This window comes from Pseudoalteromonas atlantica (assembly GCF_043641955.1).
GTDB classification, from domain to species: Bacteria; Pseudomonadota; Gammaproteobacteria; order Enterobacterales; family Alteromonadaceae; genus Pseudoalteromonas; species Pseudoalteromonas atlantica_A.
Genome location: NZ_JBHZRV010000006.1, coordinates 115,343 through 173,013, shown reverse-complemented (window position 1 = coordinate 173,013; position 57,671 = coordinate 115,343). Strand labels below are relative to the sequence as shown.

The window sequence follows — 57,671 nt, the reverse complement described above, 5'->3', positions numbered from 1 at the left end:
CGGGATAACGCTGAAAATAAGTAGGCCCGTGCGATCCCATCATGTGCAGTACAATAACCGTATTTGCTTGGCTCAAATTAGCGAGCTTACGTTTAAGCGGCGCGAGTAAAGCTTCGTCATAACAAGGCTCTTTTGTGCACAGCGCTGAATTATCAGGGGTAATAGTGTCGATACGGTTGCAGGCATTTTTACAACCACTGTTATTGTCTATCCACAGCACATCAGCGCCAGCTTGTTGGGCGATATCGAGGATATTTTGTTGATTGTCAGCTTCACTACGTGAAAAATTTTCGTGCTGTTGCACTGAGAACATACAAGGCACAGATACTGCTGTTGCGGTGCCACAAGAGGCAACATTACTGAGGTAAGTCACATTAAAAGGGCGAGTGTAACGATTGGTGTCGCGCTTATAACCTTGGTATGCAAAATTAGCGGCACGAGCTGTTTCACCTACGACAATCACTGTCACTTGTGTTTGTGCGGGAGCAATCAGTGTTGCTGTGGGATCGAGAATTTGAAAGGGCTCTGCAGTTATTAGCCAGTGATCGCGAATATATTTATAGCCACTACTTAAATATTGAAACGGGATTAACTCTTTTTTTAAGAGTTGATTGTTACGTCCTGTCGCTGCGTAGTCGGCGTAAAAATTCAAGACAATAACCGCGATTAAAGCAAAGCAGCCAAGTACTAATTTACCTCGGCTTAATAACTCCTGCGTCATAGGGCTAAAACGCACGTTTGTTTTAATTAAAACTAGCAATGGCAGCAGAGCGAATAAGGTGAAAAATAGTAGGAATTGTGGATTGAGATAGCTTATAGCTTCTTGGCTGTCGGTCTCAAAGGTATTTTGGATCATTGAGTAATCAAACACCACTCCGTAATTTAAAGTGCCGTATAAAACTAAGCAAGAGCACAGCAATAAGATGTAATTTATGGGTTTGAGCAACCAACGGCTCGATAGCAAAGAGAAGAAAATGATCAACAAGCACAGTAGTAATAACGGCACCGACAGCAAAAATAACCAAGAAAAAGCTGGCAAGGTAGTAATGGCTGCAAAGGCACCTTGCATAAAAGGTATATTAATAATTAAGCAGTAGTAACTTGCTAAGGCGAAAATAAATACGTTGGCACTACAAGTAATGTAAAAACGCTTTTTGTAACCGCCGCTGAGAAATTGGCTGATGACCATAAATTAACCATTCATATCTAATTTAGTGGTCAAATGATAGAAGCCTAAACTTAAGAAATACTGAAGAGTAACTAGGCATTTCCTGAGTGGTGCTATTTAAATAAATTAATTTATTTCGAGTTCGTCAAAAATTAATCAAACCGCTAATTGGTTATAACGAGGTATGAAATATCAATTTTCTCGCATATGAGGAAGTTTAATCTATTTTTGTGCTTACGTTGGATTTTTATGCCCTTAAAGGCTGTTGTTTATATGGAAATTGGATTGATTTTAATGTTGACTTACCCCCTCTCATCGCGGTACTAATAGAAAAAGACAAGCGGGACTAAAACTATCCCGTGTATTCGAAACAAATTTTGGTATTTATTACATGCTTACAAACACACTAAACCTAGTCCTAATTAACGTCGTGGTGATTATTATTACCGCGGGGGCTACTTAGTGCTTTAAATTTGTAAAGCATTGAAAAGCCCCCCGCACTTAACAAGTCGGGGGGCTTTTTAGTTTCAGGGTTAAGATTTAGTAATTGAGCTTAAAATGTCACTGAGGAATGGGGATTTATTAATGACAGGCGCAGAGTTAACAATCGATTTATTAGCCAAACATGGCGTAAAGGATGTATTTGGTTACCCAGGTGGTGCCATCATGCCAATTTACGACGCCTTGTATGGCGCGCCAGTAAAGCATTATTTGACTCGTCATGAGCAAGGTGCAGGCTTTGCAGCCGTAGGCTTTGCACGCAGCACGGGTAAATTAGGGGTTTGCTTTGCAACATCGGGCCCTGGGGCAACAAATTTAATTACGGCCCTTGCTGATGCCATGATGGACTCAGTGCCACTTTTAGCAATAACAGGGCAAGTGCCTACTGCGGCTATCGGGTCTGATGCATTCCAAGAAATCGATGTTTTAGGTATGTCTTTATCTTGTACAAAACACAGCTACATGGTTGAGCGTGCTGAGGATTTGGCTGAAATATTACAAGAAGCAATTCATTTAGCGCAAAGCGGCCGACCAGGCCCTGTTTTAGTCGATATCCCAAAAGACATTCAAATGGCTCAAGTGCCTTTTCAGCCTTGGCTTGCCGCAGATGATTACTTACCTCAGCTTGATTTAAACCAAGTTGCCATTGCGAATGAGCTACTAAGCGAAGCGCAGCGCCCTGTTGCTTACGTAGGTGGTGGTGTGCAGGCTGCAGGGGCGCAGAATGAACTGATGCAATTTCTAGAAAAAACTCAAATGCCAGCGGTTTCAACATTAAAAGCACTTGGCAGTGTATTACCCGATTACGAGTATGATTTAGGTATGTTGGGTATGCATGGTGGTCAAGCTGCTAATTTAGCTGTGCAAGAATGTGATGTACTGGTGTGTATTGGTGCGCGTTTTGACGACCGCGTAACCGGTAACTTAGGAAAGTTTGCAGCAAAAGCAAAAGTAATCCACTTAGACATCGATGCGGCAGAAGTGGGTAAACGAAAACCCGCTAAAGCGTCGTTAATCGCAGATTTAAAAACGTCACTGCCTCAGCTTGAATGCTTTGTAACACCAGATGCTTGGCGTGAGCACAGTAAAGAAATGATGGTAAAACATGCATGGCGTTATGACTACCCGGGTGAAAAAGTATTTGCCCCGTATTTACTAAATCAGCTTAGTCAGCGCATGCCAAGTACTGGCGTAGTGTGTTGTGATGTAGGCCAGCACCAAATGTGGGTTGCACAGCACATGAAATTTAGCCACCCAAGTAATCATTTAAGTAGTGGCGGTGCAGGTACTATGGGGTTTGGCTTACCCGCGGCTATCGGCGCTCAGGTTGCCCGCCCAGATGATTTTGTGATGACGGTATCCGGTGATGGCTCAATCATGATGAATATTCAAGAGCTGGCTACTATTCGCCGTAACAATTTACCGGTAAAAATACTGATCCTTGATAACCAGCGTTTAGGTATGGTGCGTCAATGGCAGGAGCTGTTTTTTGAAGGTCGTTATAGTGAAACAAACCTATCGGATAATCCTGACTTTGTGCAGCTAGCTGCGGTATTTGGTATTCCTGGGCAAACAATTACGCACGCTAACCAAGTGGATGATGCAATCACTGCGCTGGTAAATAGCGAAGGCCCTTACATAGTCCATGCCTGTATTGATGATAAAGAAAATGTGTGGCCGCTAGTTCCCCCTGGTGCGGCAAATGATCAAATGATGACGGAGAGTGCAAAATGAAACACAGTTTAACCATTGCTTTAAAAAACCAGAGTGTTGCTGTTGAGCGCTTTTTACGAGTTGTCCGTCATCGAGGTTTTGACTTAACCCACTTTCAGCTCAATGTAGACGATGGTCAATACAATGTGGCGATGACGGTTGATAGTGATAAACCTATCTATTTATTGACCACCCAACTAACTAAGTTAGTTGATGTAAAACAGGTCACATTACAAAGTGTGCATCAGCAACAAGCGGTGTAGCGCGCAAGCTAAATCAACAGAGCTGGTAGGTTTGCCTACCAGCAATAAAATTTTAAGAATGAGGAACAGCCTCGCGGCTGAAAATTGAGGTAACTATGGCTAAATTAAGAAGTGCAACAACAACAGAAGGTCGTAAACGCGCAGGAGCACGCGCATTGTGGCGTGCAACAGGGATGACAGACACTGACTTTGGTAAACCGATCATTGCTGTTGTGAATTCGTTTACGCAATTTGTACCCGGTCACGTTCACCTCAATCAGCTTAGCGAACTAATGGCTGAAACCATCACCCAAGCGGGCGGTGTACCAAAAGAATTTAACACCATCGCGATTGACGACGGTATTGCTATGGGCCACGGTGGCATGCTGTATTCATTACCTTCACGAGACTTAATCGCCGACTCGGTTGAATATATGGTTAACGGTCATTGTGCTGATGCCATGATCTGTATTTCAAACTGTGACAAAATCACTCCAGGTATGATGCTGGCGGCACTGCGTTTAAATATCCCCGTAATTTTTGTTTCTGGCGGCCCTATGGAAGCGGGTAAAACCAAGCTAGCTAATATTGATATTAAACTCGATTTAGTCGATGCCATGGTTAAAGGCGCTGATGAATCTGTGAGTGATGCTGATTCAGAACAAGTAGAGCGTTCAGCGTGTCCTACCTGTGGTTCTTGCTCAGGTATGTTTACAGCAAACTCAATGAACTGCTTATTAGAAGCCATTGGCCTTGCACTTCCGGGTAATGGTACAACGCTTGCGACGCATAAAGACCGCAAACAACTGTATGTTGAAGCGGGAGCACGTATTGTCGATTTATGCCGTGAGTACTACCAAAAAGATAACCAAGATGTACTGCCACGTGCCATTGCTAATAAAACGGCTTTTATGAATTCTATGGTAGTTGATATTGCTATGGGTGGCTCGTCAAATACAGTATTGCATTTACTCGCAGCGGCTCAAGAAGCGGGTGTCGATTTTGATATGTCGCATATAGATGAATTATCTCGTAAAACACCGTTTTTATGTAAAGTGGCGCCAGCTACTGCGCAATATCATATTGAAGATGTACACCGCGCAGGTGGCATGATGGCGATTGTGCGAGAGCTTGGTAAGGCCGGTTTAGTGGATTTATCAGTAAACCATGTTGCTGGCATGACGATGGGTGAGCTCGTTAAGAAATGGGATGCCACAGATCCTGATAATAAAGCGGCGCAAAAGTTTTATCGCGCAGGCCCTGCCGGTATCAGAACAACAAAGGCAATGAGCCAAGAATGTCGTTGGGATGAAGGCGATAATGACCGTGAAAATGGCTGTATCCGCAGTGTTGAACATGCATTTCGTCAAGATGGTGGCTTAGCGGTACTTGCGGGTAATCTAGCAGTTGATGGCTGTATTGTTAAAAGTGCAGGCGTGGTTGATGAAATGCTGCACTTTGAAGGCACAGCCGTGGTGTATGAATCACAAGATGATTCAGTTGAAGGCATATTAAATGACGAAGTAAAAGCCGGCGATGTGGTGGTTATTCGTTATGAAGGCCCCAAAGGTGGCCCTGGCATGCAAGAAATGCTTTATCCAACCAGCTATTTAAAATCAAAAGGCCTTGCTGAAAAGTGCGCACTTATTACAGATGGTCGCTTTTCTGGTGGTACTTCGGGTTTATCAATTGGTCACGTATCGCCTGAGGCCGCAAGTGGCGGCGCAATTGCTTATGTAGAAAACGGCGATAAAATCATTATTGATATTGCGACCCGTGAAATCACTTTGGCACTAAGTGATGACGAGCTTGAAGCACGTAAACAAAAACAATTGGCGCGGGGCAAACAGGCATATAAGCCACTTGATCGCGACCGTTATGTATCATCTGCATTAAAAGCGTATGCGTTATTAGCAACCAGTGCCGACAAAGGTGCTGTGCGTGATTTGGCTAAACTGGAGGAGCTTAGTTAATTATGGTTTCTCAAGAGCTCGATTATTTTCGCGCTATTATTCAGGCCAATATGGAGCCACTGGCAAAAGTCACGGAGGTAAGCGAAATGCCTACCTTGAGTGAACGCCTCGGGAACCATGTTTGGTTAAAGCGCGAAGATCAGCAGCCAGTTTATTCGTTTAAACTGCGTGGCGCATATAATAAATTAGTAAAATTACCCAAAGGCTCAGTGGTGATCACTGCTTCTGCGGGTAATCATGCACAAGGCGTAGCGCTTAGTGCGTCGTATTTGGGGCATCAGGCAACCATTGTTATGCCGGTCACAACACCTGAAATAAAAGTTAATGCAGTACGTGCACTTGGCGGTGAAGTGGTGTTGCATGGTCATCATTTTGATGCAGCAAAAGCCCATGCGCTTGAGCTTACTGAAAAGCGCAACGGAGTGTTTGTTCCGCCGTTTGATGATCCAGATGTTATTGTTGGCCAAGGCACCGTGGCACGCGAGTTAATGCAGCAACTTAACCAACTTGATGCGGTGTTTATTCCTGTCGGTGGCGGTGGCTTACTTGCTGGTATGGCGGTGTATATCAAATCATTACGCCCAGATATTAAAGTAATTGGTGTTGAAGCTGATGAAAGCGCTTGTTTAAAAGCGGCGCTTGAGGCGGGCGAACCTGTTGAACTTGAGCGTGTTGGTAGTTTTGCCGATGGTGTGGCCGTTAAAATTATCGGCCGTGAGACCTTTCGTTTAGCCCAAAAATTTTGTGATGAAGTGGTTACTGTGTCGGGTGATGAAATATGCGCTGCGATGCAGGATATTTTTGTTTCAACTCGTGCTATTGCCGAGCCATCTGGTGCACTTGCCACCGCGGGGCTTAAAAAGTGGAGTCAACAAAGCGGACTGAAAGGTTTGCATTTAGCGGCTATCTTGTCTGGTGCTAATTTAAACTTTGATCGCCTGCGCTATGTTGCAGAGCGCACAGCACTGGGTGAGAAAAACGAAGCCTTGCTTGCGGTTACTATTAACGAAGAAAAAGGCAGTTTTAAACAGTTTTGTGCATCTTTAGGTGGTCGAGCGATTACAGAGTTTAACTATCGTTATGCAGGACCCGGTGAAGCGCAAATATTTGTCGGTGTGGCATTGCGTCAAGGTCAGCAAGAACTTGATGAGCTTAAAAGCGACTTAACCGCTAATGGTTATGCATTTTGTGATTTATCAGATAACGAATTAGCTAAATTGCATGTGCGTTATATGGTTGGGGGTAAAGCCCCCCAGCAAATGCAGGAGCGCTTGCTGCGCTTTGAATTTCCAGAGTACCCAGGTGCATTGGCTCGATTTTTAGATACGCTAGGGAGTAATTGGAATATCACTTTATTTCATTATCGCAACCATGGTGGGTCTATGGGTAATGTATTGGCTGGGTTTGCAATTGAGCCAAACCAGTTTGAAGTGTTTAATGAGCACTTAAAACGCTTAGGTTACAGTGTACAGGACGAAACACATAACCCGTGTTTTACTCAGTTTTTAACAACTCAAATGCCTGTTGAGCCTGCTCAAGCAGCAAATAATTAATATGGCCGGCTCAGCCTACTATGCTGAGCCGCAAACATTGCCTTATTATCAGGCTTACCTATAGTTATAGTTAATCATTTTAAACTTAGGTTAGTAAAGAGTGCTATTAAAAGGAATTATTGCAACGGTCAGTGTCGTTTTTGGGTTATGTTGCTTTCACGCAGTAGCAGAAACAAAAAACGTAACGTTATTGCTTAAGTGGACTCATCAGTTTCAGTTTTCGGGCTACTACATGGCACAGGAAAAAGGCTTCTATGAAGAAGCTGGGCTTACTGTGAACATTGTACCGGCAATAAAAAGTGACCCAGATACCTTTAATAAAGTTCTCGGGGGGCAGGCACATTTTGGTGTTGGTCACTCTGGCATTCTCCAGCATCGTATTGACGGTAAACCTTTAGTCGCCATGGCGTCAATATTACAGTTTTCACCTTATTGTTGGATGGTTAAACAAAGTTCAGATATCTTTCATCCCCATGATTTTAAAAACAAGCGTGTTAGCAATATCAGTAGAAAAGAGAGTGCCGAACTACTGGTGATGTTAGAGCAAAGTGGAATTAATACAGAACAACTACCTGTTTATCATGGTATCGATGCTGAAAAAGAGTGGCTTAATGGTGAGTTAGACGCGATGCAGGTTTACGTCACCAATGAGCCGTTTCAAATGTTGCAAAAAGGCATTGAACATCGACTTATTTGCCCACAAAAATACGGTATTAATGTCTACAGCGATATTCTTTATACAACACAAAGCGTACTTGCAGCAAACCCTCAAATGGTCGAAAAATTCTATAAAGCAAGTTTAAAGGGTTGGCGCTACGCAATGATGCATTTAGAAGAGTCGATAGCGATTACCGCAGAAAAATATGCGACTCATAAAAGCATCAATGAGTTAACCAATGAAGCAGAAGTACTTAGTGATTACATTTTACCACCCGATACTAAACTTGGTGCGATGTCGATGCCTAAGTGGCGGTTAATAGCCGATTTATATAACCTTGAGGCAGGGAGCTTTGATAAGGTTAAAGCCGGTTTTATCTATCATTATGATGTACCCGAAGAGATGGAACTGTCGTGGATGCTCATTGCTGCAATTGCTCTGAGTATTTTATTCCTCCCGCTTTATTTACGACTGATGTTTAAAAAAAGCGTATAATGATGAAAACAATTTCTCATCGTTAAATTTTATGACCCTTGCTGAGCAGTTTACAGCCTTAGATAGCCTCCTTTATGCAACACGCCAATATTGGCAATGTACTGCGTTTGATTATGATGAACTTCCATGGCCATCGTTGTCAGTCCCACTCGCGCAGTTATCAGATAGCGACGTTGCAAAGCTAGATAGCGATCAAGATGCACTCTATAGATTTTTTAGCCCGCTAATTGAAGGTGTTGAACAGCTGCCTAAATTAACTACATTATCGACAGCGCAGGTGGAGCGTACAGATTATCCCTTTTGGATAAGTAACGGTATTAAAGGGCGTAAATTCGAGCAGTTACAGGATTTTGTTGCGGCACTTGGTGTACCAACCGAGCAGGTACTTGAATGGTGTGCAGGTAAAGGCCACTTGGGACGCATGTTGGCATTTAATAAAGCGCCAAATGTACACAGTATTGAGCTACAACAGCATTTATGCGACCAAGGTCAGCGAAGTGCACAACAGCAGGGGCTTGCGATGCATTTTACTCAGGCTGACGTTTTAAAAGATGACGTATCAGCTCATTTTACCCAGCAGCAACATGCCGTTGCTCTGCATGCATGTGGTGCTTTGCATCAGAGCTTTATGCAGCAAGCCTGTAGTGCTAAAACACAACAAATAAGTTTATCTCCTTGTTGCTACCACCTTTTTACTGACGATGCTTATAAAGCAATGAGTGAGCGTGCTAAGCAAAGTGAGCTCATGTTGCGTCATCGAGATCTCAAACTTGCTTTACAGGAAACCGTTACCGCCCCTTCACGGGTTGCTAAAGTACGTAAAACGGAAGTTGAATGGCGGTTAGGCTTTGACGCCATGAGAAAAGAGATCACCGGTTCTACAACTTACATCAGTGTACCCTCTGTTAATAAAGCTGTATTCTCAGATTCATTTAAAGCATTTTGTGCATGGGCTGCGGACAAAAAGGCGATAGAAATACCGCAAGACATTGATTACGATTACTTTTTATTAAAAGGGCAGATGCGTAAAAAAGTAACTGAGCGCGTAGAACTGGTTCGACATGTGTTCCGCAGAGCAATTGAAGTTTGGCTTGTGCTTGATCGTGCTTTATATTTGCAACAACAAGGTTATCAAGTCACCGTGAACACATTTTGTGAAAAGCAATTAACACCTCGCAATATCTTGATCAAAGCACGCTTACCGAATTAAATAGATAAGAGATCCAATGAGAAAGTTAAAAAACTTATTTGAGAATAATAAACGCTGGGCAGAGCGCACCTGTAAAGATGATCCTGACTTTTTTAAAATTTTATCTATGCAGCAAAATCCTGAGTACTTATGGATTGGGTGTTCCGACTCACGAGTTCCAGCTAATGAGATTGTTGATTTAATGCCGGGTGAGCTTTTTGTGCATCGCAATGTGGCGAATGTGGTTGTTCACACTGATCATAATTGCTTGTCTGTTATGCAATACGCTGTTGAAGTGCTAAAAGTAAAACATATTATGGTGGTAGGTCATTACGGGTGTGGTGGCGTGCAAGCGGTACTCAATGATGCCAAGTTTGGCCTTATCGATAATTGGTTGCGCCATGTGGGTGATGTGAAAGAAAAGTACATTAGCAAAATCGATAATATGCCAGAGCAAGCGCGGTTAGATTGTTTGATTGAACTAAATGTGATTGAGCAAGTACGAAATGTATGCCGTACTAATATTGTGCAAGAAGCATGGTTACGCGGGCAAGATTTGACAATTCATGGCTGGGTATATGGCTTAGCTAATGGCCATTTGAATGATTTAGACACAGTTGTTACCTGCGCGGATGAAGTAACCGCTACTTATAAGAGCGCAGCTGAAAAAGTATTTGAGCGTAAGCTTAAGTAAGTACGCTCAAATTAAAAACTTTACGCGTTTTCTTCGGCGCGTAAAGTGAGTACCTCATAACCATTGGCAGTCACAGCGATTGTATGCTCCCATTGTGCCGATAGCTTTTTGTCGCGCGTTATTACTGTCCAGCCATCAGGCTTGGTTTTTATCTTTGCTGCACCTTGGTTGATCATAGGCTCAATCGTAAATGTCATACCCTCTTTGAGTTCTACACCCGTATTACGCTTACCATAATGCAGCACTTGTGGTTCTTCATGCATTTGCTCGCCAATACCATGTCCGCAATACTCTTTTACCACACTGTAGCCATTGCTATGAGCAAAGTTTGCAATTGCGTTGCCTATGTCACCTAAGCGTACCCCAGGCTTGACCATTTTGATGCCTTGCCACATAGCTTGGTAGGTTTTATCAACCAAACGTTTCGCCAGTGGTGATACATCACCAACCATGTACATTTTGCTGGAGTCAGCAATATAGCCATTTTTCTCCAGCGTTATATCAATATTTACTATGTCACCAGATTTTAAAATACGTTTAGTATCAGGGAAACCATGACAGACAACCTCGTTAACAGAGCTATTTAATACATACGGGTAATCGTATTGACCTTTACTTGCAGGACGTGATGCGAGCTGTTCAATAATATAACACTCCACTAAATCATTAATTTGCATGGTTGTGATACCGACTTTCACATGTTCATCTAAATAGGCAAACACTTGTGCAAGTAAACGGCCAGATTCACGCATTAAAGTAATTTGCTCAGGTGTTTTGATTACTATGTCACTCATGGTCAGGTTGTCCTGCATTGACATCAGCTTGTGCCAGTTGTTGCTTTAAAATTTCAGAGTAAGTCATCGTCGGATTAAGCTCAGCAAGCATACCTATTTTTATCCAATACTCAGATTGCGAATTGATTGAGCGCACCATTGTGCCGCTGGCCTTACGAATTTCTTCGTGCAGTTCGTCGCTAATTTTTACAATACCCATGGAACTACCAATATACGAAATGTATACATATCGTATATTGTTTTGAATGTGTTTCAAGCATAATTTTTTACAGGTATTAAAAAAGGCAGCGAACGCTGCCTTTTATGGTGAGTTGATGTGCTAATTATGCATCATCCTTATTTGCTAATTGTTGCTCTAATAACGCAACTTTCTCTTCAAGTTCAGTTAGCTTTTCACGCGTACGAATGAGTACCTTGCTCTGAATATCAAATTCTTCACGACTAACAAAGTCCATTTCAGATAGCTTACTTTGAATAGCTTGCTTGGTTTTTGCTTCAAATGTATCCGCGAGGTTTTTAACACCCTGTGGCATGTTGCTAGAGATTTGCTTGGCGATTTCTTCAATTTTTGCTGGGTTGATCATATCTATCCCTCGGTGTCGCGTAAAATGATAATAGCTATACCCAAACCACCTCAAGATGCAAGTTTCAGTTGGAATTAAAAGCGATTTAGACAAGGCATTGATTGCAAATAATAGTGGTTCTATTGTTAAAATCAATAACGCAGTATAAATCGCTTTTAAACCAACCCATGGGGCGCTTCACAGGAACTTACTCTCATCGTTGTTACTTCTTAAAAGGGATTGCCATTGTTGCAAAGTAACGCCTTGATATTAAGCCCCTGTGAAACGCTGAATTCTGCATTTTGAGGTGGCTTGGGTATATAGTCGTTAATATTACCTTATTGGCTAGGCGTATTGTAGTGATTACGTTAAAATTGCCCGTCTTTAATGCAATCTCTTTGGTCGTTATGAAACTCAATCCTAAACAAGATGAAGCGGTAAAATATATTAGTGGCCCGTGTTTGGTGCTAGCAGGAGCAGGCTCAGGTAAAACACGAGTTATTACTAATAAAATCGCTTACTTAGTGCAAAAATGTGAGTATCAAGCGCGCAATATTGCCGCGGTTACTTTTACCAATAAAGCAGCCAAAGAGATGCGTGAACGGGTAATGCAAACGCTCGGTAAGCAAGAGTCAAAAGGACTGTGGGTATCTACGTTTCATACACTAGGCCTTGAGATCATTAAAAAAGAGTTAAAAACATTAGGTTTTAAACCGGGTTTTTCACTGTTTGACGATCAAGATACGAATCAGCTATTAGGTGATTTAACAGAAGATGAGCTGAAAAAAGACAAAGACTTACTTAACTTACTGAAGATGCAAATTGGCAGCTGGAAAAATGAGCTCATTCTACCTGAGCAAGCGATTCGCGAAGCCAAAGAACCACAAAAAGCATTGTTTGCCCAGCTTTATGCTCGTTACCAAACACAGTTACGTGCTTATAATGCACTGGATTTTGATGATCTGATCATGATCCCAACCTTGTTATTAAGTACAAATGCCACGTCTCGTGAACGATGGCAGCAACGTTTTCGTTATTTGCTGGTGGATGAGTATCAAGATACCAACACCAGCCAATACCAGTTAGTAAAGTTATTAGTGGGTGAACGTGCCCGCTTTACAGTGGTAGGGGATGATGACCAATCGATATACTCATGGCGTGGTGCTCGTCCACAAAACCTTGTACTACTAAGTAAAGATTTTCCAGGCCTTAGGCTTATTAAGCTCGAACAAAATTACCGCAGTGCGGGGCGAATTCTTAAAGCTGCCAATATTTTGATTGCTAATAACCCCCATGAGTTCGATAAAAAACTATTTAGTGAACTGGGCTATGGTGAGCCAATAAAAGTGATTGGCTGCCGCGATGAAGAGCATGAATCTGAGCGCGTTGTAGCTGAAATTATCTCTCATAAGTTTATGAAGCGCACAAGTTATAAAGATTATGCGATTTTGTATCGTGGTAATCATCAGGCCCGTGGGTTTGAAAAGTCATTAATGAGTAATCGTATTCCGTATAAAATTAGCGGTGGAATGTCGTTTTTCTCACGCTCTGAAATTAAAGACATCATGGCGTATCTTCGCTTACTCGTTAACCAAGATGACGATAATGCATTTTTACGCATTGTTAATACACCGCGCCGAGAAATAGGCACGGTTACCCTTGAAAAGCTCGGCACATTAGCAAATGAAAAACACGCGAGTTTATTTGCCACTTGTTTTGATAACGACCTTGGTTATAGATTAAAAGGGCGTGGTTTAAATTCGTTAGCAGGATTTGCTCGTTGGGTGGTTGAGCTGTCTGATAATGCTGTGCGAGGTGATACGCTCGAAGCGGTTAAAGATTTGATCCGACAAATTAATTACGAAGCGTATTTATATGAATCATCACCAAGTGCGAAAGCGGCAGAAATGAGGATGAAAAATGTCTCTGAGTTATACCGCTGGATCACTGACATGTTGACAGGTGATGCTGATAATCCGCCAATGACGCTCGCAGAGGTTGTCAGTAAATTAACACTGCGCGACATGCTTGAGCGCAATGAAGAAGAAGATGAAAGTGATGCGGTACAATTGCTAACGCTTCACGCCTCAAAAGGTCTCGAGTATCCTTATGTTTTTATGGTGGGTATGGAAGAAGGTTTGCTACCGCATCAGGTGAGTATTGACGAAGAGAATGTTGATGAGGAGCGTCGTTTAGCCTACGTAGGAATCACGCGTGCACAGCAAGAACTAACTATGACCTATGCGAAAATACGCCGACAATTTGGTGAAACATCGCAAACTGAGTTAAGTCGCTTTGTACAAGAATTGCCACAAGATGATTTAGCGTTTGAAAATAGAAAAGCACCCAATACTCAAGCTGAGCGCATGGAAAAGGGCCAAGCGCGTGTTGCTAATTTACGGGCAATGTTAAAAAAGCCTAACTAATCAGTTTGACTGTTGCTCAGCACTATCATTTGGCGTTAAAGAGCTTGCCGCGGGTATTGTCATTGCGTGCTGCTTACCGACAAAAAGCGAAAGACCATGAGTGTCTAACAAAGCTCTAAAGTTTAAAATAGAAGGGCCTTTAGCAATGACTTTCACTTGTTTAATTTTGGTAATCGCTAACACGCCTTGTAGCTGCAAATCATAGCTTTGTTGCTGTAATACACGTTTGCTAAATGTTGAGCTGAGTAGCACGTAGTTAAAATCAATTTCGGTGAGTAAGTTTAATTCACAGCGATCTTTAGCGAAGTCATTTAAACCAATTGCGAAACCAAGTTTACTTAATTGTTTGAGGTTACTGATTTGCACTGCCGATGCATATCGAATCTCTTGTTCATTAAATAATAAGCACAGTTGCTTTTTATTTGCGTGATTGTTAAGTGTTAAACACAATGACTGAAATTCGACTTTTTCTAGTAGCAGGGCTGAGCAAGGCACTAATACATGGTGAAGTTTAGCTGCACTTGCTTGTTGGCAAACTTGGTTTAAAAGTTGTAATTCAACTTCTAGTTGCTGTGCTTTATCCGCTGTAAACTTTTTCAATATATCAAAGCTTGTACTGCCAAGAACTGGGTGTTCACCAAATGCTTCAATCAGTACTTCGGGCTGGAATTTCTCATCTAGAGTGATGATCTCTGAGCTGCGAAAATGCATAGGTAGAGTATCTAAATGATGATTAGCCTCAAACTCATGCGGATTGGAGCCCACATTAAGTAGCGGATGAAAAAACTCAAACCGACTTCTACCTGCATTTTTGGCATAGTACATGGCTGCATCTGCATCTCTGATAATTTCATCAGTGTGCTTATAGCCAACTTTAGAGTAAGTAATCCCCACGCTGGCACCACTTTGTACACATATTCCCTTCATACAAAACGGCTTTTTCATTAGTTTAATAATTCGTTTTGCAACATCTTCAGCTTGTTGACGTTCAGTCAGGTGGGTTAACAAAATAACAAACTCATCGCCACCTAAGCGCGCTAATAAATCGTGCTCACGAATACATTGAGAGAAAGACTCAGCGACACCTATTAAAAATTGATCGCCAGCTTGGTGACCTAATTGATCGTTGATATCTTTGAATTTGTCTAAATCAATAAATAACACTGCAAATTGTTGCTCGGGAAAACGTTGATTGTGTTGCAGTGTTTTTTCTAATTGGGTTAAAAACAAGCTTCGATTAGGTAAACCTGTTAACGAGTCGTGATGGGCATCATGATATAGCTGTTGCTCTATCTTTTTTCGCTCTTCAATTTGCATTTGTAAATGCATGTTGGTCTGACGAATTTCTTTTGTTTTTTCTGCTACACGATACTCAAGATTTTGATTACTTTGTTTAAGCGCTTGGTGTGCTAAATGTGCTTGTAATACCGTGGCAATTTGGTGAGAAACAAACGTAATCAGCTCAAAATCATCTTGATTGAAAATATGCTTATTTTGGTAAGCTTGGCAAACAATGAGGCCAATCACTCCCTGTGATGTTTTCAGTGGAGCACCTAACCAACTCGTTGCAGTTTGCTTTGCGGGTACTTTTTCAGGTCGCTCAATAACACCTTGTTGAATGAGCTTTTCAGAGCGTTTAGTATCTAAAAGTTGAGTTTGTTCAGTGCTTAACACTAATTCACTGTAGCCTTTAGCAAAGGGGCGTGGTTGGGTATTGCTACTGAATTCATCAACGCAATACGGGAATGTTAGCCAAGCAGACTCCTTGTCATACAATGCAATGTATAAGTTATCAGCATACGTGATTGATTTTATTATCTCGTGGACTTGTTGATAGACTTCTTCAATTTGTTTACTTTGCGTTGCGAGTTCAGATATTTTAAATAAAATATGCTGACGCTCAAGGGTCTTTTTGTGTTGCTCGACTTCTAAATTGAGTGCTTCGTTACTTTGCGTTAGCGCGCGAGTTCTTATTTTAACTTCTGATTCTAGTAGTTCACGCTTCTTAACGCGTTCGATTGCAGTAGAGAGGTACATCGACATAACCTCGAGTAACTCAATCTGCTGATCTGAATAACTTTGTTTTTTATCATAGCTTTGCGCAACTAATACGCCAATAATTTGTTTGTTACGATAAACTGGTACGCCCACCCAATGCTCTGCTGGTGTGCCTAGTACTTTAAATTCGCCTCCATCAGCAGCCGCTTGCATTTCCTCACCACGGAAATAAGTTGTTTTCCCCTGTTTGAATACATAGCCTGTAACACCTTGACTAAAATTGTGATCCTGATTGAGGGGAATGGCTATGCCGTCTTTTTCATCGGCGAAGTAAGAAAGCTCTAATGTGTTGGTAAATGGGTTTAATAAAACAACGTAGAAACTTTTGCTGGGAACGTAATCCTGAAGAATATCGTGAATAGCAGGATAAAGTAGCGTTAATTCTGCAACATTGCTCGCCTGCTCTGATAATTGTATCAGTGCATTTTGTAAATGGTGGGACTGCTTATACTTTTTTACTAAGGCGGATAAACGTGCGTTTTTGTGCTCTAGCTTTTTGAGTAAAGCTACTTTATCTTCCACTGATGTTAAACCATCTATTATTGTATAATTATTGCTCTTATATTTTCATTTTTTATGCTCACCGTCAAGTAGATAATAGTATTAGAGAAAAATAATAATTTACAATCATAAAGTATGTGTTTTTATTTCAGTACAAATAAAAAAAGCTGAATAAATTCAGCTTTTTTTATTTTTTTAAGTAATTAAGTATTACTTTTTAGTCATGAATGTGATGGCTGCTTGAATTTCATCATCAGAACAATCCATACATGTGCCTTTTGGTGGCATTGCATTAAAACCATTTATTGCATGGTCTAATAATGTCTCTGCACCTTTAGCTAGGCGAGGAGCCCAGTCATCAGCAGACTTAGGCGCGCCTAAAGCACCTGTTCCGTGACATGCAAAACATGAGGCTTGATACACCTGTTCGCCAGAGCGAGGGCCTGCTGGCACTTCAGCAACAGCGGCTTTATCGCCTTCAAAGTATACTGCACCGATTGGTGCGATACGTTTTTTGATCGCATCTTCAGTCATAGAGTTATCATATGCTTGTGCGTTTACGGTGGTTGCTAGCAATAATAATGCTGCTGATAGTTTTTTCATTTTGCCTTGCTCACTTCGATTTGAACGTGATCAATCACGATAGATGACGGAATTTAGAACGATTATAACGCTTAGCTACAATTTATAAAACGCTGTGAGTCGTTTTTATTTTGAAAAATCGATATTTTTTGCTTTAACGCAAAAAATATCGATTTACTGATCATTAATTTGATCGCGGTTTTGCTGTTTTATTTGGATTAACACATATTTATAACGGCTTTAACGAGCTTTTCGATCCCGGCATCAGCTTCTAAAATAGATTCTGCAAGCATATATGCGGGAGTGCTTACCAATTTATGCTGTTCATCAACAACAATATCATCAACTGCACAGTTGATATGTTCTGCACCAAGAGTATTGATTGCGGTAGCTGTATCAGGATCATTACCTATCGTTACTTTGGCGCCTGCACTATAAATAAGTGGGATCATAGCCGGAGCAATACAAATATAACCAGCAGGTTTTGCGTGTGCTGCGAACTGCTGACAAGCAACTTTGATATCAGGCTGAAGCTGTGCGTCAGCTCCTTTTACTGCAAAATCGCAGAGGTTTTTTGCAGCTCCGAATCCACCAGGTAAGATCAATGCATCAAAGTGTTCCGCATTAAGATCAGTAAGCGGTTTGATATCGCCCCTTGCAATACGTGCAGCTTCAACCAATACGTTTCTACTTTGATTCATTGGCTCGCCGTTTAAGTGATTAATAGTATGCATTTGGTCTATATCCGGTGCAAAACACTGATACGTCGCACCTGCTTTTGCGATATGCAGTAGGGTAAGCACGGCTTCATTAATTTCTGCGCCGTCGTAAACACCATTGCCTGATAAAATAACTGCTATTTTCTTCATTATAGGGGATCTCCTTTTGCGTATATTGCTTAGTTTAGCATGCAGTTGAAATTAATTTTTGTGAAAGTAATATCCTCAATCTTACTTCAGCATTGTAAAATCAGGGCATATACTTTTATTGATCCCTTATAAGAGGAAAAAATTATAAAGGATCACTATGATCTTTGATCCATTGTGGTAGAATGCTCGTCCGGTTATTTAGAAGGGTAAAAAATAACCGTGTAAAAGGTTAAATGTAAAAGGGTTGAAATTGCTTTTCCACATTTGCCAAAAAATAATAAAAAAGAACGTCGTATTATCTTTTTATATAAAAACAAACACTTACATTCTTTCTAAGTCGTATTCACTACTTTGGAGGAATTGCTTGTGCTTGTTATCTACAAAGTTATCCACAACTTGCTCTATCATTAAAAAATTAGTTCACTAATTCACAGTCGTTTTATGTTTTGCCTTATGGCATGCTTATCATAATTCTGTTTATCTTTTATTTAGGATCCAATTACACCATGGCCCAGATCCCAGAAAACCCACTCATTTTAGTTGATGGCTCTTCTTATTTATTTCGTGCTTATCATTCGCCTCCGCACCTAACTAACTCTAAAGGAGAGGCAACAGGTGCAATTTATGGCGTGATCAACATGCTTAAAAGTTTGATCAAACAATATGATCCGTCGCATATGGTGGTTGTTTTTGATGCTAAAGGTAAAACTTTTAGAAATGATATGTACAGTGAGTATAAGGCGAATCGACCGCCTATGCCTGATGATCTCAGAACACAGATAGCGCCACTCCATAGTATTATAAAAGCAATGGGATTTCCGCTTATTAGTATCGAAGGTGTTGAAGCGGATGATGTGATTGGTACATTTGCGCGTATCGCGACTGAGCAAAAGCGACATGTACTTGTCTCTACTGGCGACAAAGATATGGCTCAACTAGTAAATGAGCACGTTACATTGATCAATACTATGACAGATAGTATCTCGGATCCCGTCACTGTTGTTGAGAAGTTTGGTGTGGGTCCTGAGTTGATTATCGACTACTTAGCACTGATGGGTGACAAGGTTGATAATATTCCAGGTGTCGACGGCTGTGGTCCAAAAACGGCGGTTAAATGGTTACAAAAATACGGTTCATTGCAGGGTGTATTAGATAATGCAGGTGAGATAAAAGGCAAAATTGGTGAAAAACTTGCAGCAGCAGTTGATCATTTACCTCTTAGCTATGAGCTTGCAACTATTAAATGCGATGTTGAAGTTGAATCAGACTTAAATACATTTAAGCTGCAAGAGCCTAACCGCGATGAACTTATCGCATTATATGGTGAATGTGAGTTCCGCCGTTGGTTAGCAGAGCTACTTGATAATCCCAAAGATGCCGATACAAATCTGGCGGTGCCCAGTGAAGCCAATGAGCTGCCTAAAGTGGCACAAGCTCATTATGAAACGGTTCTAACGGCCGAGCAGCTAGATACACTGGTTAAGCAATTAAATGATGCCGAGTTGTTTGCTTTTGATACTGAAACAACAAGCTTAGACTATATGCAGGCGCAGTTGGTCGGGATGAGTTTTGCAGTAAAAGCAGGTGAAGCGTTCTATTTACCTGTGGCACATGATTATCCTGATGCGCCAGAGCAGTTATCGCTTGAAACAGTAATGGCTAAAATTGGTCCTATTTTAGCAGATGAGAATAAAGCCAAAGTCGGTCAAAACCTCAAGTATGATAAGAGTGTATTAGCGAATGCAGGTTTTGAACTAAATGGGATCAAATTTGATACCATGCTAGAGTCTTATGTATTTAATAGTGTCGGTACACGCCATGATATGGATTCACTCGCGCTTAAATATTTAGGGCATAAGAATATCAGCTTTGAAGAGATCGCAGGTAAAGGCAAAAAGCAGTTAACGTTCAATCAAATAGAACTTGAAAAAGCAGCGCCTTATGCTGCTGAAGATGCAGATATTACCTTGCGTTTACACCAAGTGCTATGGCCTAAAATTGACGCAGATGAAAAATTAAAATCAGTTTTTGAAGAAATTGAATTACCGTTAGTAAGCGTTATTTCAGATATTGAACGCACCGGTGTGGCCATTGACAGTAAAATGCTGGCAGCACATAGTCAGCGCTTAGGTGAGCGCTTAATAGAGCTTGAAAAAGAAGCGTTTGAAATTGCCGGCGAACCATTTAACTTAAGTTCACCGAAACAGCTTCAAGTGTTATTGTTTGAAAAGCTTGAACTGCCTGTAATTAAAAAGACCCCAAAAGGCGCACCGTCAACAGCTGAAGAGGTATTGCAAGAGCTGGCACATGACTATCCGCTACCAAAAGTTATTATTGAACATCGTGGGCTGTCTAAACTTAAATCGACTTATACCGATAAACTGCCATTGATGGTTAATGAACAGACAAATCGTGTTCATACTTCTTACCATCAAGCTGTTACAGCAACAGGGCGATTAAGCTCTACAGATCCAAACTTGCAAAATATTCCAATTCGTTCAGAAGAAGGGCGTCGTATCCGTGAAGCCTTTATTGCCGCGGATGGCTATAAAATAGTTGCTGCCGATTATAGCCAAATTGAGCTGCGTATAATGGCGCATTTATCGCAAGATAAGGGGCTTCTAAACGCCTTTGCTAATGGTTTAGATGTTCACAGTGCAACGGCCGCTGAAGTGTTCGGCGTTGAATTAGACGATGTGACTACCGATATGCGCCGTAAAGCAAAAGCGGTAAACTTTGGTTTGATTTATGGCATGTCGGCATTTGGTTTGGCACGCCAACTTGATGTGCCACGTCACGAAGCACAGCATTATATTGATAAATACTTTGAGCGTTTTCCTGGTGTGCTTGATTATATGGAATCAACACGAGAGAAAGCTGCAGAAAACGGCTATGTTGAAACTATTTTTGGCCGCCGGTTACACTTGCCAGAGATTAATGCACGTAATGGCGCCCGCCGTAAAGGAGCTGAACGTGCAGCAATCAATGCGCCAATGCAAGGTACTGCTGCTGATATCATTAAAAAGGCGATGCTTACTGTACACAAGTGGGTCAACGAGCAAGAGCCAAAAACAGTGAAATTACTGATGCAAGTACATGATGAATTAGTATTTGAAATTAAAGCAGACTGTGCAGAGCAATACACAGCTCAAATTTGTCAACTAATGTCTGATGCGGCTAAATTAGATGTTCCATTGATTGTTGAAGCCGACACGGGTGATAACTGGGAACAAGCGCATTAATAATCGCTAATTAGTGAAATATACTTATTAAAAAACGCGGCCAATTTGGCCGCGTTTTTGTGTTTTAAGGTGTTTTTAGTGAATCACCAATAACAATTGAGTATTTATATTATTTCGAACAATAGAACAAATTTTACCCACCCCGGGTGTTACTTAATTGTTAAAATAAAATATATTTTGTAGGTTACGTTATATGTTTATCAATTATGCGGCTTGGTCAGTGTATTTAGTTTATTTATCCGAACCGATTTGCTAAAGTCCGCGCCGTCCTCATCCTGTAGGACATCCTGTTGATGATGCACTCGAAAGGGTGCAACTTATTGATAGCTTCTCCCCAGATTGCTATACCGGCTCTGTATTTATTTACAGAGCCGTTTTTTCTTGTCTGCCGTAATACAATTCTGTCGCACTATTTATTGCACTAAAGTGCTTAGGTGATACCATTTAATCTCATTTTCATTTTTGAAAGGATAGCGTCGTGGTTAAATCTTTTGCTGTTTTAGGCTTTTCATTGGCAAGTATATTTTTGAGCAACACCGCACAGGCTGATTGGCAGTTAAATAACGATAAAAGCAAAGTGAGTTTTGTTTCAATCAAGAATAGCAGTATTGCGGAAGTGCATTATTTTAATGCTGTATCTGGTTCATTATCTGAGCAAGGCAACTTTAAGGTAAATATCGATTTAGCATCAGTGGAGACAATGATCCCAATTCGCAACCAGCGTATGACTGAATTTGTATTTGAAACCGTCAAATATCCTAAGGCAAGTTTACATGCAGATTTAAGCAAGCAACTGCCCCAGCTGAAGGCTGGCCAGCATACACTGAAAGAAGTTTCGGCTGAGCTTAATTTCCATGGAGAGCAAAAGCAGATCAGCACCGATGTGTTAGTAAATGTCTCTCAAGATGGTGATATAACAGTCTCGTCTTTATCGCCTTTGATTATTAATGCTGCTGATTTTTCCGTGACAGAGGGAATTGCAACACTACAAAAACTAGCAGGACTGTCTGCGATAGCCACCGCTGTGCCTGTAAGTTATTCACTTACTCTAGAAAAAGCGCACTAGCACAAGCCATATGCATTTGTTCAATACAAATGCATATGGTACAAATCAGTAAGCTAATCAATTTTATTTTGTTAGGGAAACTCATGCGGTCAGTTTCAGATTTAGCCACATTGTTGTCTCAGCCAAGTAAGCCATTTGAACAATGGCAGCCCACTTCCTGTGGTTCATTGCCGATTGAAATAGATAACCATGCAAAGTGGTATTATCAAGGCAGCGAGATAACGCGATTGAACTTGGTAAAATTATTTGCGTCTGTCTTATGCAAAGAACACGATACGTTTTATTTAAAAACACCAGCAGAAAAGATAGCGATTACTGTGGCCGATTCGCCATTTATGATTGTTAGTTGGCGTTATGAAACCACAGATCAGGGTGACGTGTTATGTTGCGTTGATAATCTTGAGCGAGTGTGGCTAGTAACCCCTACACAGCCTTTAATAGTGCAAAGCTATCAAGGCGATGAAGTACCGTATTTGCAATTGCCGAATGGGTGTAGTGCGCGAGTTACACGAAGTGTTTTTTATCAATGGGCAGAAGAAATAGCACAAGCGGATGAGCAAGGCTATTTCATCCAATCTGCATCGCAGCGATTTTACTTAACTGTTAATTAAGCGTCAGACTCAGGTGTTTGTTCAGTTGGCGGCACTGCAATAACAGGTCCTAGGTACCACTCATCCAATTTCTTTGCCAGCTCAGGTAGACCTGTACCTTTTAGCGATGAAAATGCATGGACTGTGATATCACCTTCAAGATTGCTTAATTCACGACGTACTTGAAGTACTTGTGCTTTTCGAGCGCCTTGCTTGAGTTTATCTGCTTTGGTTAATAGTGCTAATACTGGAATATCACTACCAATAGCCCAGTTAATTAAATCTAAATCCAAGTCTTTTAATGGGTGGCGGATATCCATGAGTACTACAATACCTTTTAAACTTTGGCGTTTTTGTAAATACTCACCTAATGACTTTTGCCATTTCTTTTTCATTTCAATAGGTACTTTGGCAAATCCATAACCTGGTAAATCAATAAGGCGCATGTCATCAACATCTGCTAACTCAAAGGTGTTAATGAGTTGCGTGCGGCCAGGTGTTTTACTGGTACGTGCTAGTTTTTGATCTGTTAGTGCGTTTAGCGCACTTGATTTGCCTGCATTAGAACGACCCGCGAAAGCAACTTCAATTCCCGTATCAGCAGGTAATTTAGTGATATCTGGAGCGCTGGTAACGAACGACGCAGTGTTGTATTTGATACGAGATTTAAGCACAGGCTTTCCTAAGTACAATGAAAAAGAATAAAAAGTAAACTAAGTTTACTCAGGGCGCGTATTTTATACTATTACCAACACATTAAAAAGCGGATTTGAGACAAGTAAAGCGCCTTAAATAAAGCAAAAGCATGTGAATAAAGCTTAATCTAGGTCAAAACCCTATAATTTATAAGTTTAATATGAGTAGAAAACGTGCCAGAGAATTTATTATCGTGTAGAATATATAAATCGCAACATCCATATTGTAGATGATACAGGGTCGGAAACAGAGAATTCACCATGAAAAAAATAGCACTATCTTTAACTATATTGCTTGGTGCGTTGTCAGCAAGCAACGCAACAGCATTTGATGGCGATGTAAACGCAGGTAAAGAAAAATCAGCAACGTGTGCGGCTTGTCACGGCCCAGACGGTAATGCGCCGGTTAATATCTACCCTAAGATTGCAGGTCAACACGCAGATTACATTTATAAACAATTAGTCGAGTTCAAATCGGGTATGACGTCTGGCGGTAAAGAGGGTCGTATGGATCCTGTTATGAGCGCTATGGCAATGCCTCTTAGCGATCAAGACATGAAAGATATAGCGGTTTACTTTTCGTCACTGAATATGTCTGAAGGGTCAACACCTAAAGATGTAGTTGAAGTAGGCGCAATGCTATATAAAGCAGGTGATGCTGAGCGTGGCATTCCGTCATGTGCTTCATGTCATGGCCCACGAGGCAATGGCTCTTCACTGGCTAAGTTTCCTAAGATCTCGTTTCAGCACCCAGGTTACATAAAATCGCAGCTTGAAAAGTTTCGTGATGGTAGTCGTAATAATGACCTAAACGGTATGATGCAAGATATAGCTAAAAAGCTAACTGATGAAGATATCGAAGTGCTTTCTCAGTACCTAGGCGGACTACACTAAAGTAGTATAGACTGGTTTTTTAACTAGTACTAAACTACATATTAGCGAAAAAGCAGCTCACGCTGCTTTTTTTGTATCTAAAATTCATCGTTTTTATCCCATTACTTTGTAAGACATTGACCATAGCCATGTGTGAGCAAAGTCTTATTTTTATTTTCAACTTTCCTGTAAGTTATTGTTAATTATTAATTTGGTAATGTTGCAACTTGTTTCTTGTAAGAAAAAATATATAAATTAGTTGTAACAAAATTATTAATGCGTAAATTATCCCCTGTCGCAACAAACAATAAAAACAAAATGGATTTAGCTATAAGGAAAGTAGTTAGCGTCAATATTGAGGATTTACATCGTTTGATGTACTCAAAGGAAATACTAAAAAAGTGTCATTGAAGACCGAGAATAATAAAAAATCATGGAAGTTTGATAATAACAATAAAATGGAATGCTACAGGGAAGGTAATAACAATAACAAAATGGAACAGCAATAATAATAAAAATAATAAAGACTAAAAAGTCGAAGGGAGAAGTGTCCAGAATTATGGCGCTCAGATTAGTAGGCGGTAGAGATGTTTTCTCTACCGCCTTTTTATTTGTCCTGTTACAATAGCGAGCGAAAAAGTGCGCTAGTAGTCGAGTAACCCAACCTCATTCAGCACTGACCGAATTCTTCTGGCAAGGCCAGCACCGCAACGCCATAGTGTGTGTTGTTCAAAACCTCTTAAGTGAGACGATCAAGATATGAGTAGAAAGAAAAAATCACGTAAAATTCCATCAAACGGACCGGTTCGTTTGAGTCAAGACAAGCTAAAGGAAATACGTGCTTTAAAAGAGCAGCGCGTTAAAAAGCATAAAGGTGCAAAACCGGGCTCCCGTAACGCGGTAGACTCCCTCGAGCAGGAAACAAAAAATAGCAACCCTCAAAATAAAGACAAGCGTGTGGGCAGTAAAAAGCCTGTGCCTTTAGTTGCTAAAGCGCCAGAGCCTGTAGTTGAGTTGAAACGTAACTTAAAGCCACAGGTTGAGCTTGTAAAAGTCACTGAGCCAGAGTTATCACCAGCGCAAGAGCTTGAAGCATTAGAGAATGATGAGCGTTTGTTAAAGCTTGTTGAGCGCCATGAGCAAGGTGAAATGCTAACCGGAAAAGACGCTAAATATTTTAATAGCCGAATAGATCGTCATCAAGTGTTATGCGAAATTCTGGGCATTGAAGATGAGCCAGAAGACGAGTTTGAAGACGAAGAATATGAAGATCAAGGAAATAGTGATTTTGATCAATACTTGTCAAACGATTTAGCTAATGAATGGCTAGATGATGAGGATGATAAATAATGAATATGATGATCTTAGCTCTGTGTGTGGGCGCTGTGATCATCGCAGGGCTAGCGTTTTACGCAGGGCAACTACTCTATAAGCTTAAAGCTCAAAACGAGCAAATAGCGAAAGAGCAAGCTAAGCAGCAACAGCAGCTTGCTAAATCGCGTATGGAGCGTAATGCAAAGCTTGCTGACAGCATTCATCTAATTGCCCGTGCTATGGAGCAAGAGCAATGTGAGTTCTCTGAGGGGAGTTTGCGTATATGGGTGTTAATGTCGCAGTACAGTTTTGCCCAAGAGAGCGACTTAACACTTCGTTATCCGGGTATTTTTGCAATGTATGAAGTGGTGAAAGAAATGCCAACTCATGATGCACGTAAAAAGTATTCGAAAAAAGAGATTTTCAAACAAGATACAGCCCGTTGGCGTGCAGAAGAAACGCATGCAGCTCAAATTAAAGCGGACTGTATAAAGATCATTGAAGAGTTTCAAGCGGCTCCTGGCAGTGAAAACGTGGTTTTTAACTAACCACTCTCTCAATCAAAGTATTAAAAAAGCAGACCTAGGTCTGCTTTTTTATTGTTCGCTAGATGACCCGTGAGAACCGGGTAGCACTTATTTGTTGTTGTAAGTGCGCGTCAAAACACATACAAATAATACGAATAAATAAGTTACCCCGCGCGGTAACGGTAATACGTTGATTTTCTATAGTAACCAGTCCATCTTCTTGTAATGGCTTTAATGCTTGTAACGAATCCTCAAAGTAAGTATCAAAGGCTAATTGATATTTTGCAGCGATATGCTGCATATCAAGTTCAAAATGACAGATCAGTTGCTTAATAACATCTGCGCGGATCACGTCATCAGTGCTCAGTCTCATTCCTTTTGTGATGGCACAACCTGCTTGGTTTTCTATGGCACTGTAGTAATGCTTTAATTCTTTTTGGTTTTGTAAAATAGAGGTGCCAATTTGTGAAATTGATGACACGCCTAAACCTAATAAGTCACAATTTCCATGAGTTGTATAACCTTGAAAGTTACGATGTAAATGTTGGTTATTTTGCGCAACAGCAAGCTCATTGTCAGCTTTTGCGAAGTGATCCATACCGATAAACTGATAGCCTGCTTCTGTCATTTGCTCAAGCGTATTTTTAAACATGGTGAGTTTGTCATGAGCGCTTGGTAAATCTGCATCTTTTATTTTTCGTTGTGCAGCAAAACGATCTGGTAAGTGGGCATAGTTGAACACGGAGACTCTATCTGGGCTCAATTCAATCAGCTGCTCTATGGTTTCTTTGAAGCTTGCAGGTGTTTGCAGTGGCAAGCCGTAAATCATATCAGCATTAATCGATGAAAAGCCTAATTCACGAGCTTGGCTAATAAGTCCTTTAACATCGTCAGCACTTTGCGGGCGGTTAACTGCAAGCTGTACTGCATCGTTAAAGTCTTGAATGCCAAATGATACGCGGTTAAAGCCTAGGCTGCGTAAGTGAATAAGCATGCCGTCAGCGAGCGAGCGAGGGTCTATCTCAATTCCTCGTTCAGCATTTTCAGTAAAATTGAAATGCTGGTTTAATAAGGTAGTTAAACGAGTCATTTGCTCGGCGGTTAAAAATGTAGGTGTACCGCCGCCTAAATGCAGTTGCTCAACTTGATAATGATTAAAAAGTGGTGCTTGTGCGATGATTTCTTTTTCTAAGTAATCAAGGTAAAGGTCAGCTTTAGATTGATGGCGAGTAATCACCTTGTTGCAGCCACAGTAATAACAAAGCTGGCTACAAAACGGAATATGTATATATAAAGACAAGCTATTGCTGGATGAAGACGCTATAGCATCAATAAGGTCATGTTGTTGATAACCTTCATTAAAGGATAAAGCTGTAGGGTAAGAGGTATATCTTGGCCCTGATACATTGTATTTATTTATTAAGCTTTGGTCCCACTTGGGTAAATTAATCATCACGCGCACCTTTATATTTAGGGTCTGTTGACCTTTCATGGTTGAATTTGCAGCAGTCTGTTTGGTATTTAGGCAAGGCAGCGCCTATGTAGTGTGGTTATTACCCATAAATAGGTGATAACGCAGCATCAATGCCAAACAGGCGCTGCCCTTCGGGTTCTGCCTAGGGGCGATTTACTCTTTGTTGCTCGGTTTTGACTTAGCCCACTAGGTTACAAACCTCGCGCCGCGATTAAATCGCTCCTAGTTTGAACAAATTTTAATCCGCAAAGGTCAACAGACCCTAGTTTGCGTCATTATAAAAAATTGCAGTAAAGCGTTATTGATCTACAACAAAAAAGAGTGCACCAGGCACTCTTTTTTGTATTTTCAAATCAGCTTTAAAGTTTAAACTGATTGACCGTATTATTGAGAGAGCTGGCAAGGTCATTGAGATCACGTGCTTCATCGGCAAGCTCCAAAGCGTGATCAGCGGTACTGTTAACTAAATTATTAATAGCCGATAAACTGCTATTTATATCTTCAGCGACCACTGTTTGCTGCTCAGTAGAGGTTGCTATTTGATGACTTTGATCTTGAACTTTTGTTACAGAGTCTGCAATGTTTTTCAGAGCATCAAGTACTTCTTGAGTTTGCTCAACTGAGCCTTGTGCACGCTCTTGACCTTGTTGCATCATGGTGGATGCTTGCTGGGCAATTTGTTGCAGGCGGGTGATCATATTACGAATATCATCTGTTGACTCTTGGGTGCGGCTGGCAAGCGAGCGAACCTCATCTGCAACAACCGCAAAGCCACGGCCTTGTTCTCCGGCACGCGCGGCCTCTATTGCGGCGTTAAGTGCAAGTAAGTTAGTTTGTTCTGCAATGGAGTTAATAACGTCTACAACTGCACCTATATTGCCACTTTCTTGCTCTAACCCTGCAACCACTTTTGATGCCTCACCAATGTGATCAGCTAATGCAGTCATCACACTTTGAGCATTTTGCGAGCGAGAGGCACCATCAGCGGTAATATGTTGCACTTCTTCTGCAGCATTATTGGTATGCTGAGCATTACGCGAAATTTCCATTACTGTGGTCGCCATTTCTGTAACCGCAGCACTGACACTATCAACTTGTTGCTTTTCTTGCTGGATCTCGTCATTGGTTTTTTTAGAGACAGACTTTAACTGAGCAGCAGCATTAGTCAATTGTTCAGCCTGCGCTGCGGTGTCTAACATCATGTCGCGAAGCTTATCGATGAAAGTATTCATGTGAAGAGCTAATTGGCCCACTTCATCCTTACTATCGATAGTGATTTTTTGAGTTAAATCACCATCTCCTGAGGCAATATCACGCATGATGTTCGTGAGTGTTTTAATCGGTTTTGAGATCATATGGGTTGCCCAAACAATCATTGCGATAATAATTATAAGAATAATTACAACAGAGGTGGTTGTGGTGGTGACTGCTTGATTGACTGGTTCGTCAATCATTGAGCGCGGTACTAAAATACCAACGTACCAATTTAGGTAAGGTTCTTCTAATTGTAGGCGGTCGTAAACAACAAAGTACTCTTTTCCTTGTAGGGTAACGCTGGCATCTCCACGTATGTTGTTTTTCATTGCAAGATTGAGTTCGCTAAAGCCGCTGGTGTTACTGAATTGCTTTTCTAATTGCTCTAAGCCTTCTTTACCATTAGGGCCTTCGTCGGTCACAGATAGCTTATGGTTAGTGCGGTTTGAAAGGTGCACCACTTTTTGATCGCCATCGAGTAAAAAGCCATAGCCCTGTCCATTAAAGCGAATATCTTCAACCATTTTATTGATTTTATTAAGCTGTAAATCAACACCACCAAAACCAACTAATTCGTTTTGTTGGTTATACACAGGCTGTTGAACCACGGCAGATGCATTACCTGTAGTTAAATCAACAGATATTGGGCCAACATAAAGTCGATTGAGTTTGAGAGCGTCTTGCCACCACCCACGCTTGTACGCATAGTATGGTTGCCCATTGTAGTGTGTAGTACGTTCATGTTCTTTAAAATACTCTCCGGTTTTGGCGGAAGCAAAAAATGCCGATAAAACATTCTCGTCACTGCTGCTGATCCGTACAAAGTCCTGATCAACTTCATCATAACCAGGCGCGTTATCAAGAGGTTGATCGCGTTTATCCCAGGCATCAAACCAATTAACGAGGTGTGGGTTATTAATAAACGTACTTACCAGTTTACCGTATTTGGCAAAGTACCCTTGCATAGACAGTTGTTCGCTTTGTAAGTAGCTATGAGCTTCACGTTCAATGCCTTGTCGAGAGAGTGAGGCGATATGATTAACAAAATAGGCTGATGCAATGATCAGTAATACACTAATTGTGCCCCCAATTAGGAATAATATTTTCTTTTGCAGTGATAGGTTTTTAAGCATGATGCACACATTCTTATTATTTAGTAGAGTAAGCTGTAAGTATGTATCTAATCATATCTTTGTCTTATTCGCCATATTATGAGGTAAGACAAATATGTCGAATATTACAAAACTGTAAGGATTTTGTTATTTTATGGGTGAAAATAAACAACGATTAGTTGTATTGGGCGCAGGTTGGTTAGGCCAAGCTTTATGCTTCGATAGGCTTGAGCATAATTGGTTAGTGCAAGGAACGCATAGAAGTACTGACCACGATCATGATTTTTTACGTCAGTTGGAATTTAAAGACAATCATCTTCATCATCAACTCGATTTAGAAGGTGCGTGGTGGGTCTGTGCCATTCCCCCACGTAGTCGAAAAAAAGACAGTGACTACCAAGCAACATTAACGCAGTGCTTAGCGCTTGCAAAAAACATGAATATGCGAGGATTTGTCTTGTGTTCATCCACTGGTATTTATAATCAAGAAGCGCAAATATACGATGAGAATAGTGTTATTACTTGCTCAAGTGAGCGCCAGCAAAGGCTATTCGATGCTGAGCAAAGTGTGCTAAATGCAGGCGGCAAAGTTTTACGTTTAGCTGGTCTAGTTGGGCCAAACCGTGATCCTGGGCAGTTTGTAGCAGGTAAGGAGCTGAATAGTTCTAGTCAGCAAGTGGTAAACATGGTGCACCAGCAGGATGTGATTAACGCTATTGTTACAGTGTGTGAGCATTGGCAGGCGGCAGGCCCAATTTATAATGTGGTTAATCCATTGCATCCAAGCAAAGCTGATTACTACAAACAAAAATGCACGCAAAATGGGACACAACCTCCTACGTTTTCAAGTCATGAAAAAGCCGAGCGAATTATTGATGGCTCGGCTATAGAGTCACTTGGGTTCACTTATCAATATGATATTTAAACCCTGTGGTGATTACTTAAAATGAGGTCAGTACATTTTTAGGCAATAAGCTACACAGTTCACCTTGCGCTAGCAAAGTGTTTGCCGCTTCGATATCTGGACCAAAGTAACGGTCCTTATCGTAGTAACTCACTTTTTCGCGTAAGGTTGCTTTTGCCTGCTCAACTTTAGCAGATGCTTTAAGTGGCGCTCTAAAATCCAAGCCTTGTGCAGAAGCCAGCCATTCAACAGCGAGTACGCCTTGTGTATTATCTGCCATTTCACCCAACCTGCGAGCAGCAAACGTGGCCATTGATACATGGTCTTCTTGGTTTGCAGAAGTCGGTAAGCTGTCTACAGATGCAGGGTGCGCAAGTGATTTGTTTTCTGACGCTAATGCAGCTGCCGTAACTTGGGCAATCATAAAGCCTGAGTTAACTCCGCCATTTTCAACTAAAAACGGGGGCAGTTTCGACAGGTTTGAATCGATCAATAAGGCAATACGTCGTTCAGCGAGTGCGCCAATTTCGGCGATTGCTAGGGCTAAGTTATCTGCTGCCATTGCAACAGGCTCTGCATGGAAGTTACCACCAGAAATAATATCGCCTACATCAGCAAATACGAGCGGGTTATCCGTCACACCATTTGATTCACACAACAATACTTCAGCTGCTTGGCGAATTTGTGTCAAACAAGCACCTAAAACTTGAGGTTGGCAGCGTAAGCAGTACGGGTCTTGCACTTTTTCACAATCAACGTGCGATTCACTAATTTCAGAATGTTCGTCCAACATGTTACGGAAAATAGCGGCAGAATCAATTTGCCCACGTTGACCACGGACTTCATGAATACGCGCATCAAAAGGAGAGCGACTACCCATAGCAGCTTCAATACTCATTGAGCCAATGGCGCAACTTTGTGCATACAGATTTTCAGTACGGAATAAACCTTGTAAAGCAAAAGCGGTAGATGCTTGTGTGCCGTTTAATAATGCTAGGCCTTCTTTTGCTGCTAGAGTGAGTGGCGCTAACCCTGCAATTTCAAGTCCTTCTCTGGCTTTTATAAGCTTACCTTGGTGGCGCATTTCGCCTTCACCTAATAAAGGTAGGCACATATGCGATAGTGGTGCTAAATCACCCGATGCGCCCACAGAACCTTTTTTTGGCACGCAAGGGTAGACTTCTGCAGCAAGTAATTGCATAAAAAACTCAATCACTTTTAAACGAATACCTGAAAAGCCACGTGATAACGAGTTGATTTTTAACACCATCATTAAACGCACAGTGCTGTCATCCATATACTCACCAATACCAGCGGCATGAGAAAGTACAATTGAGCGCTGTAATAGTTCAAGCTCATGTTCAGCTATTTTGGTGTTGGCTAATAAGCCAAACCCGGTATTAATACCGTATACAGTACGGTTTTCATCAATGACATCTTGTACAGTTTGCGCGCTTGCAGCAATTTTTATCTCGCTGTCTGCGGCCAATGTTAGTGTAACTGGTGATTGGTTTATTTTACGTAATGTCGCTAAATCAAGCTGGCCGGGTGTAAGAGTGTATTCAAACATGATTAATCCTTATTTAGCATTGGTAGGTCTAGGCCTTGTTCATTGGCACAGTTAATCGCGATATCGTAACCTGCATCTGCATGACGCATTACACCGGTTGCAGGATCGTTCCATAAAACACGGCCTACACGTGCGGCGGCTTCGTCTGTGCCGTCTGCAACAATAACAACCCCTGAGTGTTGGCTAAAGCCCATGCCCACGCCACCACCGTGATGCAGAGATACCCAAGTTGCACCGCCAGCAGTGTTCAGAAGTGCGTTTAGTAATGGCCAATCAGATACAGCATCAGAACCATCTTTCATCGCTTCAGTTTCGCGGTTAGGGCTGGCAACTGAACCTGAATCTAAATGATCACGACCAATAACCACAGGCGCTTTAAGTTCACCATTTTTCACCATTTCATTAAATGCAAGCGCTAAGCGAGCACGGTCTTTTAAACCAACCCAGCAAATTCGTGCTGGTAAACCTTGGAATTGAATACGCTCACGAGCCATATCAAGCCAGTTATGTAAGTGTTTATCATCAGGGATAAGCTCTTTAACTTTAGCATCTGTTTTATATATGTCTTCTGGATCACCAGAAAGAGCAACCCAACGGAACGGGCCAATACCTTCACAGAATAGTGGACGAATATAAGCAGGTACAAAGCCAGGGAAGTCAAAGGCATTTTCTACACCTTCTTCTAATGCCATTTGGCGAATGTTATTACCATAGTCGGTGGTAGCAGCGCCGGCTTTTTGCAATGCCAACATCGCTTTAACTTGCACAGCCATCGACTGTTTTGCAGCTTTTACAACAGCTTGAGGGTCTTGTTCACGCATTTTTGCAGCGTGTTTCATGCTCCAATCTTGTGGTAAATAACCATTAAGAGGATCGTGAGCTGACGTTTGATCTGTAACGACATCCGGCGTGATATTGCGTTTAACAAGCTCACTAAATACATCTGCGGCATTACCAAGTAAACCCACAGATAAGGCTTCGCCTTTTGCACATGCTTCATTAATCAGGGTTAATGCATGATCTAGGTCAGTGGCTTTAACATCAACATAGCGAGTGTTAATTCTAAAATCGATGCGGCTTTCATCACATTCAACCACTAGCGCACTAAAGCCCGCCATAGTTGCAGCAAGGGGTTGAGCGCCGCCCATTCCACCTAAACCACCAGTTAATACCCATTTGCCTTTTGCTTCACCGTTAAAGTGTTGTTTAGCCATCGCGACAAATGTCTCATACGTACCTTGAACTATGCCCTGCGAACCGATGTAAATCCAAGAGCCCGCTGTCATTTGTCCGTACATCATTAGGCCAAGTTTATCGAGCTCATTAAAGTGATCCCAATTTGCCCAATGAGGTACCAAGTTAGAGTTGGCAATTAATACACGAGGTGCGTTGCTGTGGGTTTTGAATACGCCAACAGGTTTACCTGATTGCACTAACAGGGTTTCGTCATCTTCAAGTCGGTCTAATGTTTCGATGATTTTGTCAAAGCATGGCCAATCGCGCGCAGCACGGCCAATACCACCATATACAACAAGTGCATGAGGATGTTCAGCAACCTCAGGATCGAGGTTGTTCATTAGCATACGTTTAGCGGCTTCAGTGAGCCAGCTTTTAGCACTGATTTTATCACCATGCGGGGCGCGGATGATACGCGATTCGTCAAGTCTATTATTCATAATATGCTCCTGTTGTATATACAAGCTGTTTGATTTCAAAAAATACGCAGTTAAGCGCATTTCATTGATATTTAAATTATTTTTTAAATGTTAAGTGCCCACCAAGGCGATATTTACTGCCCGGAGATACGAGTCGAGCAAAGCTAACTATGCCGTGCGATGACCAAGTACGGCGTATAACCTGTAAGCAAGGCTCTTCATGATATAAATTTAACCATTGGCACATTTCACTTGTAGGCATGATGGCCTCAACGGTATGACGTGCCTCAGTCAGTGGTGCAACACTTGATAGATACTCGTGTGGCGTCAAGTGAGTAAAATCTTGCTGTAAGTAGCTGCTTGCCAGTGAAGGGTTTACAAAACGCTCTTCAACTTGTAACGGCTGATCATTTTCGTTGTGCACTAATACACTGCGATAAACAACACTGTCGGCTTCAACACCTAGTGCAATTGCAATAGGGGCTAGCGCGCTGATAGATTCAAGTACCAACACGGTACAGCTATAATTACCATTACGTGCTTTGACTTCGTCAGCAATGTTTTTTATTTCTAATAATGACGATTGCGACTTAAAGCTTGCAACAAAAGTTCCAAGCCCTTGGCTTCGGGTGAGAATACCTGCCTCAGTCAATTCACTTAAAGCACGTCGTGCAGTCATTCTGCTAACACTGAACTGATCTGCTAACTCATTTTCAGACGGAACGCGTTGGTTTTCAAGCCATGCGCCAGAGCGAATATTATCAACAATGAATTGCTTTATTTGTGCGAATTTGGGCATCGTCATTAGTTTTAAATACACTACTTGTGAATTACTTATTAACTATAAGATGACACAATTACCTTGTATATACAAGATGGCTTGTTAAACTATAAAAAAACACTATTTAAGGGTGCTCATATGAATTCAATTGCTGATACGTCATCACATGAATGGGATTTATTAATCACAGACGCCAATGTTGCTACGATGGATAGCAACATTGATGATACTTATGGTGCAATTGAAAACGCCGCCTTAGCAATTAAAGATGGCCATATAGCATGGCTTGGAAAGCAAAGTGATTTACCCGCGTTTGATGCTTTGGCAACACCGACCATATCGGCCAAAGGCCAATGGCTTACGCCAGGGTTAATTGATTGCCATACACACTTGGTGTTTGCAGGCTCGCGAGCAGAAGAGTTTGAGCAGCGATTGCAAGGTGTGAGCTACGAGCAAATCGCAGCCCAAGGTGGCGGAATTGCCAGTACCGTAAAAGCCACTCGTGAAGCTGATCACGAAGCCTTATTTGTACTGGCAAAAGACAGATTAAATGCACTTTACGCAGAGGGTGTAACAACCGTTGAAATTAAATCTGGTTACGGACTAGACTGCGAGAACGAAATAAAAATCCTTGAAGTTGCTCGGTTACTGGGCGACAACCACCCCGTTGATATTAAAACAACGTTTCTGGGTGCACATGCATTACCGCTCGAATACAAAGGTAAAAGTGATGAATACATAGAGCTTGTTTGCAACGAGATGTTAGAGCAAGTTGTTGCCGCAAATTTAGCAGATGCCGTAGATGTATTTTGTGAAAATGTAGGTTTTAGCAATGAGCAGACTCGACGTGTATTTGAAGCTGCGAGCAAACACAACCTACCAGTTAAGTGCCATGCGGAACAACTATCAAACCAACAAGGTGCTGAGCTGGTAGCAGAGTTCAATGGTTTATCAGCTGACCATATCGAGTATTTAGACGAAGCAGGAGTAAAAGCGATGGCAGCCGCTGGGACTGTGGCTGTACTTCTACCTGGGGCGTTCTACTTTTTACGTGAAACAAAACAACCACCCATTGCTTTATTGCAACAGCATAATGTGCCGATTGCATTATCAACAGACTTTAACCCGGGAACATCGCCATTGTGTTCTTTGCAATTAATGATGAATATGGGGTGCACATTGTTTCGCCTAACACCGTCGCAAACCTTGGCGGGAGTCACTCGCAATGCAGCTACAGCACTGGGTTTAAAAGACCGTGGCATACTCAAAGTGGGCATGCGAGCCGACATTGCTCATTGGCAAATATCTCACCCTGCACAATTAAGTTATCAATTGGGCGTAAATAAACTGTTAAATCTGTGGATATTAGGTAGACTTAATTAGACCTATTACATGTTGTATTTACTTAATGTCCTTACTCGCACTATTAACAAATACTGGATTTGAATCGGTAGCAGGGAGTGCTTTATTTACAAATACACAAGTCCCCGTTTTTTTAAGCGGGGCTATTCTTATGTCCATGGTGTGTGCTTTATGCGTTGTTAAACAAGCCACACTTCGACTAAGTTATATTATTAACGCTTTTATTGCTCTAGCACTATTAAGCTCTCATCTCCCCTACATTGAATTACTCTTAGCGTTAGCGACCGTTACCCACGTATGGCTCGTATCAAAGCAAAATAACTGGACTATGCTCAGTATTAGCTTTGCAGCAACCCTTTGTTTTTTAATCTTGTACGCTGCCAATGGGTTAGTTGCCTTACCAATACACTGGCTGGTTGTGGCCACATTAATCCTTGCCAGCTCAGGGTATTTTATTGATGAAGAGCTTTTAGATGATACTCAGCCAAATGTCGCAGTAAAAGAACAGGCTTTAACGTTATCACCCTTAGCTAGCTTCCCTAACCGTGCGCAATTGCAAGCCCACTTTTATCACTGGCGAGAAGAGGCGCCTCATATGGGAGCGCTTGTTATTATTCGATTAGAGGGATTCGCAGAAGTTAACCAGCATATAGGGCGGGATTTTGGAGATTTACTACTTGCGCAATCGGCAAATCGAATCAAAGAGCTTTTAATGCTCGACGAAGTTGTCAGCCTAGGTAATTCTGAAAAGCTAGCACACCTAGGCGGATTAAACTTTGCATTTATTTGCAGTTTAGATAGCCAAAATCACCTGCATGAGCAATTAATCGACCGAATACTCGGCGCAACACTCAAGCCTTTTAATGTCGCCAATTGTACGATTGAAGTTAAGGCGCGTGCCAGCTATGTAAAGTGTGACGCAGATGAGGTCAGTTTTGATAGTTTAATATCGCATGCTTTTTTAGCACTTGATAGCCAACCAAATAAGCAAATAGTTGCGTATCAACAACACATGATGGTTGAACGGTTAGAGCAACAAGCACGGCTTAAAGAACTGGCTAGTATTGATTTTTCGAGTGAGTTAGAGCTTTATTTTCAACCTATTATACGTAGTGCAGATGAGAATATTGAATTTTTAGAATTACTACTACGTTGGCAGCACCCCAAACAAGGCATTTTATCCGCTAATCGGTTTATTGATGATATTCGCATTGCGGGATTAGCTTATCCGTTAGCTGAATTTGTTATTGAAAGGGCGGCTGAGCTAATAATGGCTCTGCGCATGGAAGGAATAAAAATGCCATTGAGCATTAATGTATTTGGCTCTGAAATGCTTAACGAAGAGTTTATTTCATTTATTGATCAGGTCTTTACTGAACATAAACTATTACCTGGAGACTTAATTATAGAATGCCCGCTGGAGGTGTTTTTAAACTTAGATGCACAAGGTAAGGCAATGGTTGCACGGTTAAGTAGTCAAGGTGTAAAGATGTGCGTAGATGGCCTCGGCGATAGTCCTGTATGGTTGGCTAAACTTCCAAATTTGGCGGTGGAATATGTAAAAGTAGCGCCTTCATTAACGGCAGATTTTAGTCAGCAAGGCCACATAAGAAGCTTAGTAAGCGGTATGGTTGAAATGCATAATCAACAAAATAGTAAAGTTATCTGCGAGGGAGTTGAAACACAAGAGCAATTAAACTTTGCCAATAGCCTTAATGTATTTGCAGCTCAAGGCTATTATTTCAGCCACCCGTTAAGCAGTGTAGGTATGATAACGTGGTTGAAACAATGGCAAATAGAGCATTCATAAGAAGTGCTCAAGCAAAAGAGATTAACTCTCTTTTGCTTGTAAGTAGGCGTTAACCAGCGCAGTTATGATTTGACCGGCGTCATTTAAACCTGCTTTTAAACCGCTAGGGTGCTGGTTTGGTGCTGCTTCGCATAAGTGTAAGTAACAGCTATTAGCTTTACTTGCCCCTAAATGTACAAAATGCTCAGCATCGCTCACGCTAAAACCGCAGTTGGTATATGCACTAACAGGCATAAGTGAAATACTGTCCAAATCCACTTCAATGCCAAGTGAGTGATCGCAAAGCGTATCCAGTGCCTGTTGGCAGGCTTCAGTTAGCGACTTTTCACGCCTGACTTGAAGAGCTTGATAGCTGTCATAACCAAATTGAGCCTCAGCTAAAGCATCAATAATTGCTTGGTTGTTTTTTAGTTCGTGTAAACCGATAACATGGTAATTATTGAGATGTTGCTCGTTATAAGCATAGCGAAAGCCGTTGCCTGAGTGGCGTCCTTCGCAGTCACGAAAGTCAGCATGAGGGTCAAAGTTAATTGCGTTTATAGGTTTATTTTTATGCTTACTTAAAGCACGAATAATACCTAAACAGTTGTTATGACCGCCACCAACTATAATAGGCTCAAGGCCTGCATTAAATATTAAGCTTAAAACGTGCTCTACACGATTGTCTATTTGTTCGCAGTAATCGCGTAGTTGACCTAGTTGCTCAGGTACTTTGTTATCTAAATGCGCAGCAGCTTTGCAAAGGTCATCAACCGCTACCTCGCCAAGTAATAAGACTTTTTCGTTGGCTAAAAATTGGTTATCAGGCTGGTTTAAAAAACGCTTGATAAAAGCATGCCAGCCATCAGTTGCTCCCCCATTACCTAAGTTTGCACGCGGGCCTATATCTTCGCAAATACCCACAAGTACATACTTAATACCAAACTGAGCGGCATCTTGCAGTGCTTGTAAAGGGTTAACTTGGGTGTCTAAAAGAGCAATAGATTGCCATGCTTTTTTTTCATTTAAGCGACTGCTACACCAAGGCTTAACAGTCGCTTCATCGTAGATATGTAAATAGTCAGTCATTTATTATTCTACGACTTCCAGCTCAAGCTCTTCTGCAGATAATACAATACCAGTGCTATCGGCGTAGAGAAAATCGTCATCAAAAAATGAAACGCCAGCAAAATTAACACCAATGCCGTCTTCTCCAGCTCCTTGGCTATCAGCTGCAACGGGAATTGACGCAATGGCTTGAATGCCTAAATCAATTTCTTCAAGTTCGTCAACATGGCGAACTGCGCCATATACAACAATACCTTGCCAGTTGTTCTGAGCAGCTAGCTCCGCTAATTCAATATCAATTAGTGCGCGGCGTGTAGAGCCACCGCCATCAATAAGTAAAACGGAATCATCACCGTCTTCGCTCAGGATTTCCCTGATCAATTCATTATTTTCAAAACATTTAACCGTTTTGATTCGGCCGCAAAAGCTGTGACGTCCACCAAAATTGATAAACATAGGTTCGAGCACATCAACCACATCGGCGAAGTGGTCACATAAATCAGAGGTGCTGTAATCCATTTTTCTATCCTTCTAAAAGATATAAGAGCGAGCTCTCAGTATACCTCTCTTAAATGCAATAACAACGACTTAATGGCAGTTAATTGGCCTATTTTTAAGCAGCAATTGTGCTAAATCAGTAAAAGCAATATTAGTGTCTTAAAAGCGTCACCCAATTGTTATTTAGAGCGCCTATGCTAAAAATATTGTATAAAAAAGGGTCACACCATGAGTCAGCACAACATATTTAAAAAAATGGCACAGCTGGATGAACACTTATTTCTAAAACTATTTAATGGTAACTCACCAACATGGCTTAAAAACTCAGCCTTGGGGTTATCAAAAAGTGGCGATGGAGGCTTATATGTGGTTTTGGCTTTGGCATGTGGCTGGTTTGGACAGGCACAACAGCTACAAATGTTGTCGATTACTTTGCTGGTGGGCTTTGTGATTGAAAGACCTATTTACTTTGTAGCAAAAAAAAGTTTTGCACGTATTCGACCTTGCGATTGTTTAGTCAAAGGCGCTTATATTATCCCAAGTGATAAATTTAGTTTGCCATCTGGGCATAGCGCAGGTGCATTTTTAGTTGCCATTATACTTACCCATTATTTTCCTAATTTTGTTGGTTTATGGTTCGCTTGGGCAAGCGGTGTTGCTGCTTCTCGTGTTGTTCTAGGTGTCCACTTTCCTGCTGATGTCGTGCTTGGCGCCTTAATGGGAGCAAGCTGTGGTTTAACGGCTATTTTGTTGGTGGGTTACCTATGAGAATACTGTACGGCATTCAAGGGACTGGTAATGGGCACATCACCCGCGCGCGTGTAATGGCAAAAGCATTTAGTGAAATGGGAGTTGACGTTGATTATGTTTTTTCAGGTCGCGCAGAACAAAACTATTTTGATATGGAAGAGTTTTCAGATTATCGGCGCTTTCATGGTTTATCTTTTTCGACACAAAATGGCAAAATTAATAGCTATGAGACAGTAAAAAATGCCAAGTTATGCAAGCTGGTGCATGACATAAAACAGCTTGATGTATCTGGTTATGATTTTGTTTTTAATGACTTCGAACCTGTTTCAGCTTGGGCAGCAAAGCGCCAAGGTGTTCCTGTTATTGGCATGAGCCACCAAGCTGCTTTTTTATCACCTAAGGTACCAATGACAGGCAATGCTTTATTGCATCGTTCTTTAATTCGTTATTATGCACCTGCAAATATACATTTAGGCGTCCATTGGCAGCCATTTGCAGATAATATTATTCCTCCTTTTATCGCGAGTCATTGGCATGATAATCCAGTGAGTATAGATAACAAGGTGTTGGTTTATTTACCCTTTGAAGAGCTCGCAAGCGTTATAGACTACTTAAAAGATTTTCCAGATAAAGAATTTTATTGTTACCACCCCGACGCAGAAAATAGTTCCCAAGGGCACATACATTTGCGTAAGCCATCACGCAGTGGCTTTTTAAATGACTTGGCTAACACCAGTGGTGTAATTGCAAACGCTGGGTTTGAGCTCTCAAGTGAAGCGCTTAAATTGGGTAAAAAATTATTACTAAAACCGTTAGCAGGCCAATTTGAACAAGATGCCAATGCACATACATTATTAACAATGAATGCTGCACATGTTATGCGTTACTTAAACCCTTGCGCGCTAGATGAGTGGATTGTGAGCAAAGCGCATAAACAGATTAATTTCCCTAGTGATCCTGAGCCATTAGTTAATTGGTTGGTAGATAAGCAATGGGGAAATACAGAAAAACTGCATCAAAGCTTATGGAAATCAGTGTGCTAAATTGTAATCGAGGACATTTTTTTGTAGTGAATAGTGATAAATTCGTGGGATAATCTACACTATAGGTTAAACACTTTACTAGAAAATCTAGTGATCCTAACTAAAAGGCTGCAGTAGATGACAATTCTCCAAAACTTGACGATAAAGCGTCGGCTACAAATTAATGCGCTCGTTGTTGGTTTAGCAATGATAGTTATGTTATTTATCATCATTTATGAAGCAAAGGTCATGCTGAAATTAAATGAAACTATTCAGTATGCGGAGGAGCTAGATATTCATGAATTATCAATGCGTAAATACGAAAAAGATTTCTTATTTTATAAAGATGAATCTAAATTAGCGTTGTTTGATAAAGAGTTTCAGCAACTTCAATATAAATTAGATAAATTAAAAGTATTATCAAACGAGTTGGGGATAGCAACTGCAGATGTAAATCAATTTGGTGTACTTGCTCAAAAATATTATGATGATTTTTATATAGTTGTTGAATTTCAAAGAGCAATTGGTTTACACCCAAAAGATGCGCTATATGGTGAACTAAGAAGTGCAGTGCACCAAATAGAAACCTTACTCAATGAGCAAAATAACTATCAATTACTTACCTTGATGTTACAGCTTCGCCGTGCTGAAAAAGACTTTATGTTACGTTTAGATATGAAGTATTTATCGCGCTTTGAAGGGATAGCGAATGACCTTGAGCAACAAATTAAAGGCTCAAGTATTAATAGTAATACCCGCAATGAATTAGTGTCGTTGTTGAGTAGTTATAAAAGTAAATTCACAGCACTGGTGAATGCACAAAAGTCACTCGGTCTAGATCTTGATTCAGGCGCGCTCGGTAAAATGCGAGTAAGTGTAAAGAAAAGCGACGAAGTTGTATCTAGAATAACCAGTGCAACAAAGCAACAGGTTACTGATACCGCCGATAGAGTGCAAATGCTGGCAATTGCTATTTTTGGTATTGCAGGGCTAATTGTTATGTTATTGGTGTACTTTACTAGCCGTTCAATTATCCAGCCTATTGAGCGTGTATATCACACAATAAATGATATTAGGCGTAACAACGACCTTAGCTTATTTATTGAAGAAACAGGTAAAGATGAAATAACCACCATGACGGTTGACTTCAATAGCTTAATTGGTGATTTTAAAAAGCTAATATATGAAGTAAATACAGCTTTAACCACACTTAATATAGCTACAGGCAATTTATCGGAAACAACCGCGGCGACCAGCTCAGGTATGCAAGAGCAATTGCATGAAGCCGATATGGTAGCAACGGCTGCTACAGAGATGCAGGCAACGATTCAAGATATTTCACACAATACTGAAGCCGCAGCTAAAAAAGCTGAATCAACCAATTTGAATGCGCAGAAAGGCCGCTCAGAGGTTGAATCAACAGTAAATCATATTAACCAGTTATCAAACTCGTTAGGTGACGCGTCTTCGGTAGTATCTCAGCTAGAAAAAGATGGTGAAACCATTGGGTCGGTTCTTGATGTAATTCGTGGTATTGCAGAGCAAACAAATCTACTTGCACTTAACGCGGCAATAGAAGCAGCACGTGCTGGTGAACAAGGTCGAGGCTTTGCGGTAGTTGCAGATGAAGTACGCTCACTTGCCCAACGTACACAAGAGTCGACTAAAGAAATTGAAAGTATTATTTCAACGCTACAAGGTCGTACGCAAGAAGTGGTAAGCATAATGCAACGATGCCGTACTCAAGGCGGAGAGAGCGCTGAACAAGCCACCAGAGCGGGTGAATTGCTTGGCTCAATTACCGAAGATGTACAAACCATCATGGAGATGAGTACCCATATTGCAGCCGCAATTGATGAGCAAAGCCAAGTGGCATCAGAGGTCAATAAAAACGTAGTACGTATTCGTGATATTGCTGAGGATGCGTCAACCCATGCCACCACAAATGCACAAACCAGCGAAGAAGTATCAGAGCAAGCTAGGGTACTCCATCAAGCAATAGATAAGTTTAAGGTTTGATATTAGGAGCTAGGCTCTAGGAGCTAGTTGAGCTTTAAGCGCTAAGCCATAAGTTTTAAGTAACCTGAGTTGCTTTGAGCTTATGGCTTTTTTGTTCGGGTAATTAAATAGCGCAGCGCCTCTTAATCTTTTTATAAACAATTCAGTTAAAGATCTTTTTCACAAAGAGAATGGAATGAAGAAGTAAATGAGGGAAGGACAACAGATTCATTGAGCTGAATCTATTAGCCACAAAGCCTAATTATTCATCCTGTAGGTCGTCATTTATGGCGAGAATCAATTAACTATTGGAATTGACGCGCTAAAGCACGATCTACGCCAATCTCAGACTTTAGTTACCTAGCCTCTAAACTTCGGTTTTTTCCTCTAAAGCGCAGCGCCTCTTAACCTCTTTGTGAATAATTCTGTTAAAGATCTTTTGCAAAAAGAGAATGGAATGAAGAAGTAAATGAGGGAAGAACAACAGATTCATTGAGCTGAATCCATTAGCAACAAAGCCTAATTATTCATCCTGTAGGTCGTCATTTATGGCGAGAATCAATTAACTATTGGAATTGACGCGCTAAAGCACGATCTACGCCAATCTCAGACTTTAGTTACCTAGCCTCTCAACTTCGGTTTCTCCTCTAAAGCGCAGTGCCTCTTAACCTCTTTGTTAATAATTCAGTTAAAGATCTTTTGTACAAAGAGCAGAGAATGAGAAGTAAATGAGGGGGAAATCAGCGCTTAGTATGAGCATGCTTAAATAGTCGATAAACTAACACGAATATGACTAAGCGATTGAATCAAAATAGCAACTCCGCTATGGTGGTTAATATATCAATAAAAATAAATTAAAAACGAGTTATTTTACAGGCTCGTTATATTTTCTTTAAGGTTTGAGCATGGATGTTGCTTTTATTGTAATAATATTTTTTGTTTTTCTAATCGTTACGTATTTAATATTTAGGAAAGTAGTTTTAACTAGTCAAACCTCATTCATCAGAAATTATGAGTTCCCTAAAGCAATTACAATTAAAATAAGTGAAGTTTATCCTCACTTAAGCAGCTCTGAATTACAGCAGGTTATGCGAGGATTAAAGGACTATTTTTATCTAATCCATATATCCAATAAAGAGTCCGTGGCTATGCCTTCTCAGGTTGTTGATGTGGCTTGGCATGAGTTTATTCTGTTTACTCGAGAGTATGCTCGTTTTTGTTCAAAAGCGTTTGGGCGTTTTATTCACCACACCCCTGCCGAAGCTATGAAATCACAAGTAGAAGCTCAAATAGGAACTAAAAGAGCTTGGGAGTTATCTTGTAGCCGAGAACAAATTAATTGCTTTAATCCAAAAAGATTACCTTTGATTTTTGCATTAGATTCGAGGCTAAAAATAAAAAATGGCTTCAATTATGAGTTAAACTGTATGTTGTCTATTTCAGAGTCAACAGATAAAACTAATCTGAATTATTGCGCAGCTCATATAAGCATTTCTGCTGATTATGCACCTACACTTGACGGTAAACCTACAGGTGGTGGCCGAGGCTGTAGTGGTGATGGCAATTACATTGGTTGTAGTGGCGGAAGTGGCTGTAGCGGTGGTGGAGACTGAAAATAAACACACATGAGCCTTAACTCTGACAATAGGAACTAGTATTCTTTTTGACCGTTTTTTTACAGTGACGGTCAATTCTAAATCAATAAACAAATTCGTTTACTTCGCCTGTCGATACGGCTGTAAGTAGCTTACGGTGAACAGGCTATTTAGGGTCAATAAAACCTAGCTACCTAGCGCCTTCTCATTAGATTTCACTGCACTCAACCACAACCACATAATCAACTTTAACGCCGAGCAACTTACAGCTTACAGCTTAAAGCTCGCAGCTAAAATCAAGGCACAAACTTTATCGGTACGCTGTCTTTACTGGCTTGATGCTCTGCGACGCGTTGCTGATATGTTTGCCATAACTCATCATGCTTAGCTTGAAGGTGCGAGAAGTAGCTCCAGCTGAATAAGCCGCTGTTGTGGTTGTCGTCGAAGATGAGCCTAATTGCATAGTGACCAACAGGTTCTATTTTGCTGATGCCAACCTGTGATTTTCCCAAAACGAGCTTCATTTGCTCATTGCCATGGCCTTGCACTTCTGCTGAGGGGGAGTGAACACGTAAAAACTCACTGCTGAAAGTGCATGTTGAGTCGTCATCAAAATAGACGTCGAGGGTTTTGCTAACGCTGTGGTAATGAACTTTTATAACTTGTTTCATAGCTAAACTCATAGGGCAATAAAAAGGCCTCCAATTGGAGGCCTTAAGTATACATTAAACTGCTGTTAAAGAATAAAGCGGCTTAAGTCTTCATCTTCAACTAGTGCACCTAAATGTTTTTCAACATAAGCGGCGTCAATCACTAGGTTTGAACCTGCCTGCTCTGATGCATCAAACGAAATCTCTTCCATTAGCTTTTCCATCACAGTATGTAAGCGACGAGCACCGATATTTTCAGTCTTTTCGTTTACCTGCCAAGCGGCTTTTGCAATACGCTCAATAGCATCATCAGCAAACTCTATATTCACTTTCTCAGTTTTAAGAAGTTCGCGTTGCTGCTCTGTAAGTGACGCATGTGGTTCAGTAAGAATACGCTTAAAGTCATCCGCTGTGAGTGCTTCTAATTCAACGCGAATAGGTAAGCGACCTTGCAGCTCTGGGATCATGTCTGATGGTTTTGACATTTGGAATGCACCAGAGGCTATAAAGAGCATATGGTCGGTTTTAACCATGCCGTGTTTAGTGTTTACTGTTGAACCTTCAATAAGCGGCAGTAAGTCGCGTTGTACGCCTTCACGGCTTACGTCTGGGCCTGATGACTCACCACGCTTACAGATTTTGTCTATCTCATCGATAAATACAATACCGTTTTGCTCAACCGCAAAGATAGCTTGCTCTTTAAGCTCTTCAGGATTTACTAATTTAGCCGCTTCTTCTTCGGCTAATAGTTTAAACGCTTCTTTAATTTTTAGCTTACGCTTCGCTTTTTTATCAGATGACATGTTTTGGAACATGCTCTGCAGCTGGTTGGTCATTTCTTCCATGCCTGGTGGCGACATGATCTCAACATTAGGTTGTGCTTGAGCAACATCAATATCAATTTCTTTGTCGTCTAGCTGACCTTCGCGAAGCTTTTTACGAAATGTTTGGCGAGTTGACGAGTTTTCATCACGCTGGCTTTCGCCATAAGAGTCTTTTGCTGGTGGCAATAGTGCATCTAAAATGCGTTCTTCTGCTGCTTCTTCAGCGCGGTGCTTAAACTTTTTAGTTTGCTGTTCGCGCGTCATTTTAATCGACACATCGACTAAATCACGAATGATGGTTTCAACTTCTTTACCAACATAACCCACTTCGGTGAACTTAGTAGCTTCAACTTTAATAAACGGTGCATTAGCAAGTTTTGCTAAGCGACGTGCAATTTCAGTTTTACCGACACCAGTAGGGCCAATCATTAAGATATTTTTAGGGGTCACTTCAGCACGTAAGTCGTCGTTTAATTGCATACGGCGCCAGCGATTACGAAGCGCAATAGAGACGGCTTTTTTTGCTTTAGCTTGGCCAATGATATGTTGGTCAAGTTCATGAACGATTTCTCTTGGAGTCATAGCAGACATAGCGGTTCCTATTACAATTCTTCGATGGTTTGGAAGTTATTTGTGAATACGCAAATATCACCTGCTATAGTGAGGCTTTTTTCTACGATGTCACGGGCACTTAGGTCGGTGTTTTCAAGTAACGCAGTTGCGGCTGATTGCGCAAAGTTACCACCGCTACCTATAGCGATTAGGTCATTTTCAGGTTGTACGACATCGCCGTTACCTGTAATGATTAAAGAGGCTGTTTCATCAGCAACTGCGAGCAAGGCTTCAAGTTTACGAAGGGCACGGTCACTGCGCCAATCTTTGGCCATTTCAACGGCTGCCTTGGTGAGGTTGCCTTGGTGCATTTCAAGTTTGCTTTCAAAACGTTCGAATAGGGTAAAGGCATCAGCAGTACCGCCGGCAAAACCAGCGATTACTTTGCCATTATAAAGGCGTCGAACTTTGCGGGCATTGCCCTTCATTACGGTGTTACCAAGTGAAACTTGGCCATCGCCACCAATGACGACTTTATCGTCGCGACGTACACTTACAATAGTGGTCATGTTATTCCTCATCATCGAGCCGCAGGGGCGACTCGTAAAAAACGATTGATGAGGAGTTAATATGGGTTAATGGATTAAAATCAAGTCCAAAGCCAAATTCCACAACCCATTATTTTGCTGCGCTTGAGTTTGTTTTTGTCGCTTTCAGCTAAACGCTTTGTTTTATAAGGACCTAAGCGCACTTTATACCAAATGCCATTGGTACCTGTGGTTTCGCGGATCTCGGCAATTAGGCCCGCAAACGCAATTTTTGCTTTGAGAGTTTCGGCTTGAGCATGGGTTCTAAATGATCCGCACTGCATAACATAAGGGCCCTTTTGTTCAAGCTCTTTAACTTCAACTTGTACTTCATGCTCTTTTATTTCTTTGATAAATTCAGGTGGCCGCGGTTTTGCAGGTTCAACCTTTTCAATCTTTTTAGTTGGGTTTGCTTGTTGCTCAACCAGTTTAGGGTCGGCATTGGTTTTGACATACCAAAGACCAAAACAAAATCCGCCCACTAACACCAGAGTCACAAGGACTAATAAAATAGGAAAAGGCTTTTTCGGTGGTGGTTGTTTTTTACTGTTGCGGTTCCCCGGCTTTTTATTAATAAAATCGTGTTGTGCCATGTGTGTTTAAAGCTCTAACCTTAAATCATATCGATTGGGTCGACATCTAAACTCCAGCGCACTTTCTGTGCTAATTTACTGGTGCTTAGATAATCTATCATTTGCGCGAGATATTGATGTAATTGCTGACGATCAAGCGCTTGAATATGTAATTGAAAACGGTATTTTCCTGCTATCTTTTCAAGTGGCGCAGGAATTGGACCCAGCAATTGTATACCACTTACACCTTGCACTGGAACTAAATCAGTTAAAAAATCCACTACCTGTTTTACGTTATGGCCTTGGGCCCGCACAATCGCCATATTAGTGATTGGGGGCAGCTCAGCATCTTCACGCTCTTGTAAAGCAAAGCGGGCAAAGTCTTGATAACCGTTGTTGACTAGGTCTTGTAATAGTGGGTGTTCAGGAAAGTGCGTTTGTAATAACACGTGGCCGGGCTCTCCGCTTCGCCCTGCGCGTCCTGCAACTTGTGTAACCAATTGAGCCAAATGTTCAGTAGCACGAAAATCACAAGAGTATAAGCCACTATCTACGTCTAATATCAGCACTAGGCTGACATCAGGAAAATGGTGGCCTTTAGCGAGCATTTGCGTACCCACTAAAATTCGTGCGCCGCCTTGGTTTATATCATCCAAGGCTTTTTCTAAGCTGCCTTTACGGCGAGTTGAATCGCGGTCAATACGGCTAATGGGGATATCGGCAAATTCACCTGTTAAAAACTCTTCTATTTGTTCGGTGCCTTTACCATTTGGAAATATTTGTGTGCTGCCACAGTCAGGGCATTGATGTGGCACACGTTCTTGTTCACCACAGTGATGACAGATCATTTGCCCAATGGCTTTATGAAATGTTGCGCTGGTACTGCAACGCGAGCATTCACTTAGCCAGCCACATTCATGGCAAATTAGCGTAGGTGAAAAGCCACGGCGATTTAAAAACACCATTACTTGCTTGCCGCGGTTTAAATGCTGGCGCATGGTAGCAAGGCTTGCATGGGCAATGCCTGCTTGATCCGGCTGGCCTTTCATATCCAACAGCTGAAACTTGTTATCTGTACTGGTTTGCGCGCGCTGAGTTAGGCTCAATAGTTGATATTTACCATTGATTGCTTTGTGTAGAGTTTCTAAAGCGGGCGTTGCTGAGCCTAATACTAACGGGATTTTATGTTGAAAAGCACGATACGCTGCTAGGTCTCTGGCATGGTAACGCAGGGTATCTTGCTGTTTGAATGAGCTATCATGTTCTTCATCAACAATGATCATACCGAGCTTTAAAAAAGGCAAAAATATACTTGAGCGAGTACCTATCACAATAGCGCAACCAGCTTTTTCGCAAAAGCGCCACGTTTGTAAGCGTTCGTTATCCGTTAGGGCTGAATGCCAAAGCATGATTGGAGTATCAACAAAGCGGCGGCGAAAGCGGTTAACGGTTTGTGGTGTTAAGCCAATCTCAGGTACCAGTACCAGTGCTTGCTCGCCCCGTTTTAATACTTCTTCTAGGCATTGTAAGTAAACTTCGGTTTTGCCACTGCCGGTTACGCCTTCAAGTAAAAAGCTATTAAAACCTGTGCTTTGGTTTATTGACGTACAGGCAACGGCTTGCTCTTTGTTTAGTACGGGTTTAATACCGATTTTTGGTGCTTGTTGCTGCCATTGGTTATCATGCTCGATTGTTTGACTGATCAGTTCTTTATTTATCAGGCTATCAATGGTCTTTTTATTAAACCCCAGTGCTTTTAATTCAGTGAGTGAGGACTTACCTGACTCGGCTAATTGCTTTAATAGTCCTAGTTGGCTTTTGGCTTTTAAAGACGGGAGCTTGGCGCCTTTTTCAGTTAAGGCGACCATGTTAATACTGCTCTTATCAGGGCATTCACCTTGGCGTAATGCGCTAGGTAACGCTATATGTATTGTTTCGCCTAATGGGTAACAATAATAACGAGCAGTAAAGCGCAATAAATCAAGGTGCTGAGCAGATAAAATAGGCTCGTCATCAATCACCTCTATGAGGGCTTTAATTTTATCGGCAGGGACGTCTGTATTGTTTTTAAGTGCTAGTACCACAGCGACTTTCTTTTGATTACCAAATGGCACAATAACCCGCGAACCGACTTTCGGCATGATTGATAAACCATTAAGCTGTTCCGGTAGGCTGTAATCAAAAGTACGCTGTAGCGGGACTTTTATAGCAACTTCAACAAAACTCATAGCAACTCAACAATAACCAACAAGACAGCTAATGTACTAAAGTTACGATAAAAAACCTATCAGCAAATAAGCCGATTAAAGCTTTTGCTCATTTTATTAGCAAAAAACGCATTTAAAGCTTGTAGCGGGCGGGGTTGTTGCTTAGAATACGCGTCCAATTATTTTGATTTAAACGACGTATGGTGCCAGACTTCGGGTTTGGAGAGCGATGCGGCCTTAACTAGAGGTTTCTATGAAAGAAGGTATTCACCCTAAGTACGAAGTAATTTCAGCAACGTGTTCATGCGGAAATAAATTCGAAACAAGTTCTACTTTGTGTAAAGACATCCACTTAGACGTATGTTCTGCGTGTCACCCGTTTTACACTGGTAAGCAAAAGATTCTAGACACAGGTGGCCGTGTTGATCGCTTTAACAAGCGTTTCGGTTCACTTAGCAGCAAGTAATTTCTGCTTTTGTGTCGAGAAAAGCACCTTAGGGTGCTTTTTTTGTGCCTGTAATAAAGGAACACTGCTTTCGGTAGCCTTTATTTAGAACCACAGCTTAAATTCAGCAAATACTTCATTCTGTACGGCTTTGTTGCCACCTTCAACTGCACTTCGTATTTATTTTAGTTCTTTCAGTATTTCTAGTTTTTATAATGAATATAGTTTTCGACCAACAGACAAACTGTTTTTTATTCACTATATTGATTAAATAATACAACGTTTAATAACATCTTTTGTAACTAAAAGAAGCTAAATTATGGTTATTTGTTGTTATCGTCGGGAAATGTTCGTAATAAGCACCTTATTACAACCTAGTTGATGGATATTGGATATTTATTCAATTTAAGCTGGGTTTTTTGATGCTTTACTGATGTTTTAAAGATGGGTTTTTAGAATTATTTGCTAAAAATGCTGACAAAACGCATAAAATTAACTGATATAGCATATAACAGGATAGACCTGATATTGCTTGAATTTAATTATAATATCGGTATTGTTCTCAATTAAAGATATAGAACTGCTCTCTCACACTTAATTTAACTTACTTGCAGGATAAAATCGCGTTATGTCAGACTTTCGTGAACAAGCACTACATTACCATGCCCACCCCGTTCCAGGAAAAATCAGCATTGAACTTACTAAGCCGGCTGAAACCGCTAAAGATCTCGCCTTAGCATACAGCCCTGGTGTTGCTGAACCTGTTCGTGAAATTGCAGCAGATCCCGCTAATGCTTATAAGTATACAGGCAAAGGCAACATGGTTGCTGTTATCACAAACGGCACAGCCATTTTAGGACTTGGCAATTTAGGCCCTCTGGCTTCAAAACCGGTTATGGAAGGAAAAGCGTTGTTATTTAAACGCTTTGCTGGCTTGGATTCAATTGATATTGAAGTAAAGCATCGCACGACTGAAGATTTTATTAATACCGTGGCTAATATTGCTGATACGTTTGGTGGCATCAATCTTGAAGATATTAAAGCACCTGAGTGTTTTGAGATTGAAAAAGCACTGATTGAGCGCTGTAGCATCCCTGTATTTCATGACGACCAGCACGGTACTGCGATTGTAACGGCCGCAGGTATGATCAATGCTTTAGAAGTTCAAGGAAAAAACATTGAAGATGCGATCATTGTTTGTTTAGGTGCAGGCGCGGCTGCCGTTGCATGCATGGAACTGCTAATTAAATGTGGCGCACTGCGTGAGCACATTTATATGCTTGACCGTAAAGGCGTAATTCACACGCGTCGTGACGATTTAAACGAATACAAACAATTGTTCGCGAACAACACTGATAAGCGTACTTTACAAGACGTGATTGCTGATGCTGATGTGTTTGTAGGTGTGTCAGGGCCAAACCTATTAGCGCCTGAAGACTTAAAGCTAATGGCTGATAAGCCAGTTATTTTTGCTTGCTCTAATCCAGATCCTGAAATTAATCCGGCACTAGCTCACGGTGCTCGTAGCGATCTTATTATGGCGACAGGTCGTTCTGATTACCCGAACCAAGTTAATAATGTTTTATGTTTCCCATTTATTTTCCGCGGTGCGCTTGATGTTCGTGCAAGCCAAATCAATGATGAAATGAAAATTGCAGCGGTAGATGCTATTCGCAGTATTGCAAAAGAGCCTGTTCCTGCTGAAGTACTAACTGCTGCAGGTGTTGATAAATTAGAATTTGGCCCTGAGTATATTATTCCAAAACCAATGGATCCGCGTTTATTACCGCGTATTGCTAAAGCAGTAGCGCAAGCGGCGATTGATTCAGGTGTTGCGCAAATCGATATGCCTGAAAACTATATGGCTTAGGTTTAAACGATCTGACAATAAAAAACCTCAGTAACGTAAGTTACTGAGGTTTTTTTGTATCCAATTCCTGAAGGCAGGAATGTAGCTTAATCTTCGTTAAGAATAGGTACTTCAAGCCCCATCTCAAGCATGATTTTCTTCACTTCTTCAGGTACTTTCTCTGGGTTATCTTTACGTAAGTCGTCGTCATTAGGTAACGGCTGGCCAGTAAACGCATGTAAAAATGCTTCACAAAGCAATTCACTGTTGGTTGCGTGTCTTAAATTATTAATTTGACGACGCGTGCGCTCATCCGTTAAAACTTTAAGCACGTTGAGTGGAATAGATACGGTGATCTTTTTCACTTGTTCTGATTTTTTACCGTGTTCTGCATATGGGTGAATATATTCACCATTCCATTTAGCCATAAGAAGTATCGTTGCCTCAGGTTATTAATTGTTTGCATCGCCGAGTTGCTTTGCAAAGATGCGGGAAATTCTATCGTTTTAAAAAAGATAGTCAAACACTTGTTATTTAGCCATCTAGCTCGCTAAGTTTCTTTACTTCTATAAATGTAAGGTCTGTACCATAAATTCTTTGACTTATGTGGGTTGATCATCTAACCTTTTAGACGTCTAAACATCCATTTAATTGTAGGTGACGTTATGAGTCAAAAAAACAAAGCAACTATCGCGGTACGAAAAGGCATCGACGCTGATAAACATCATGGTGCAGTTGTGCCTCCTCTACATCTATCAACGACCTATTCATTTGCTGATTTTGATACAAAACGTCAATACGATTATGGCCGCAGCGGCAACCCAAACCGTGATATTTTAGCGGAAACTCTGGCTGAGCTTGAAGGTGGCGCTAAGGGAATTATTACAGCCACAGGTATGTCGGCAGTGCATTTAGCGACTCAGTTACTTAATAGTGATGATACTTTAGTTATTCCTCATGACTGTTATGGCGGCAGCTACCGTTTATTTACTTCGCTTGAGAAGCGTGGTTTATTAAAATTGGTGGTGTTAGATTTAACTAAAGCTGAGAACCATCAGAAAATCCTTGAAATTAAACCTAAATTAATTTGGATTGAAACACCGAGTAATCCAATTTTACGCTTGACTGATATTAAAGCGATTACTGCGATTGCTAAACAGTGCGGTGCACTTGTTGGTGCCGATAACACCTTTTTATCGCCGGCTTTACAAAATCCAATTGAATTTGGTGTAGATATTGTGGTGCATTCGACGACTAAATATATTAATGGTCACTCAGATGTTGTGGGCGGTGCTGTAATTGCAGCTAATCAAGAGCTAGGCGATGAACTGGCATGGTGGGCAAATAATATTGGTATTACCGGCGCGCCGTTTGATAGTTACTTAACGTTGCGTGGTTTGCGTACGTTAAATGTACGTTTGCGTCAGCATCAAGAAAATGCATTTGTTATAGCGCAGTATTTAGAAGATTCACCTTATGTAAGCCAAGTTTATTATCCTGGCCTTGAATCGCACCCGCAACACGAATTAGCAAAACAGCAACAACGCGGTTTTGGTGGCATGGTAAGTTTTGATATTAAAGGCGATGTAAATGACGCCGCAGCCTTTTTAACGAGTCTTACAGAGTTTAGCTTGGCGGAGTCGTTAGGTGGCGTTGAAAGTTTAATTTGCCACCCTGCTACCATGACTCATGCAGGTATGGATGCAACAGCCCGTCTTGAAGCTGGAGTCGGTGATACACTAATTCGTATTTCAGTCGGTATTGAAGATGTTAAAGATTTAGTGGCTGATCTAGAGCGCGTATTTAATAAAGTAAAGCCGGGTCAGGGCAATGTGAATACAGCGACGCAAAAAGTAGAACAATCAGTACAGCAAGATGAACAATCAAGCTCATTTAAACTAACGCCTGCACATACGGCATTGTGGTAAGAATAATGGTTAATATAGTACATAAATTTGGTGGTTCGAGCTTAAGTTCGCCAGAGCGTTATCAAGCAGTCGCAAATATAATTTTAGCTAATAGCGAAGTGGGTGATTGCGTTGTTGTTTCTGCTGCAGGCAAAACAACGAATACTTTGGTTAAGTTGTGGCAAAGTTACCAGCAGGGCGATCTACAAGCTGTTAGCGATATTTTATTATTGTTAGATAATCACCAGCGAACCTTGATAGAACAGTTACTAACGGCGCAAGTAAAACAGCAGGCACTTAGTTTATTACAGCAAGAGTTGGCAATATTGGCTGAACAAGCAAAGCAGCAGTCTTTGGCTGAATCAGCATTACTTGCTCATGGTGAAGTATGGTCTGCGAGATTACTTGCAAGTTACTTACAGCAATTAGGCTTAGCTACAAAAGATATTGATGCGCGTCAGCTCTTTACCTTAAACGATGGGCAGTTATTGCATCAAAAGAATCAACAGGCCTGTGTCGATTTAATAAGCAAGCAGCATGTTAATGTGGTTACTGGTTTTATTGCCAGTGACTGCCAAGGTGAAACAATTACTTTAGGGCGTAATGGCAGTGATTACAGTGCCACGCTATTAGGCAGTTATTGCCATGCGCAGCAAGTGTCTATTTGGACCGATACCCAAGGCGTATTTAGCACAGACCCTCGTAAGGTAAATAAAGCGCTTAAGTATTCAAAAGTGTGTCGTGGTCAAGCAAACTTATTGGCACGTTTAGGCAACCCAGTTTTACATGCCAAAACATTATCACCGTTAAAAAATACAGATATAAAGCTGGTTGTACGCAGCAGTTTTGATACCGAAGCTAGTGCCACAGAAATAGTGAAAGAAGGTTACAGTAAAGCTAAGCGCTTTATTACCACGCTAGAGAATATTGATTTACTGCGAGTTGACCAGCTCAATGCCGGTGAAGTTGGGCAATTGAGTCAGTTGATTCAACACAGTTTGCATCACTTTGTTAAGCAGGGCGACACTTACTTATTAGTGCCAGGTGATGCGACTCACCAAGTTGTAAGTCAATTACAGGGGCGTGCTAATATTATTGAATCAAACTTACATGGTTGCGCTATTGTTGCGCCAAGTAACGATACAGCTTATTTATCTCTACAGGCTTCCACCTTGCTTAGTGAGCAAAGTTTAGCGCCACGTTTTAGTCACCAAGATACTGATTATGCTTTGCTATTAACCGATCAGGCAATTGATAGTGATGTTTTAACGTTATTACACGATAAGCTAATCAATAAAGGTCAAGAGCTTGCGGTGATTATTGCTGGCTTAGGTAATGTTGGCGAAGTGTTCATTTCACAGCTATCACAACAGCTAAATCGATTAGAGCAGCATTTCAGCGTTAAGTTAGTGGGTTTATTACGCTCTCAACAAATGCTATTTAGCCCAAGTGGCATTAGCTTAGCGCAATGGCAAACACAATGGGATAACGAAGCTGCTGATTATCAGCCGGCTGACTTATTAACGCACATAAGTGAACTTGATTACGAACATAAAGTGGTCATTGATATTACCGCCAGTGAATCATTTAGTTTACTTTATCCTGATTTTGTTAATTTAGACTGCCATTTGATCAGTGCTAATAAATACGCAGGCACAGCTAATAATGACTGGTATCAAGCATTACGCCATAATCTAGCTGAACGTAATTTATTATGGCGCTATAACACATCTGTGGGCGCTGGATTACCGGTTAATTTTGCTTTGGCTGATTTACAAAACAGTGGCGACAAAATTACGCGTATTGAAGGGGTGTTCTCTGGTACGTTATCGTGGTTATGTAGTAGCTATGATGGCAGCGTGCCATTTTCAGATTTAGTATTGCAAGCGCAACAAATGGGTTTTACAGAGCCTGATCCGCGTGAAGACTTATCTGGCCGTGATATGCAGCGTAAGTTGCTTATTCTAGCGCGTGAGTTAGGTTTAACGTTAGAGTTAGATGATATTGACTTAACAGCGCTGATGCCTGAGCAATTAGCGCAAGGTGATTGGCAGTCGTTTTTAGATAACAAGCAACAGCTAGACAGCTTTATTGCTGATAAAGCCACGCAGGCGAGCGAGCAGGGTAAAGTGTTGCGCTATACTGGCGCTTTGTCACTTGCTGATAATAAAGTCACAGCGCAAGTTGGGTTGGCGTTTGCCACTCAAGGCGATGCATTAGCTAATTTAACACCGGGCGATAATATCTTTGTGATAAACAGCCTGTGGTATAGTGATAATGCTTTAGTAATACAAGGCCCTGGTGCAGGTAAAGAAGTCACCGCAGCAGGGGTGCATTCTGATTTATATTGGTTAATACAAAATTTAAAATAAAAAACATGCAATAAAAAAGCGCCAATTTTGGCGCTTTTTTACATAGCAGCGATTTTATATCGCGTTTTTTGAACCGGAGATTTTATACCTCGGCTTAAAATAGCTCTTCTTCTGTTTTAGTATCTTCCTCAAATACATCTTCAACGTGCTGCATAACATACTTTGTTGGTGCAGAGCCTTTTTCGAAATACTCAAAGCGACTAGTGTAATCATTTTTTTGGCTAAGTAAGCCCGTTGCTAAATCTATTCGAATCGAGACCAGTCCTTCAGGCGGTTCAATCGGCGCTTCGGGTTGGTCTTTAAGTGCTACACGCATAAAGTCTACCCAAGCAGGTTGAGCTGTTTTAGCACCTGACTCAGCCCCCGAAATCTGCGATTTATCGAGGTTACTATTGTACGTAGAGCGACCTAATGGATTGCCAGGGTTATCAAAACCGACCCAAACAGTGGTCATTACATTACTATTAAAACCGCTAAACCAAGTATCAACAGAGTTGTTAGTGGTTCCCGTTTTTCCTGATAAATCACGACGTTTTAGTGCTTGTGCCCGCCAACCAGTGCCACTCCAGCCAGTTTTTTTAGACCAGC

Annotated in this window: 47 protein-coding genes (2 of these 47 running past the window's edge); 25 read left to right on the top strand and 22 right to left on the bottom strand. The window is 41.2% G+C overall.

The genetic code is table 11. The annotated features are described in order from the left end of the window. A protein-coding gene (locus ACHUE3_RS13395) for a phosphoethanolamine transferase (RefSeq protein ID WP_394192897.1) crosses the window boundary here: on the bottom strand, window positions 1–1,189 show its 5' portion. 473 nt of this gene lie to the left of the window's left edge; only the first 1,189 of its 1,662 coding nucleotides appear in the window; its start codon is at window positions 1,187–1,189; the stop codon falls past the left edge of the window. 564 nt (window positions 1,190–1,753) lie between these two features. Between ACHUE3_RS13395 and ilvG the strand changes: the two genes are divergently transcribed. The 7 genes from ilvG (at window position 1,754) to can (ending at window position 10,186) form a co-directional block, all read left to right on the top strand. Then, window positions 1,754–3,403: an acetolactate synthase 2 catalytic subunit gene (gene ilvG / locus ACHUE3_RS13390; RefSeq protein ID WP_394192990.1), complete on the top strand. Its 1,650-nt coding sequence runs from the start codon at window positions 1,754–1,756 to the stop codon at window positions 3,401–3,403. Then, entirely contained in the window at window positions 3,400–3,645 is a 246-nt protein-coding gene (gene ilvM / locus ACHUE3_RS13385) for an acetolactate synthase 2 small subunit (RefSeq protein WP_394192896.1), read from the top strand. Before ilvG ends, ilvM begins: the two co-directional genes overlap by 4 nt. Before the next feature lie 95 nt (window positions 3,646–3,740). Continuing rightward, a complete protein-coding gene (gene ilvD, locus ACHUE3_RS13380) occupies window positions 3,741–5,597 on the top strand; it encodes a dihydroxy-acid dehydratase (protein ID WP_394192895.1) in 1,857 nt (618 codons plus the stop codon). A 2-nt stretch (window positions 5,598–5,599) separates the two neighbouring features. Next, window positions 5,600–7,150: a threonine ammonia-lyase, biosynthetic gene (gene ilvA, locus ACHUE3_RS13375; RefSeq protein ID WP_394192894.1), complete on the top strand. Its 1,551-nt coding sequence runs from the start codon at window positions 5,600–5,602 to the stop codon at window positions 7,148–7,150. Window positions 7,151–7,250: 100 nt separating this feature from the next. Further along, window positions 7,251–8,303 (top strand): ABC transporter substrate-binding protein, encoded by a 1,053-nt coding sequence (locus ACHUE3_RS13370; RefSeq protein WP_394192893.1) that lies wholly within the window; start codon window positions 7,251–7,253, stop codon window positions 8,301–8,303. Window positions 8,304–8,334: 31 nt separating this feature from the next. Then, the gene (locus ACHUE3_RS13365) at window positions 8,335–9,513 is read left to right on the top strand and encodes a methyltransferase (RefSeq protein WP_394192892.1); all 1,179 of its coding nucleotides are present in this window, start codon (window positions 8,335–8,337) and stop codon (window positions 9,511–9,513) included. A gap of 16 nt (window positions 9,514–9,529) precedes the next feature. Beyond that, a complete protein-coding gene (can, locus tag ACHUE3_RS13360; protein ID WP_394192891.1) occupies window positions 9,530–10,186 on the top strand; it encodes a carbonate dehydratase in 657 nt (218 codons plus the stop codon). Window positions 10,187–10,206: 20 nt separating this feature from the next. Here can and map read toward each other — a convergent pair whose 3' ends face one another. The 3 genes from map to ubiK form a co-directional block, all read right to left on the bottom strand. Further along, the gene (map, locus tag ACHUE3_RS13355; RefSeq protein ID WP_394192890.1) at window positions 10,207–10,980 is read right to left on the bottom strand and encodes a type I methionyl aminopeptidase; all 774 of its coding nucleotides are present in this window, start codon (window positions 10,978–10,980) and stop codon (window positions 10,207–10,209) included. Next, window positions 10,973–11,179 carry a ParD-like family protein gene (locus ACHUE3_RS13350; RefSeq protein ID WP_394192889.1) on the bottom strand — a complete coding sequence of 69 codons (207 nt, stop codon included), beginning with the start codon at window positions 11,177–11,179 and terminating at the stop codon, window positions 10,973–10,975. Before ACHUE3_RS13350 ends, map begins: the two co-directional genes overlap by 8 nt. A gap of 124 nt (window positions 11,180–11,303) precedes the next feature. Continuing rightward, window positions 11,304–11,564: a ubiquinone biosynthesis accessory factor UbiK gene (gene ubiK / locus ACHUE3_RS13345; RefSeq protein WP_099295400.1), complete on the bottom strand. Its 261-nt coding sequence runs from the start codon at window positions 11,562–11,564 to the stop codon at window positions 11,304–11,306. 386 nt (window positions 11,565–11,950) lie between these two features. On the opposite strand from ubiK, the gene rep reads away from it, so the two are divergent. Beyond that, complete coding sequence (rep, locus tag ACHUE3_RS13340) at window positions 11,951–13,969, top strand: DNA helicase Rep (RefSeq protein WP_394192989.1); 2,019 nt, start codon at window positions 11,951–11,953, stop codon at window positions 13,967–13,969. Here the strand turns inward: rep and ACHUE3_RS13335 are convergent, their stop codons facing one another. The 3 genes from ACHUE3_RS13335 to elbB form a co-directional block, all read right to left on the bottom strand. Further along, on the bottom strand, window positions 13,970–16,549 hold the full coding sequence (locus tag ACHUE3_RS13335) for a bifunctional diguanylate cyclase/phosphodiesterase (RefSeq protein ID WP_394192888.1): 2,580 nt from the start codon (window positions 16,547–16,549) through the stop codon (window positions 13,970–13,972). 189 nt (window positions 16,550–16,738) lie between these two features. Further along, window positions 16,739–17,131, bottom strand: a complete 393-nt coding sequence (locus tag ACHUE3_RS13330; protein WP_394192887.1) for a c-type cytochrome — start codon at window positions 17,129–17,131, stop codon at window positions 16,739–16,741. 197 nt (window positions 17,132–17,328) lie between these two features. Continuing rightward, window positions 17,329–17,979, bottom strand: a complete 651-nt coding sequence (gene elbB, locus ACHUE3_RS13325) for an isoprenoid biosynthesis glyoxalase ElbB (protein ID WP_394192886.1) — start codon at window positions 17,977–17,979, stop codon at window positions 17,329–17,331. 506 nt (window positions 17,980–18,485) lie between these two features. Between elbB and polA the strand changes: the two genes are divergently transcribed. From polA to ACHUE3_RS13310, 3 genes are all read left to right on the top strand, one after another. Further along, the gene (gene polA, locus ACHUE3_RS13320; protein WP_394192885.1) at window positions 18,486–21,221 is read left to right on the top strand and encodes a DNA polymerase I; all 2,736 of its coding nucleotides are present in this window, start codon (window positions 18,486–18,488) and stop codon (window positions 21,219–21,221) included. 478 nt (window positions 21,222–21,699) lie between these two features. After that, window positions 21,700–22,287: a YceI family protein gene (locus ACHUE3_RS13315; protein ID WP_394192884.1), complete on the top strand. Its 588-nt coding sequence runs from the start codon at window positions 21,700–21,702 to the stop codon at window positions 22,285–22,287. Window positions 22,288–22,370: 83 nt separating this feature from the next. Further along, window positions 22,371–22,898 (top strand): DUF1285 domain-containing protein, encoded by a 528-nt coding sequence (locus tag ACHUE3_RS13310; RefSeq protein WP_394192883.1) that lies wholly within the window; start codon window positions 22,371–22,373, stop codon window positions 22,896–22,898. Here ACHUE3_RS13310 and yihA read toward each other — a convergent pair. Further along, complete coding sequence (gene yihA, locus ACHUE3_RS13305; RefSeq protein WP_394192882.1) at window positions 22,895–23,551, bottom strand: ribosome biogenesis GTP-binding protein YihA/YsxC; 657 nt, start codon at window positions 23,549–23,551, stop codon at window positions 22,895–22,897. The two genes, ACHUE3_RS13310 and yihA, sit on opposite strands and share 4 nt — an antisense overlap. Window positions 23,552–23,833: 282 nt before the next feature. Here yihA and ACHUE3_RS13300 point away from each other — a divergent pair, with 282 nt between their 5' ends. The 3 genes from ACHUE3_RS13300 to ACHUE3_RS13290 all read left to right on the top strand — a co-directional run bounded on the left by ACHUE3_RS13300 (window position 23,834) and on the right by ACHUE3_RS13290 (window position 26,307). Further along, the gene (locus ACHUE3_RS13300; protein WP_394192881.1) at window positions 23,834–24,466 is read left to right on the top strand and encodes a c-type cytochrome; all 633 of its coding nucleotides are present in this window, start codon (window positions 23,834–23,836) and stop codon (window positions 24,464–24,466) included. A 738-nt stretch (window positions 24,467–25,204) separates the two neighbouring features. Further along, window positions 25,205–25,795, top strand: a complete 591-nt coding sequence (gene yihI / locus ACHUE3_RS13295; RefSeq protein ID WP_394192880.1) for a Der GTPase-activating protein YihI — start codon at window positions 25,205–25,207, stop codon at window positions 25,793–25,795. Next, entirely contained in the window at window positions 25,795–26,307 is a 513-nt protein-coding gene (locus ACHUE3_RS13290) for a DUF2489 domain-containing protein (RefSeq protein WP_394192879.1), read from the top strand. Before yihI ends, ACHUE3_RS13290 begins: the two co-directional genes overlap by 1 nt. A gap of 58 nt (window positions 26,308–26,365) precedes the next feature. Here the strand turns inward: ACHUE3_RS13290 and hemN are convergent, their stop codons facing one another. Continuing rightward, a complete protein-coding gene (gene hemN / locus ACHUE3_RS13285; protein ID WP_394192878.1) occupies window positions 26,366–27,739 on the bottom strand; it encodes an oxygen-independent coproporphyrinogen III oxidase in 1,374 nt (457 codons plus the stop codon). A 380-nt stretch (window positions 27,740–28,119) separates the two neighbouring features. Then, window positions 28,120–30,147: a methyl-accepting chemotaxis protein gene (locus tag ACHUE3_RS13280; protein ID WP_394192877.1), complete on the bottom strand. Its 2,028-nt coding sequence runs from the start codon at window positions 30,145–30,147 to the stop codon at window positions 28,120–28,122. Window positions 30,148–30,280: 133 nt separating this feature from the next. Here ACHUE3_RS13280 and ACHUE3_RS13275 point away from each other — a divergent pair, with 133 nt between their 5' ends. Beyond that, a complete protein-coding gene (locus ACHUE3_RS13275; protein ID WP_394192876.1) occupies window positions 30,281–31,051 on the top strand; it encodes a Rossmann-fold NAD(P)-binding domain-containing protein in 771 nt (256 codons plus the stop codon). Between the two features lie 16 nt (window positions 31,052–31,067). Here the strand turns inward: ACHUE3_RS13275 and hutH are convergent, their stop codons facing one another. The 3 genes from hutH to hutC all read right to left on the bottom strand — a co-directional run bounded on the left by hutH (window position 31,068) and on the right by hutC (window position 35,060). Continuing rightward, window positions 31,068–32,600: a histidine ammonia-lyase gene (gene hutH / locus ACHUE3_RS13270; protein ID WP_394192875.1), complete on the bottom strand. Its 1,533-nt coding sequence runs from the start codon at window positions 32,598–32,600 to the stop codon at window positions 31,068–31,070. A 2-nt stretch (window positions 32,601–32,602) separates the two neighbouring features. Next, window positions 32,603–34,276: a urocanate hydratase gene (gene hutU / locus ACHUE3_RS13265; protein ID WP_394192874.1), complete on the bottom strand. Its 1,674-nt coding sequence runs from the start codon at window positions 34,274–34,276 to the stop codon at window positions 32,603–32,605. Window positions 34,277–34,352: 76 nt separating this feature from the next. Further along, window positions 34,353–35,060, bottom strand: a complete 708-nt coding sequence (hutC, locus tag ACHUE3_RS13260) for a histidine utilization repressor (protein ID WP_394192873.1) — start codon at window positions 35,058–35,060, stop codon at window positions 34,353–34,355. 114 nt (window positions 35,061–35,174) lie between these two features. Here hutC and hutI point away from each other — a divergent pair, with 114 nt between their 5' ends. Together hutI and ACHUE3_RS13250 are read left to right on the top strand one after the other, a co-directional pair. Beyond that, on the top strand, window positions 35,175–36,419 hold the full coding sequence (gene hutI, locus ACHUE3_RS13255) for an imidazolonepropionase (protein ID WP_394192872.1): 1,245 nt from the start codon (window positions 35,175–35,177) through the stop codon (window positions 36,417–36,419). A gap of 130 nt (window positions 36,420–36,549) precedes the next feature. Further along, entirely contained in the window at window positions 36,550–38,208 is a 1,659-nt protein-coding gene (locus ACHUE3_RS13250) for an EAL domain-containing protein (protein WP_394192988.1), read from the top strand. 21 nt (window positions 38,209–38,229) lie between these two features. Here the strand turns inward: ACHUE3_RS13250 and ACHUE3_RS13245 are convergent, their stop codons facing one another. Together ACHUE3_RS13245 and rraA are read right to left on the bottom strand one after the other, a co-directional pair. Next, complete coding sequence (locus tag ACHUE3_RS13245) at window positions 38,230–39,276, bottom strand: formimidoylglutamase (RefSeq protein WP_394192871.1); 1,047 nt, start codon at window positions 39,274–39,276, stop codon at window positions 38,230–38,232. Between the two features lie 3 nt (window positions 39,277–39,279). Then, window positions 39,280–39,774, bottom strand: a complete 495-nt coding sequence (gene rraA / locus ACHUE3_RS13240; RefSeq protein ID WP_394192870.1) for a ribonuclease E activity regulator RraA — start codon at window positions 39,772–39,774, stop codon at window positions 39,280–39,282. A 207-nt stretch (window positions 39,775–39,981) separates the two neighbouring features. Between rraA and ACHUE3_RS13235 the strand changes: the two genes are divergently transcribed. From ACHUE3_RS13235 to ACHUE3_RS13220, 4 genes are all read left to right on the top strand, one after another. After that, window positions 39,982–40,521 carry a phosphatase PAP2 family protein gene (locus tag ACHUE3_RS13235; RefSeq protein ID WP_394192869.1) on the top strand — a complete coding sequence of 180 codons (540 nt, stop codon included), beginning with the start codon at window positions 39,982–39,984 and terminating at the stop codon, window positions 40,519–40,521. Then, on the top strand, window positions 40,518–41,546 hold the full coding sequence (locus tag ACHUE3_RS13230; protein WP_394192868.1) for an MJ1255/VC2487 family glycosyltransferase: 1,029 nt from the start codon (window positions 40,518–40,520) through the stop codon (window positions 41,544–41,546). The genes ACHUE3_RS13235 and ACHUE3_RS13230 overlap by 4 nt, the downstream gene beginning before the upstream one ends. Before the next feature lie 117 nt (window positions 41,547–41,663). Then, window positions 41,664–43,544: a methyl-accepting chemotaxis protein gene (locus tag ACHUE3_RS13225; RefSeq protein WP_394192867.1), complete on the top strand. Its 1,881-nt coding sequence runs from the start codon at window positions 41,664–41,666 to the stop codon at window positions 43,542–43,544. Between the two features lie 884 nt (window positions 43,545–44,428). After that, the gene (locus ACHUE3_RS13220; protein WP_394192866.1) at window positions 44,429–45,136 is read left to right on the top strand and encodes a glycine-rich domain-containing protein; all 708 of its coding nucleotides are present in this window, start codon (window positions 44,429–44,431) and stop codon (window positions 45,134–45,136) included. Between the two features lie 278 nt (window positions 45,137–45,414). Here ACHUE3_RS13220 and ACHUE3_RS13215 read toward each other — a convergent pair whose 3' ends face one another. The 5 genes from ACHUE3_RS13215 to priA form a co-directional block, all read right to left on the bottom strand. After that, a complete protein-coding gene (locus tag ACHUE3_RS13215) occupies window positions 45,415–45,789 on the bottom strand; it encodes a gamma-butyrobetaine hydroxylase family protein (RefSeq protein ID WP_394192865.1) in 375 nt (124 codons plus the stop codon). A gap of 65 nt (window positions 45,790–45,854) precedes the next feature. Then, window positions 45,855–47,183, bottom strand: a complete 1,329-nt coding sequence (gene hslU / locus ACHUE3_RS13210; protein WP_394192864.1) for an HslU--HslV peptidase ATPase subunit — start codon at window positions 47,181–47,183, stop codon at window positions 45,855–45,857. 11 nt (window positions 47,184–47,194) lie between these two features. Next, complete coding sequence (gene hslV / locus ACHUE3_RS13205) at window positions 47,195–47,713, bottom strand: ATP-dependent protease subunit HslV (RefSeq protein WP_099295373.1); 519 nt, start codon at window positions 47,711–47,713, stop codon at window positions 47,195–47,197. An 80-nt stretch (window positions 47,714–47,793) separates the two neighbouring features. After that, a complete protein-coding gene (locus ACHUE3_RS13200; RefSeq protein WP_058560889.1) occupies window positions 47,794–48,324 on the bottom strand; it encodes an SPOR domain-containing protein in 531 nt (176 codons plus the stop codon). A 20-nt stretch (window positions 48,325–48,344) separates the two neighbouring features. Beyond that, complete coding sequence (gene priA / locus ACHUE3_RS13195; RefSeq protein ID WP_394192863.1) at window positions 48,345–50,531, bottom strand: primosomal protein N'; 2,187 nt, start codon at window positions 50,529–50,531, stop codon at window positions 48,345–48,347. A gap of 232 nt (window positions 50,532–50,763) precedes the next feature. On the opposite strand from priA, the gene rpmE reads away from it, so the two are divergent. Continuing rightward, window positions 50,764–50,976, top strand: coding sequence for a 50S ribosomal protein L31 (rpmE, locus tag ACHUE3_RS13190; RefSeq protein WP_087532649.1), 213 nt, complete (start codon window positions 50,764–50,766; stop codon window positions 50,974–50,976). A gap of 607 nt (window positions 50,977–51,583) precedes the next feature. After that, a complete protein-coding gene (locus ACHUE3_RS13185; protein ID WP_099295370.1) occupies window positions 51,584–52,825 on the top strand; it encodes a malic enzyme-like NAD(P)-binding protein in 1,242 nt (413 codons plus the stop codon). Window positions 52,826–52,911: 86 nt separating this feature from the next. On the opposite strand, the gene metJ is transcribed toward ACHUE3_RS13185, so the two are convergent. After that, a complete protein-coding gene (gene metJ, locus ACHUE3_RS13180; RefSeq protein ID WP_058560893.1) occupies window positions 52,912–53,232 on the bottom strand; it encodes a met regulon transcriptional regulator MetJ in 321 nt (106 codons plus the stop codon). A gap of 237 nt (window positions 53,233–53,469) precedes the next feature. Between metJ and metB the strand changes: the two genes are divergently transcribed. Both metB and metL read left to right on the top strand, forming a co-directional pair. Further along, complete coding sequence (metB, locus tag ACHUE3_RS13175) at window positions 53,470–54,732, top strand: cystathionine gamma-synthase (RefSeq protein ID WP_394192862.1); 1,263 nt, start codon at window positions 53,470–53,472, stop codon at window positions 54,730–54,732. 5 nt (window positions 54,733–54,737) lie between these two features. Continuing rightward, window positions 54,738–57,083 (top strand): bifunctional aspartate kinase/homoserine dehydrogenase II, encoded by a 2,346-nt coding sequence (gene metL / locus ACHUE3_RS13170; protein ID WP_394192861.1) that lies wholly within the window; start codon window positions 54,738–54,740, stop codon window positions 57,081–57,083. A 94-nt stretch (window positions 57,084–57,177) separates the two neighbouring features. On the opposite strand, the gene ACHUE3_RS13165 is transcribed toward metL, so the two are convergent. Next, on the bottom strand, window positions 57,178–57,671 hold the 3' portion of the coding sequence (locus tag ACHUE3_RS13165; protein WP_394192860.1) for a penicillin-binding protein 1A. 2,023 nt of this gene lie beyond the right edge of the window; 494 of the gene's 2,517 nt are visible here — the last part of the coding sequence; the start codon falls outside the window, past its right edge; it ends in the stop codon at window positions 57,178–57,180.

Bases quoted from the DNA above. Each gene is read 5' to 3' on its own strand.
- hutU (WP_394192874.1), bottom strand. From the start codon at position 34,276: ATGAATAATAGACTTGACGAATCGCGTATCATCCGCGCCCCGCATGGT.
- hslV (WP_099295373.1), bottom strand. From the start codon at position 47,713: ATGACCACTATTGTAAGTGTACGTCGCGACGATAAAGTCGTCATTGGT.
- metB (WP_394192862.1), top strand. From the start codon at position 53,470: ATGAGTCAAAAAAACAAAGCAACTATCGCGGTACGAAAAGGCATCGAC.
- elbB (WP_394192886.1), bottom strand. From the start codon at position 17,979: ATGAAGAAAATAGCAGTTATTTTATCAGGCAATGGTGTTTACGACGGC.
- ACHUE3_RS13185 (WP_099295370.1), top strand. From the start codon at position 51,584: ATGTCAGACTTTCGTGAACAAGCACTACATTACCATGCCCACCCCGTT.
- ACHUE3_RS13300 (WP_394192881.1), top strand. From the start codon at position 23,834: ATGAAAAAAATAGCACTATCTTTAACTATATTGCTTGGTGCGTTGTCA.
- ACHUE3_RS13280 (WP_394192877.1), bottom strand. From the start codon at position 30,147: ATGCTTAAAAACCTATCACTGCAAAAGAAAATATTATTCCTAATTGGG.
- hslU (WP_394192864.1), bottom strand. From the start codon at position 47,183: ATGTCTGCTATGACTCCAAGAGAAATCGTTCATGAACTTGACCAACAT.
- ubiK (WP_099295400.1), bottom strand. From the start codon at position 11,564: ATGATCAACCCAGCAAAAATTGAAGAAATCGCCAAGCAAATCTCTAGC.
- metJ (WP_058560893.1), bottom strand. From the start codon at position 53,232: ATGGCTAAATGGAATGGTGAATATATTCACCCATATGCAGAACACGGT.
- ACHUE3_RS13250 (WP_394192988.1), top strand. From the start codon at position 36,550: ATGTCCATGGTGTGTGCTTTATGCGTTGTTAAACAAGCCACACTTCGA.
- ACHUE3_RS13290 (WP_394192879.1), top strand. From the start codon at position 25,795: ATGAATATGATGATCTTAGCTCTGTGTGTGGGCGCTGTGATCATCGCA.
- ACHUE3_RS13235 (WP_394192869.1), top strand. From the start codon at position 39,982: ATGAGTCAGCACAACATATTTAAAAAAATGGCACAGCTGGATGAACAC.
- ACHUE3_RS13245 (WP_394192871.1), bottom strand. From the start codon at position 39,276: ATGACTGACTATTTACATATCTACGATGAAGCGACTGTTAAGCCTTGG.
- ACHUE3_RS13225 (WP_394192867.1), top strand. From the start codon at position 41,664: ATGACAATTCTCCAAAACTTGACGATAAAGCGTCGGCTACAAATTAAT.
- map (WP_394192890.1), bottom strand. From the start codon at position 10,980: ATGAGTGACATAGTAATCAAAACACCTGAGCAAATTACTTTAATGCGT.
- metL (WP_394192861.1), top strand. From the start codon at position 54,738: ATGGTTAATATAGTACATAAATTTGGTGGTTCGAGCTTAAGTTCGCCA.
- rpmE (WP_087532649.1), top strand. From the start codon at position 50,764: ATGAAAGAAGGTATTCACCCTAAGTACGAAGTAATTTCAGCAACGTGT.
- ACHUE3_RS13365 (WP_394192892.1), top strand. From the start codon at position 8,335: ATGACCCTTGCTGAGCAGTTTACAGCCTTAGATAGCCTCCTTTATGCA.
- ilvG (WP_394192990.1), top strand. From the start codon at position 1,754: ATGACAGGCGCAGAGTTAACAATCGATTTATTAGCCAAACATGGCGTA.
- ilvA (WP_394192894.1), top strand. From the start codon at position 5,600: ATGGTTTCTCAAGAGCTCGATTATTTTCGCGCTATTATTCAGGCCAAT.
- polA (WP_394192885.1), top strand. From the start codon at position 18,486: ATGGCCCAGATCCCAGAAAACCCACTCATTTTAGTTGATGGCTCTTCT.
- priA (WP_394192863.1), bottom strand. From the start codon at position 50,531: ATGAGTTTTGTTGAAGTTGCTATAAAAGTCCCGCTACAGCGTACTTTT.
- ACHUE3_RS13215 (WP_394192865.1), bottom strand. From the start codon at position 45,789: ATGAAACAAGTTATAAAAGTTCATTACCACAGCGTTAGCAAAACCCTC.
- ilvD (WP_394192895.1), top strand. From the start codon at position 3,741: ATGGCTAAATTAAGAAGTGCAACAACAACAGAAGGTCGTAAACGCGCA.
- yihI (WP_394192880.1), top strand. From the start codon at position 25,205: ATGAGTAGAAAGAAAAAATCACGTAAAATTCCATCAAACGGACCGGTT.
- can (WP_394192891.1), top strand. From the start codon at position 9,530: ATGAGAAAGTTAAAAAACTTATTTGAGAATAATAAACGCTGGGCAGAG.
- hutI (WP_394192872.1), top strand. From the start codon at position 35,175: ATGAATTCAATTGCTGATACGTCATCACATGAATGGGATTTATTAATC.
- ACHUE3_RS13275 (WP_394192876.1), top strand. From the start codon at position 30,281: ATGGGTGAAAATAAACAACGATTAGTTGTATTGGGCGCAGGTTGGTTA.
- ACHUE3_RS13330 (WP_394192887.1), bottom strand. From the start codon at position 17,131: ATGAAAAAACTATCAGCAGCATTATTATTGCTAGCAACCACCGTAAAC.
- ACHUE3_RS13220 (WP_394192866.1), top strand. From the start codon at position 44,429: ATGGATGTTGCTTTTATTGTAATAATATTTTTTGTTTTTCTAATCGTT.
- hutC (WP_394192873.1), bottom strand. From the start codon at position 35,060: ATGACGATGCCCAAATTCGCACAAATAAAGCAATTCATTGTTGATAAT.
- ilvM (WP_394192896.1), top strand. From the start codon at position 3,400: ATGAAACACAGTTTAACCATTGCTTTAAAAAACCAGAGTGTTGCTGTT.
- hutH (WP_394192875.1), bottom strand. From the start codon at position 32,600: ATGTTTGAATACACTCTTACACCCGGCCAGCTTGATTTAGCGACATTA.
- ACHUE3_RS13230 (WP_394192868.1), top strand. From the start codon at position 40,518: ATGAGAATACTGTACGGCATTCAAGGGACTGGTAATGGGCACATCACC.
- rep (WP_394192989.1), top strand. From the start codon at position 11,951: ATGAAACTCAATCCTAAACAAGATGAAGCGGTAAAATATATTAGTGGC.
- ACHUE3_RS13310 (WP_394192883.1), top strand. From the start codon at position 22,371: ATGCGGTCAGTTTCAGATTTAGCCACATTGTTGTCTCAGCCAAGTAAG.
- ACHUE3_RS13350 (WP_394192889.1), bottom strand. From the start codon at position 11,179: ATGGGTATTGTAAAAATTAGCGACGAACTGCACGAAGAAATTCGTAAG.
- hemN (WP_394192878.1), bottom strand. From the start codon at position 27,739: ATGATTAATTTACCCAAGTGGGACCAAAGCTTAATAAATAAATACAAT.
- rraA (WP_394192870.1), bottom strand. From the start codon at position 39,774: ATGGATTACAGCACCTCTGATTTATGTGACCACTTCGCCGATGTGGTT.
- ACHUE3_RS13200 (WP_058560889.1), bottom strand. From the start codon at position 48,324: ATGGCACAACACGATTTTATTAATAAAAAGCCGGGGAACCGCAACAGT.